This window comes from Pseudomonas sp. A6, from assembly GCF_052367875.1.
Classification (GTDB): Bacteria; Pseudomonadota; Gammaproteobacteria; order Pseudomonadales; family Pseudomonadaceae; genus Pseudomonas; species Pseudomonas citronellolis.
Genome location: NZ_CP198970.1, coordinates 5284728 through 5340572 on the forward strand (window position 1 = coordinate 5284728; position 55845 = coordinate 5340572).

Sequence of the window (55845 nt, forward strand, 5' to 3'; positions counted from 1 at the left end):
CGATGATGACCTTCCTGCTCGGCTCGATCAAAGCCGAGTTCGGCCTGTCCAGCGCCCAGGCCGGGCTGCTGGCCAGCTCCAGCTTCTTCGGCATGGTCCTGGGCGCGGCGCTGTCGGGGATGCTCGCCGACCGCTTCGGGCGCAAGCCGGTGTTCCAGTGGAGCATCGTGCTCTGGGGCCTGGCCAGCTACCTGTGCTCCACCGCCGGCGACGTGCAGAGCCTGACGCTGTACCGCGTGCTGCTGGGCATCGGCATGGGCATGGAATTCCCCATCGCCCAGTCGCTGCTCTCGGAGATGATCCCGGCCAAGTCCCGCGGCCGCTACATCGCCCTCATGGACGGCTTCTGGCCTCTGGGCTTCATCGCCGCCGGCTGCCTGTCCTACTTCGTGCTGCCGGCGGCCGGCTGGCGCAGCCTGTTCCTGCTGCTGGCCTTCCCGGCGCTGTTCGTCCTGGCCATCCGCTTCATGGTCCCGGAATCGCCGCGCTGGCTGGAACAGGCCGGGCTGGCGGACAAGGCCGAGCGCTCGCTGCAGCGCATCGAGGCGCGGGTGATGGCCTCGCTGAAGCTGTCCAGCCTGCCCGAGCCGCAGGCCCTGGCGCGCCCCGAGCCGAACCGCCCGGGCTTCTTCAGCGCCTTCGCCGAACGCTGGTCGCCGGCCTACCGCAGCCGCACCCTGACGGTCTGGAGCCTGTGGTTCTTCGCCCTGCTCGGCTTCTACGGGCTGACCTCCTGGCTCAGCGCGCTGCTGCAGCAATCCGGCTTCGCCGTGACGCAATCGGTGTACTACACGGTGCTGATCTCCCTGGCCGGCATCCCCGGCTTCCTCTGTGCCGCCTGGCTGGTGGAGCGCTGGGGCCGCAAGCCCAGCTGCGTGCTGATGCTCCTGGGCGGCGGCGCCATGGCCTATGCCTACGGCCAGACCGCGGTGTTCGGCGGCAGCCTGGCGCTGCTGATCGGCTTCGGCCTGGCCATGCAGTTCTTCCTGTTCGGCATGTGGGCGGTGCTCTACACCTACACCCCGGAGCTGTACCCCACCTCGGCGCGCGCCACCGGCTCGGGCTTCGCCTCGGCGGTGGGCCGCGTCGGCTCGCTGCTCGGGCCCACGATCAGCGGCCTGGTCCTGCCGGTGGCCGGCCAGGGCGGCGTGTTCACCCTCGGCGCGCTGTGCTTCCTGGTCGCCGCGGCGGTGGTCTGGGGCTTCGGCATCGAGACCCGCGGGCGCACCCTGGAGGAGCTGGCGGGCTGAGGTTACATTTCGGAAATATCCTGCTCGGCCCTGCCGCTACCCTGCCGTTACAATGTCGCGCTCATCCCGGCCATCGCGGCCGGGCCTTCGCGGCTACCCCGTAGCCTCCGCACCACGCGCCACCCCGCACTGGCGCCCCGATCCAAAGGATGTTTCCGGCCTATGGACCTTTCCTCTCCCCTCGCCACCCTCCAGGGCTACTGGGCCCTGCTCGACCAACACCCGCTGACCAGCGCCGCCCTCGGCCTCGTCATCCTCCTCGCAGTGGCCTGGATCGTCGGCCGCCTGGCCCGCTTCCTGGTCCGCCGCGCCGCCGACCTGCTGGCGCGCCAGCCGGCCCTGGCCTGGCTCGCCGACCTGCGCGACAACCGCGTGTTCCAGCGCCTGGCACAGGCCGTGCCGTCGCTGGTGGTGCAGTTCGGCCTGGTGCTGATCCCCAACCTGGCCGGCAAGCCCGAGGCCTTCCTGCGCAACCTGGCCATGGCGGTCACCGCGCTGTTCCTGCTGCTGGCCCTGAGCGCCCTGCTCGACGCCCTGCTGGACATCTACGCACGCACCGAACACGCCCGCACCCGCTCGATCAAGGGCTACGTGCAACTGGCCAAGCTGTTCCTCTTCGTCTTCGGCGGCATAGTGGTGGTGTCGATCCTCATCGACCGCTCGCCGATGCTGCTGCTCTCGGGCCTGGGCGCCATGTCCGCGGTCCTGCTGCTGGTCTACAAGGACACGCTGCTGAGCTTTGTCGCCAGCGTGCAGCTGACCAGCAACGACATGCTGCGCGTGGGCGACTGGATCGAGATGCCCCAGGTCGGCGCCGACGGCGACGTGGTGGACATCACCCTGCACACGGTGAAGGTGCAGAACTGGGACAAGACCATCGTCTCGGTGCCCACCTGGCGCCTGATGTCCGAGTCGTTCAAGAACTGGCGCGGCATGCAGCAGTCCGGCGGACGGCGCATCAAGCGCAGCCTGTACCTCGACGCCAGCCAGGTGCGCTTCCTCGACGAGGCCGAGGCGCAGAAGCTGTCCGGCGTGCGCCTGCTGACCGACTACCTGCGGCGCAAGCAGGACGAGCTGAGCGAGTGGAACCAGGCCAACGCCGGCAACGTGCCGCTGTCGGCCAACCGCCGGCGGCTGACCAACATCGGCACCTTCCGCGCCTACGCCGAGGCCTACCTCAAGGCCCACCCGGACATCCACCCGCACATGACCTGCATGGTCCGCCAGCTGCAGCCCGGCGCCGAGGGCGTGCCCCTGGAGATCTACTGCTTCACCCGCACCACCGCGTGGCTGGACTACGAGCGCATCCAGGGCGACATCTTCGACTACCTGATGGCGGTGCTGCCGGAGTTCGGCCTAGGCGTCTACCAGCAACCCAGCGGCCAGGACCTGCGTGGCGGGCTGCAAGGTTTGCTGCCGGCGCCAGCGGCACGCGGCGAACGCCACCCAGCGCTGGACATGGAACAGGCCTGATCGGACGGGCGGCAGCGTTCGGCTGGCCGCCCGCCCGGGCCGGTGCCATGCTCAAGGCAGGCGCGCGCTTCCGCGCGCCTTTCCCGGAGAAACGCCGTGTCCGCCACCCTCATCTATTACGTGGCCAGCAGCCTGGACGGCTACATCGCCCGCCCCGACGGCAGCGTCGACTGGCTGGACGCATCCGACGGCCATGACGACGACCATGGCTACTCAGCCTTCTACGCCAGCATCGACGGCCTGCTGATGGGCCGCGGCACCTACCTGCAATGCCTGGACTTCGGCGACTGGCCCTACGCGGACAAGCCGGCCATCGTCCTCACCCGCGCCAACCGCCTGCCGCTGGCCTCGCCCCGGGTGGAGCTGCAGCACTGCCCGCCCAGCGAGGCCCTGGCCAACCTCGAGGCCCGCGGCTGCCAGCGCATCTGGCTGGTGGGCGGCGGCAGCCTGGCCGGCAACTGCCTGGCGGCGGACTTGCTCGACGAGGTGATCGTCAGCATCATTCCGCACCTGCTCGGCGCCGGCATCCCGCTGTTCGGCATCGGGCTCGAACGGCGCCTGCAGTTGCTGGAACAGCGCAGCTTCCCCAGCGGCATCGTGCAGGTGCGCTACCAGGTCCTCAAGTGAGCCCCCGCATGCCCCAGACCACCCTCGACATCGCCGCCGCCTGCCTGCTCGACGACGCCGGCCGCCTGCTGCTGGTGCGCAAGCGCGGCACCCGCGCCTTCATGCTCCCCGGCGGCAAGCGCGAGCCCGGCGAAAGCCCGTTGCAGGCGCTGCTGCGCGAACTGCAGGAAGAACTCGGCCTGAACCTGCCGGCCAGCGCCCTGCAGCCGCTGGGCAACTTCCAGGCCGCCGCGGCCAACGAGGCCGACACCCGCGTCGACGCCCACGTCTTCGTCGCCAGCCTGCCGCACGCGGTGAGCGCCGCCGCCGAACTGGAGGAACTGGCCTGGCTGGAGGACGGCCGCCACCCCGAGCCGCTGGCGCCGCTGCTGCGCGAAAAAGTCCTGCCGGCGCTGCGCGAACACCTCGCCGACTGACGAAAATCGTCAGAGGACCTGCATTTCGTCGGGTTTTTCCCTGCGACACCAGGTCCCACCCCACGCCTTTCCCGCCCTCTTCCGGCCACCCTCGCGCGGCCCTTGGCCATCTTCCGGCAACCCGCCTGGCATAGGGTTTTCAGCTATAAGGCCGGCCCCCGACCGGGTAGTCCGAACACATGTCATCGAACGCCCGCCGAGTCACATGGGCTTATCCACAAGCGACGGACGGTCAAAACACTGTCACGAAAAGTCGGTCAGAATGCGCGGAATTTTTTCGCGGACCAAAGGAAACCATCGCCCGCCGAAGAGCAACGGCGATCCAGCGGAGTCTGGGTTACATCCACAACCAGAAAGAAGACATGCCGAATGCGCAGTACCCTTTTGACATGCCTTTCCATAGGCTTGGCAGCCAGTTTGGCCGCCGTTGTAACCGGGGTGGAAGCTTCTCCACGGGCCACGCGTTCCTACGCGCCCGCCCCCCTCGAACTCCGTGTCCCGGTACAGGGCAAGGAGCTGCTGAGCATCGCCCCGCCGGCGAAGCAGCAGCCCAGTGACGCCCACCAGGTCACCCAGCGCGCCTTCAGCATGATCGGCACGCCCTACCGCTGGGGCGGCACCTCGCCCAAGGGTTTCGACTGCAGCGGCCTGGTCAAGTACGTGTTCCGCGACGTCGACGACGTCGAGCTGCCGCGCACCGCCCGGGCCATCTACCAGAGCAGCAACCCCAAGGTGGCGCGCCGCGACCTGCAGCCCGGCGACCTGGTGTTCTTCCGCATCCGCAGCCGCAACGTCGACCACGTGGGCATCTACGTCGGCAACGACCGCTTCGTCCACGCCCCGCGCCGCGGGCAGAAGGTGAAGGTGGCCAACCTCAACGACAAGTACTGGCAGCGCCATTACCTGGCGGCCAAGCGCGTGCTGCCGGAGACCCTGGCCAAGGCCGACCTGCCGGGCAATCGCTTCGAGTAAGGGCCCGCGCCGCAAGAACAAAGACGCCGTTTTCCCGGGCAGGGAAAACGGCGTTTTTCATGGGCGCGAGTGCCTTGCAGACCGCGCCAAAAGCTCTTCGTAGGAGCGAGCTTGCTCGCGAACACACTCCGCTGCGGGGCTCATTCGCGAGCAAGCTCGCTCCTACGAGAAGCCGTGCCCGCCGGAGTGGTAGTGCGCCGGGCCATTGCGTGCCTCATCACGCCCCACCACCCCGCCGCTCCCGCCGCGCCTGCTTGCGCAGCAGCCGCGCGCTGTCCCAGCCGGTGAGCAGGATGGCCAGCCAGATCGGCCCGTAGGTCCACAACTGCTGCGGCTGGAACGCCTCGCCGAGGAACAGCACCGCCAGCAGGAACAGCAGCATCGGCTCGACATAGCTGAGGATGCCGAACAGCCCCATGGGCAGCAGCCGGCTGGAGGCCATCATGGCGGCGAAGGCCAGAGCGCTGATCAGCCCCAGCATCGGCAGCAGCGCCCACAGCCGCGGCGTCTCGGCGAACACCTGGAGGTCGCCGAAGTGCCAGATGGTCCACAGGGCAAAGGGCAACAGCACCAGCATCTCGAAGACGAAGCCGGACAGCGCGTCCACGCCCATGCGCCGGCGCAGCATGAAATACGGTGGATAACCCAGGGCGGTGATCAGGCTGAACCAGGAGAAGGCGCGGGTCAGCCACAGCTCGTGGAGCACGCCGACCAGCGCGCAGGCCACGGCAATGCCCTGCAGCGGCGTCAGGCGCTCGCCGTAAAACAGCCGGCCGCAGAGCACCATGGTCAGCGGCAGCAGGAAGTAGCCCAGGGACAGCTGCAGGGTCTGGCCGACCATGGGCGCGTAGATGAACACGCCCCACTGCACCAGCATCATCGCCGCGCTCAGCGGGAAGCACAGCAGCAGCCAGCGCTCGCGCAGCAGGCGCCGGCCGGCATCGCGCAGCACGCCGCCCTGGCCGGTGAAGGCCACCAGCAGCAGGACCATGGGGATCGACCAGACCACCCGGTGCGCCACGATCTGGATGCTGTCCAGCGGCGCCAGCCAGCGCAGGTAGCCCGGCAGCGTGACGAAGAGCACCGAGGCGGCCAGGGAAAGGGCGACGCCGCGACCGGAAATGTTCATGCCACGGCCCTCCGCGCCAGCCCCAGGCGGTTCACCCAGAGCGACGCCACTATCACCCCGCCGCCCAGGGCCAGGCGGGCCAGGTCGGCATGTTCGTTCCAGATCAGCAGGTTGATCAGCAGCCCCACCGGCACGTGCAGGTTGTTCATCACCGCCAGGGTGCCGCCATCCACCAGGGTAGCCCCCTTGTTCCACCAGAACTGCCCGAGGGCGGTGGCCAGCAGGCCCATGAACAGCAGCACCAGCCACTGCACGTCGGTGGTCGGCAGCTTGGCCGGGTTGCCCAGCAGCGCCCAGCCGGGCAGCGCGACCAGCAGCGCGCCGACGAAGAAGTAGCCGAAGCGCCGGTACTGCGGGATGTCCGACGGGTAACGCGCCACCAGGTGCTTGTACAGCACCTGGCCGGCGGCGAAGGTGGCGTTGGCCAGTTGCAGCAGCAGGAAGCCCTCGATGAAGTCACCGCTGACGCCGTCGTAGCGGATGATCGCCGCGCCCAGCACGGCCACCGCCGCGGCCAGCAGCGCCCAGGGGTTGAAGCGGCGGTTCAGGGCGTCGTCGATCAGCGCCACGTGCAGCGGCGTGAGTACGGTGAACAGCAGCACCTCGGGCACCGTCAGCACCCGGAAGCTCTGGTACAGGCAGACGTAGGTGATGCCGAACTGCAGCGCGCCGACCAGCATCACCCCGCAGATGAAGCGCGGCGCCACCCCGCGCCAGCGCGTCAGCGGCAGGAACACCGCGCCGGCCAGCAGCACCCGGGTGAGCACGGCGAAATAGCTGTCGACCTGGCCGGCGAGGTATTCACCGATCAGGCTGAAGGAAAACGCCCAGAGGACGGTTACGAAAAGCAGGTAAGGCATGACCGGACAGGCGCACCGAAAAGGGGCGTGGAAAATAGCGGTTTTGCCGAGGCGAAGAAAGGGCCTGGGTGCTCTCCGGCATGAACGGGAGGTTCAGCGTCGACCTGTAGGAGCGGGCCCTGCCCGCGATTCGCGCGCAGGGCCCGCTCCTACATGGGAACGACGTGGATAGGATTCATCCGCGATCCCGCCGGCAGGGCCGGCGCCCCATGTCATCGCGAACCCCGGCAAAGAAAAAGCCCGATCGACATTCGCGGGGGAAGTGCGTCGACCGGGCGTCGCGCCCAGGAGCGACGGGCGCGCAAGTGGTAAGCCGGAATCTGGGGTCAGGCCACCGTGGCCAGTTGCTCGCGGGCCTTGGCCAGGCCTTTCTCGGCGAACTCGGCGCCCATGTTCAGGCCCTCGGCGTGGACGAAGGTGACGTCGTGGATGCCGATGAAGGCCAGGGCCTGGCGCAGGTAGGGTTCCTGGTGGTCCAGCGGGCCGCCGGCGTACACGCCGCCGCGGCTGGTCAGGATGTAGGCGCGCTTGCCGCCGAGCAGGCCCTGGGGACCGGTCTCGGTGTACTTGAAGGTGACGCCGGCGCGCAGCACGTGGTCCAGCCAGGACTTCAGGGTGCTGGGGATGGCGAAGTTGTACATGGGCGCGGCCAGCACCAGCACGTCGGCGGCCAGCAGCTCCCCGGTGAGCAGGTTGGAACGCTGCAGCGCGGCCTGCTCGGCGGCGCTGTGCTGCTCGGCCGGCTTCATCCAGCCGCCCAGCAGGTCGGCGTCCAGGTGCGGAACCTGTTCCAGCGCCAGGTCGCGGACCTGGATCTCGTCGGCGGGGTGGGCGGCGCGCCAGTTGGCGATGAATTCGGCGGTCAGTTGGCGGGAGACCGAACCTTGTTGGCGGGCGCTGCTTTCGATTACCAGAACACGGGACATGGGCTTGACCTCCAGCGGTCGTTTGCGTCGATGGAGGTCAGCTTATGGAATGACTTATCGATAAAAAAGCAGAAATAATTGCTTCAAAATATCGATTTAGTTGATTTGTACCGCATCTGCTCCTAGTCTGGAGAACATGCGCTGCCGGCTCAGGCCGGGTTGCAGGTCAGCTTGATGCGCAGCTTGATGATGGCGCGGCCGAAGCTGGCGGTGAGGTTGCTGGACTTGCCGGCGGCGAGCACCGTCTTGCGCACCTTGGGCGACTCCGGGCCGTTCTGGAACACCGCGGTGCAGGCCACGTCCTGCTTGCCGTAGTTCTGCAACAGCACGGCGCCCATGCTGTCGCCGATGTCCTGGGTCTGGACGTCGATCTCCGTGCCGTTGAGGGACTTCTCCACCTCGATCGGGTAGGCCAGGGCGGTCAACGGCAGCGACAGCAGCAACGCACAGCAGATTCTTTTCATGTGGCGGTCTCGCTCGGTTCAGGCAGAGCGCCAGATTAGACAAGAGGAGGCGAGGATGAAAGCGCCCCGCGTTACCCTGGATCAATGGCGCACGCTGCAGGCGGTGGTCGACCACGGCGGCTTCGCCCAGGCCGCCGAGGCCCTGCACCGCTCGCAGTCTTCCATCAGCTACACGGTGGCGCGCATGCAGGAGCAGCTCGGCGTGCCGCTGCTGCGCATCGACGGCCGCAAGGCGGTGCTCACCGAGGCCGGCGAGGTGCTGCTGCGGCGCTCGCGGCAACTGGTGAAGAGCGCCGGCCAGTTGGAGGAACTGGCCCACCACATGGAGCAGGGCTGGGAGCCGGAAGTGCGCCTGGTGGTGGATGCCGCCTACCCCACCCTGCGCCTGGTCCGCGCGCTGTCCGCGTTCGTGCCACAGAGCCGCGGCTGCCGCGTGCTGTTGCGCGAGGAGGTGCTTTCCGGCGTCGAAGAGGCGCTGCAGCAGGGCCATGCGGACCTGGCCATCAGCGGCCTGAACATCGCCGGCTACCTGGGCGCCGACCTGTGCACCGTGGAATTCGTCGCCGTGGCCAACCCGGACCATCCGCTGCACCGCCTGCAGCGCGAGCTGACGCACCAGGACCTGGAAACCCAGATGCAGGTGGTCATCCGCGACTCCGGCCGCCTGCAGCCGCGCGACGTCGGCTGGCTGGGCGCCGAGCAGCGCTGGACGGTGGGCAGCCTGGCCACCGCCGCCACCTTCGTCGGCAACGGCCTGGGCTTCGCCTGGCTGCCGCGGCACATGATCGAGCGCGAACTGCGCGACGGCTCGCTCAAGCCGCTGCCGCTGACCCAGGGCGTCACCCGCGAGAGCCGCTTCTATCTTTACCCGAACAAGGAAAAACCCCTGGGCCCGGCCACGCAGATCCTCGTCGAGCTGCTGAAGACCTTCGCCAACGTGCCCCTGGACGCCCCCTTCGCCGCGCCGCCGAGCGCCTGACCCGGAGAAGCGCCGATGCCCTACCTGCACCACGACGGCCAGCGCCTGTACTTCGAGGACAGCGGCCAGGGCACGCCCGTGCTGCTGGTGCACGGCCTGGGCTCGAGCAGCCGCGACTGGGAATACCAGGTGCCGGAGCTGCTCCGGCGCCACCGGGTGATCGCTCTCGACGTGCGCGGCCACGGCCAATCCGACAAGCCCCGCGAGCGCTACAGCATCGCCGGCTTCGCCGAGGACGTGGCGGCGCTGATCGAGGAACTGCGCCTGGCCCCGGTGCACCTGGTGGGCATCAGCATGGGCGGGATGATCGGCTTCGAGCTGGCCACCCGCCGGCCGGAACTGCTCAAGAGCCTGACCATCGTCAACAGCGCACCGGAAGTGAAGCCGCGCACCCTGCGCGAATACCTGGAAGTGGCGCGCCGGCTGTTCCTCGCCCACGTGCTGGGCCTGGACACCGTGGGCAAGGCCCTCGGCAAGCTGCTGTTCCCCAAGCCGGAGCAGGCCGACCTGCGGCGCAAGATCGAGCAACGCTGGCCGCAGAACGACAAACGCGCTTACCTTTCCAGCCTGCACGCCATCATCGGCTGGGGTGTGCAGGAGCGCCTGGGGCGCATAACCTGTCCGACGCTGGTGGTCAGCGCCGACCGCGACTACACCCCGGTGACGCTCAAGCAGGCCTACGTGGAGCGCCTGCCCAACGCGCGCCTGGTGGTGATCGAGGACTCGCGCCATGCCACCCCGCTGGACCAGCCGCAAGCCTTCAACAGCACCCTGCTCGACTTCCTCGAGCAGGTAGACCATTCCTAAAACATCTCAGGAAACATCCGCAAAATGACCCTGTTCAAACGCTTCCTGCTCGCCGCCTGTTCCCTCGTCCTGGCCACCTCGGCGCTCGCCGCCGACCCGGCGAAACCCCACGTGCTGCTGTCCACCACCCTGGGCGAGATCGAGGTGGAACTCGACAGCGCCAAGGCGCCGATCAGCGTGAAGAACTTCCTCGGCTACGTCGACAGCGGCTTCTACAACGGCACCATCTTCCACCGGGTGATCCCCGGCTTCATGGTGCAGACCGGCGGCTTCACCGAGAAGATGCAGGAGAAGGACACCGGCGAGCCGATCAAGAACGAGGCCGACAACGGCCTGCTCAACGCCCGCGGCACCCTGGCCATGGCCCGCACCAGCGACGTGGACTCGGCCACCAGCCAGTTCTTCGTCAACCTGACCGACAACGACTTCCTCGACCACGGCCAGCGCGACTTCGGCTACGCCGTGTTCGGCAAGGTCGTGCGCGGCATGGGCGTGGTCGACATGATCGCCAAGGTGCCCACCACCAACCGCGGCATGTACCAGAACGTGCCCGCCGAGCCGGTGGTCATACTCTCCGCCAAGCGTCTCTGAGAATCCCCGATTCCCACGCTGACGGAGGCCTGAAACGGCGGGCCCGGGACGGGCCCGCGACAACCGAGAGACATCATGCTCTACCGCCGCTTCGAAAAGCTCATCGACCCCTTCCGCGACGCCCCCGAGCACATGCCGCCGGCCGACGTCTGGCGCTTCTACACCTACTACCTGCGCCAGGTCTGGCCGGTGTTCTCGATCCTGCTGGTGGTCGGCCTGATCGTCGCCCTGATCGAGGTGGCGCTGTTCAGCTACCTGGGGCGCATCGTCGACCTCGCGCAGAACACCGCGCCCGCCGACTTCTTCCGCCTGCACGGCAACGAACTGGCCTGGATGGCCGCGGTGGCGCTGGTGCTGCGCCCACTGTTCAACGCCCTGCACGACATGCTGGTGCACCAGAGCATCAACCCCAGCATGACCAACCTGATCCGCTGGCAGAACCACCGCTACGTGCTCAAGCAGAGCCTGGGCTTCTTCCAGAACGACTTCGCCGGGCGCATCGCCCAGCGCATCATGCAGACCGGCAACTCGCTGCGCGACTCGGCGGTGCAGGTGGTGGACGCGCTCTGGCACGTGGCGATCTACACCCTCAGCGCCCTGGTGCTGTTCGCCGAGGCCGACTGGCGGCTGATGATCCCGCTGGTGCTCTGGGTGATCGCCTACGTCGGCGCCCTCGCCTACTTCGTGCCGCAGGTGAAGCGCCGCTCGGTGGCCGCCTCGGACTCGCGCTCCAAGCTGATGGGGCGCATCGTCGACGGCTACACCAACATCACCACCCTCAAGCTGTTCGCCCACACCCGCCAGGAAGAGGACTACGCCCGCGAAGCCATCGCCGAGCAGACGCACAAGGCCCAGCGCGCCGGGCGCGTGGTGACCTCCATGGACGTCAGCATCACCATCATGAACGGCATCCTCATCGCCGGCACCACGGGCCTGGCCCTGTGGCTGTGGAGCCAGGAACTGATCTCGGTGGGCGCCATCGCCCTGGCCACCAGCCTGGTGATCCGTATCAACAACATGTCCGGCTGGATCATGTGGGTGGTCGGCGGCATCTTCGAGAACATCGGCCAGGTGCAGGACGGCATGCAGACCATCGCCATCCCCCGCCAGGTGGTCGACGCGCCCGACGCCAAGCCGCTGGTGGTGGCGCGTGGCGAGGTGCGCTTCGACGAGGTGGACTTCAGCTACGGCAAGGGCAGCGGCCTGATCCAGGGCCTGGACCTGGTAGTGCGCCCGGGCGAGAAGATCGGCCTGGTCGGGCCCTCCGGCGCCGGCAAGTCGACCCTGGTCAACCTGCTGCTGCGCCTGTACGACATCGAGGGCGGGCGCATCCTGATCGACGACCAGGACATCGCCCACGTGACCCAGGAGAGCCTGCGCGCGCAGATCGGCATGGTCACCCAGGACACCTCGCTGCTGCACCGCTCGATCCGCGACAACCTGCTCTACGGCCGCCCCGGCGCCAGCGAGGAAGAACTGCAGGAGGCGGTGCGCAAGGCCCGCGCCAGCGAGTTCATCCCGCAGCTGTACGACGCCCAGGGCCGCACCGGCCTCGACGCCCACGTCGGCGAGCGCGGCGTGAAGCTCTCCGGCGGCCAGCGCCAGCGTATCGCCATCGCCCGCGTGCTGCTCAAGGACGCGCCCATCCTGATCCTCGACGAAGCCACCTCGGCGCTGGACTCGGAAGTGGAATCGGCCATCCAGGAAAGCCTGGAGACGCTGATGCAGGGCAAGACGGTGATCGCCATCGCCCACCGCCTCTCCACCATCGCCCGCATGGACCGCCTGGTGGTGCTGGAACACGGCCGCATCGTCGAAAGCGGCAGCCACGCCGAACTGATCGAACACGGCGGCCTCTACGCCCGCCTGTGGCGCCACCAGACCGGCGGGTTCGTGGGGGTGGATTAAGGCGGTGGCACCCCATGCCTCCGTAGGAGCGGACCTTGTCCGCGATCACCGGACGCCCCGGCGCGTTTCGCAGATGAGATCCGCTCCTACGGGTCGCCCCACGCGCGAATCCCGGCTACAACCAGACCGCATTCCAGAACGGATAATCGCCCACCCGCCGCACCAATCCAGCCCTCAATGGATTGGCCACCACATAACGCGCCACGCGGCGCAAATCCTCCTCCCGGCGCAAGCCACGGTCATGGAAAGCCGGGGCCCACACCTTTCCCTCCCGCCCCAATCGGCAATTGAAATTACGGCTGCTGACGGCCTTCAGACGGCCGATGCTCGCCTCCAGGCGTCCACCGGCACCGAGCTGGATCAGCCAATGCGCATGGTCGGGCATCAGCACCCAGGCGAGCAGTCTGTTGGTACCCAGTAACGTGCGGTTCTCGAAAGTGGCCGCAACCACACAGGCACCGGCGAAATGGCCGAAAAGCGCTTGCCGCTCGAAGGTGGTTGCGGTGACCAGGTAGACCGTTCCCGGCAGCGATATCCGGCCCTTGCGCAATGCACGATGGCCGGAGGTATGAATGGCGGAGAGTGCATCGTCCATGGTGAGGTTCCCGAGTTGGCTGGAACCACCTTCGCGGACAAGGTCCGCTCCTACGTAGAGGGTCGGCCCGGCGTTGCTGTGGGCAAGGGCGCATACATTCGTGGGAGAGAGCTGTCCGTTAATGAAGCCTTAAGCCTCTATCCCGAACCCTGCGACAAGTCGCCGCATCACCCCGGTCGATGATCATTAGCAAGCACATCAATTTCTCGCGTGGGGTGGTTCGGTGGTCATATCTGTTCCACGCCCCGCCACGCGGTGGACGCCTGACGCATCGCCCCCTGCCCGCCCCCGGACCCGCGGCCAGACATCGGATGCCAGTGCTCCAGGGCGGGGCTTCATCCCCTTCGCTATGAGGACCACCAGAATGAAGATTGCTTCTGTCGTATCGGCGGTGCTTTCCAGCCTCGCTCCCATGGTCTTCGCCCAGGACGCGATCAAGGAGCCGGGCGCCGACCTTCCGACGGTCGAATACCACTACGGCATGCCGCTGGACATCGACAAGGTGCTGCACCGTACCGACAACTCACACAAGGTGGGCATGGTCCCCGCCTACCTCGTGTACCAGGACCACGAGGGCACCACGCACCGCGTGCGCTTCCTCGAATGGGGCGGCCAGGCGAGCCACGTCTGAGCCCCACCCGGTCTCGGTCCCTGGCCGACTTGGCCACCCCGCGAGCCTGTCGTAGCGGCCGGGGGCCGACCTTCTACCCGACTTCCCCCTACTCAGCCTGCCGGTATGGCAGCGCCGCCCGCGCCTCCTCGGCGTAGGCGCGGATGCCGGCGCGTTCCTGGGCGAGGAAGTCGTCAACCGCGGCGCGCAGGCCCGGGTGCCCCAGTTGGTGCCAGGAGCGCGTGAGCACCGGCTCGAAGCCGCGGATCAGCTTGTGCTCGCCCTGGGCGCCGGCGTCGAAGCGGCGCAACCCGGCGGCTAGGGCGTAGTCCAGGCCCTGGTAGAAGCAGGTTTCGAAGTGCAGGCGGTCGTACTCCGCCAGGCAACCCCAGTAGCGCCCGTAGAGGGTGTCGCCATCCACCAGGCTGAAGGCCATGGCCACCGGCCGTCCGTTGCGGCGGGCGAAGACCACGCGGATCGCCTCGCCCATGCGCTCGGCCAGCAGGCTGAAGAACTCCCGCGTGAGGTACGGCGCCTGGCCGCGCACCTCGTAGGTGCTGGCGTAGCAGGCGTAGACGAAGTCCCAGTCGGCCTCGGCCAGTTCGGGTCCCTCCATCCAGCGGAACTCCATGCCCTGCCCGGCCACCTGCTCGCGCTCCTTGCGCAGTTGCTTGCGCTTGCGCGAGGCCAGTGCATCGAGGAAGTCCTGGAAATCCCGGTAGCCGCGGTTGAACCAGTGGTACTGGCAGCCCAGGCGTTCCAGCCAGCCGCCCTGCGCGGCGATCAGCCCATCGGCGCGCGGGTCGGTGAAGTTCACGTGCACGCCGGACCACACGCCTTCCGCGGTGCCCTCGGCCAGCACGCCCAGCAACTCGGCGATGCCCTCGTCCGAGCCCAGCAGGCGCGCACCGCTCACCGGCGAGAAGGGCACGCCCACCAGCAGCTTGGGGTAGTAGCGGATGCCGGCGCGCTGGCAGGCGTCCGCCCAGCCCCAGTCGAACACGTATTCGCCATAGGAATGCGCCTTCACATAGGCCGGCAGCGCCGCGCGCAGCCGCCCGGCGTCGTCGAGCAGCACATGGTGCGCCGGGCGCCAGCCGGTGCGCGCGGTGACGCTGCCGCTGTCCTCCAGGCTGGCGAGGAAGGCGTGGCGCAGGAACGGCTGGGCGTCCGGCAGCAGGGCGTCCCACTGGCCGGGCGCGAGGTCGCCGAGGCGGGAAAGTCTATGGATAGGCATGCCGACAGTCTGGCGCCGGGCGCGGCGGAAGAAAAGTGCCGCGGCGCCCTTCGTCGCCCCGTCCTTGCACGGCCGGCCCGCTGTTCTAAGGTGGGGATACGCGAAAGCACAGGCCCCGCCGCCGGCGGGACAGCCACGCCAGAGCGGCGCGGCGCCTGGCGCCGGCAATGGCGCAGGCGGCGCCCCCTGGCCCGACAGCGAGGTCCATGCCATGCAAACCCTGCAATGCACCCATCGCGACTACACCATCATCGCCCGCGTCTTCGAACACCCGGGGCTGCCCACGCCCTATGCCGGCGGCTGCCAGATCATCGCCCCGGACGGACGCAGCACACGGCGCCAGCCGCTGCCGACGAAGATGGCCTTCCTCGCCGATCTGGACGCCGCGCAGCACGCCTCCATCGCCCACGGCAAGTGGCTGGTGGACCAGAGCCTGGACAGCGACCGCGACCTGTTCCACTAGGCCTCAGTCGGCCAGGGCCTCGGCCTCGATCACCCCGCCCGGCTCGCCGAGCGGCCGCTGCAGGGCCAGGAACTGCTGCGCCGAGAGTCGCCAGGACTGCCCGGCTGCCCACTCGGCGCAGGCCTGGCGGTCCAGCGCCAGGGCGCGCAGGGAGGCCTTGCCCAGGTCGGGATCGATGGCTCCGGTGACGCCCTCCTCCAGCACGTCCAGCGGGCCCGCCACCGGGAAGGCAGCCACCGGCGTGCCGCAGGCCAGGGCCTCGTACATCACCAGGCCGAGGGTGTCGGTGCGCGAGGGGAACACCAGCACGCTGGCCCCGCGATAGGCCTCGGCCAGGGCCTCGCCATGGCGGTAGCCGAGGAATTCCACCTGGGGATAACGCGCCTGCAGCTCGCCGCGTGAGGGGCCGTCGCCCACCACCCGCTTGAGCCCGGGCAGCTCCAGGTCGAGGAAGGCTTCCAGGTTCTTCTCCGGCGCCAGGCGCCCGACATAGAGGAACACCGGGCCCTCGGCGGGTCCCGGTCCCGCCTGGAATTGTGTGGTATCCACGCCCTTGCGCCATAACTCCAGACCTTGCACGCCCCAGTCGGTGAAGGCGCCGCGCATGCGCTCGCTGCTCACCAGCACTGCTGCGCTGGGCGCGTGAAAGCGGCGCAGCATGGCATAGCCGAAGGACAGCGGCAGCCAGGGCCAGCGGTTGTTCAGGTATTCCGGGAAGCGCGTGTGGATCGCCGTAGTGAAGGCCAGGCCGCGGCGCAACAGCCAGCGCCGCGCGGCCCAGCCCAACGGGCCCTCGGTGGCCAGGTGCACGCAGTCCGGGGCGAAGGCCTCGATGGCCGGGCCGACCTTCCACAGGTCCCAGGCCAGGGGGATTTCCGGGTAGCTCGGGCAGGGCCGGCTGCGGAACTCGGCCGGCGACAGCAGGCGCACCTGGTGCCCCATGGCCTCCAGTTCGGCGACCAGCGCGCGCAGGCTGGTCACCACGCCGTTCACCTGCGGCGCCCAGGCGTCGCTGACGATCAGCAGCCTCATGCCGCCGGCTCGGCGACGATGGCCTCGCTGGCGCCCTGGAGCTGCTCCTCGGCCAGGCGGTAGAGCTGGATGCTGCCGTCCCAGTGCTCGATCAGCGCCGTGCAGGACTCCACCCAGTCGCCGCAGTTGAGGTACTCCACCTCGCCGATCTGGCGGATCTCCGCGTGGTGGATGTGCCCGCAGACCACGCCGTTCAGCCCGCGCTTGTGGACTTCGTGGGCAATGGCTTCCTCGAAGTCGCTGATGAAGTTCACTGCGGTCTTCACCTTGTGCTTCAGGTACGCCGACAGCGACCAGTAGCCATAGCCGTAGCGGCTGCGCCAGTGGTTCAGCCAGCGGTTGAGGGTCAGGGTGAACTCGTAGGCCGAGTCGCCGAGGAACGCCAGCCAGCGGTGGTAGCGGGTGATGACGTCGAACTGGTCGCCGTGGATCACCAGCAGGCGGCGGCCGTCGGCGGTGGTGTGCTCGATCTCGTCGACCAGGCGGATGTTGCCCAGCAGCAGCGTGGAATAGCGGCGCAGGAACTCGTCGTGGTTGCCGGTGACGTAGATCACCTCGGTGCCGCGCTTGCTCATGGTCAGCAGGCGGCGGATCACGTTGGTGTGCGCCTGCGGCCAGTAGATGCCGCCGCGCAGCTTCCAGCCGTCGATGATGTCGCCCACCAGGTAGATGCGCTCGGCGTGGTAGCGCTTGAGGAAGCCCGCCAGGTGCTCGGCCTGGCAGTCGCGCGTGCCCAGGTGGACGTCGGATATCCACAGGGTGCGCACCCGTTGTTTCTTGGTCGGCATCAGGCGTTGGGCGCTGGTCATGGGCGGCCTCCGGCGGGGTTTAGTCGATTTTCCGGCCCGGCGGTGACCCGCGCGTGACGGCCGCGCGACAGTCCCGTGACAGCCTGCGCCGCGCTAGACTGTGGGCCTGCCCCCGGAGCCCGCCATGAGCCAGATCCTCTCCCTGCGCCGTTACAGCCACGAGCACCTCGCCCACAGCCACGACCACGCGCAGCTGGTCCTGGGGCTGTCCGGCGACCTGGAATTCGAGGTCGGCGGCCTGGGCAGCCGCGTCACCCGCCAGCACTTCGCGGTGGTGCCGCGCGGCGCGCACCACGCCTGCGCCGCCCCCGGCGGCAGCCAGTGCCTGGTGTTCGACCTGGAGGACGAGGACCTGCTGCGCGGCCTGGGCGAACACGCGCAGAGCATCCGCCGTCTGCTGGAACGCCCCGCCGCCCTGGCCCTGAACCCGGCCCAGGGGCAACTGGTGAACTGGCTGGCCGCCAGCCCCCTGCAGGACCCGGTGATCGCCCGCCAGGGCGCCCTGCTGCTGCTCGCCAGCCTGGCTGGCATGCACGCCGCCGAGGAGCCGACGCGCCTGCCGCTGGCCAGCCTGGACGCCTACGTCGACCGCCACGCCAGGCACCCGCTGCAGGTCGCCGACCTGGCGCGGCTGGCCGGGCTGTCGGCGGCGCGCTTCCACGCCCGCTTCCTCGCCGAGACCGGGCAAACACCCATGGACTACGTGCGCCAACGCCGCCTGCAACTGGGCCGCGAGCTGCTCTGCGCCACGCACCTGGCGGTGGGCGAAATCGCCGCGCGGGTCGGCTATGCCTCGCAGAGCGCCTTCACCGCCGCGCTGGTCCGCCAGTTCGGCAGCACACCGCGGCAGATCCGCCGCGAGGCGCGCGACAATTCCCGCTAGCCGCGCGACAGACAAACGCCCCGCCACGCCCTAGACTGCCGCTCCATCATTGAGAAGATGAGCTGAGGAGATCGGCGATGTCGGCAGAGACCATCGAGTGGCAGGATTTCGAGCGCGTCGAACTGCGCGTGGGCACCATCGTCCACGCCGAACCCAACAGCAAGGCGCGCAAGCCGGCGTACATCCTGCAGGTCGACCTCGGCCCGCTGGGGCTGAAGACCTCCAGCGCGCAGATCACCGCGCACTATTCCCTCGACGAGCTGCTCGGCCGCCAGGTCCTGTGCGTCTGCAACTTCGCCCCCAAGTCGATCGCCGGGGTGCGCTCGGAAGTGCTGGTCACCGGCGTCTACGACAGCGACGACAAAGTGGTGCTGGCCGGCTTCGACAAGCCGCTGCCCAACGGCGCGCGCCTGGCCTGAGGCCTTTCACCGCCGGGCGACTGGCCCATCGAGCACCTGCGATCCTGCGATAGATAGAGAAGCAATGCGCGTTCCCCGACTGACACCCCGCTCGGCCCTGATCGGCCTGCACGTAGGCGCCCTGATGTTCGGCCTGAGCGGCATCTTCGGCAAACTCATCCTCGCCGCCCCGCTGGTGATCGTCTTCGGCCGCGCGCTGTTCGGCCTGGCGGCCCTGGGCGGCGCCTTCGCCGGACACCTGGCGGCGCAACCGCGGCCAAGCCTGCGCCAGGCCGCCGCGCTGGCCGGCAGCGGGCTGCTGCTGTGCGCGCACTGGCTGACCTTCTTCCTCGCGGTGAAGGTGGGCAACGTCGCCGTGGCCACCCTGGGTTTCGCCAGCTTCCCGGCCTTCACCGTGTTGCTGGAGGGGCTGCTGTTCCGCGAACGCATCCGCCGCGCCGAGTACCTGGTGGTGGGGCTGGTGTGCCTGGGCCTGGTGCTGGTGACGCCGAACCTGGACTTCAGCCAGGGCGCCACCGCCGGGCTGTTCTGGGGCATAGTCTCGGGCCTGCTGTTCGCCTTGCTGTCACTGGCCAACCGCGCCAGCGTGCGCGGGCTGGACCCGATCCTCTCGGCCTTCGCGCAGAACCTCACCATCGTCCTCTGCCTGGCGCCGCTGGCCCTGTTCGAACTACCCGCGGTGCGGGCGCTGGACTGGTTGTGGCTGGTGCTGCTGGGGGTACTGTGCACGGGCGTGGCGCACAGCCTGTTCGTCGCCAGCCTGCAACTGATCAAGGCGCGCACCGCGGCGGTGATCTTCGCCCTGGAACCGGTCTACGGCATCGCCTTCGCCGCCGTGCTGTTCGGCGAGCAGCCGAGCCTGCGGATGCTGGCCGGTGGCGCGCTGATCATCTTCGCCACCTTTCTCAGTGCGCGGAGTGCGGCTTAGCCTGTGTTGCCGGGACGTCCGGCGTGGCCGGTGAATCCAATCGCGGACGGAGTCCGCTCCTACGCCCGTGCTTCCCTGGAGCTGTAGGAGCAACTGTCTTGCCCAGCGCACCGGGGCGCTTTTCGTAGGATGGGTTGAGCCTGCGATACCCATCGGACCATGGCGATGGGTATCGCTTCGCTCAACGCCATCCTGCGGGGCACTGCCGGAAGGTGCAGGACTCTGTCCGCGATTCGGCGAATACGCCGTAGACGTTTCAGGATGGCTCCGGACTCAGCCCCGCTCCGAACGGCCCCCTCTCCCTCCGGGAGAGGGCTGGGGTGAGGGCATGATTCCGCTCCAATAGCGTCGGAAAAAATAAGAAGGCCACCCCGCAGCATGCGTAACCCGACTCCTTGCCCTGGGGAGGGATTGCCAAGGACTCACCGCACGATTGCCTGCGAAGCGGCCTGTTCGGTCCGGCCCGGGGCCGGTTGTTTCAGTTGATGCTGTAGCCTCGCCCATTCAGGCAGGCACCCAGCGCCCGCCGGTAGGTATCCGCCACGCCCGGCACCGGCGCCTGGCTGGCCGCGGCCGGGTCGAAGCCGCTCTGGCCCACGGCCCAGGTATGGCACTCGTAGCGGTCACGGCTCTGCTGGTCGGGCGTCTGCCCGCGCGCCGGGTAGGCGATCACGTCGTAGCTCACGCCTGCCGGCGCCTGCTGCACCGCCGGCGGCGGCTCCACCACCACATATTCGCGGCGGTCGGCGTTCCACAGGTAGTAGGTGCCCGCGGCAACGAAATAGAGCGCACTGCCGATCCACAGCGACCGTGCGTAATCCGGCAGGCCGTGGCCATGCCCGGGGCCCGGCCCCCAACCATGCCCCGGGCCGGGACCATAACCGGGCGGCCCGGCCACGGCGGCGGCCGACAGGCTCAGGGCCAGGACAGCGGCGATCGACTTGAGCACAGCTTGCGACGACATCTTGATTGCACCTCCGGACACGGGCGCCCAAGCGCCCGCCTTTCATGGTGCCTATCATCGCTCGTCCGGGGCCTGTCGGTTGTCAGCGCTTGGTAAAGACTGGGTAAAACAACCGATACATCGCCCGCCGGCGCAGGCGATGCAGCCGATGGCGGGGCGGCTAGAGGGGCTCGCGGCTGGCGACGCCGTCCACCAGGCGGGCGATGCCCAGCGGGTTGGCGTCCTTGAGGGCGGGGGGTAGCAGTGCGTCGGGGTAGTTCTGGTAGCACACCGGGCGCAGGAAGCGGTCGATGGCCAGGGTGCCCACCGAGGTGCCGCGGGCGTCCGAGGTGGCCGGATAGGGGCCGCCGTGGACCATGGCGTCGCAGACTTCCACGCCGGTCGGGTAGCCGTTGAGCAGCAGGCGCCCGGCCTTGCGTTCGAGCAGAGGCACCAGGGCGGCGAAGCGCGAAAAGTCCTCCGGCTCGGCGATCAGGGTCGCGGTGAGCTGGCCGCGCAGCCCCTGCAGGGCACGCTGCAGCTCGGCGGCATCGGCCACTTCGACGACCACGGTGACCGGCCCGAAGACCTCCTCCTGGAGCAACTCGTCGCCTTCCACCAGCAGGCGCGCGTCGGCCTGGAACAGCTGTGGCAACGCCTGGCGGCCCTGCTGCGGCTGGCCGGCCAGATGGCGGATGCCGACGTGCGCGTGCAGGGCGGCGATGCCGCGTTCGTAGCTCTTCAGGGTGCCGGTGTTGAGCATGGTCTGCGCCGGCTGGTCGGCCATGCGCCCGGCGAGGCTGGCGACGAAGGCGGAGAACTCGGCCGAGGCGATGCCGATCACCATGCCGGGGTTGGTGCAGAACTGCCCGCAGCCAAGCACCACCGAGGCGGCCAGGTCCGCAGCCACCTGCTCGCCGCGCGCCGCCAGCGCCGCCGGCAGCGCCAGCACCGGGTTGATGCTGCTCATCTCGGCGAACACCGGGATCGGCTGCGGCCGGGCCGCGGCCAGGTCGCACAGCGCGCGGCCGCCCTTGAGCGAGCCGGTGAAGCCGACGGCCTGGATCGCCGGGTGCTTGACCAACTGTTCGCCGACGCCGCCGCCGTAGATCATGTTGAACACTCCGGCCGGCATGCCGGTGGCCTGCGCTGCGCGGACGATGGCCGAAGCGACGTGCTCGGCGGTCGCCATGTGTCCGCTGTGGGCCTTGAACACCACCGGGCAACCGGCGGCCAGCGCCGCTGCGGTGTCGCCGCCGGCGGTGGAGAACGCCAGCGGGAAGTTGCTGGCGCCGAACACCGCCACCGGGCCGACGCCGATGCGGCACTGGCGCAGGTCCGGACGCGGCAGCGGCTGGCGTTCCGGCAGCGCGCGGTCGATGCGCGCGCCGTGGTAGTCGCCGCGGCGCAGCACCTGGGCGAACAGGCGCAGCTGGTTGCTGGTGCGAGCGCGCTCGCCCTGGATACGCGCCGCCGGCAAGGCGGTCTCGCGGCAGACGATGGCGATGAAGTCCTCGCCCAGGGCATCCAGATCGGCGGCGATGGCGTCGAGGAATTCGGCGCGGCGCGCGTCGGGCAGCGCGCGGTAGGCCGGGAAGGCCGCTTCGGCGGCGAGCGCGGCGGCGTCCACCTCTTCCGGGGTGGCCTGGTGGAAGCTGTAGGGCAGCGCCTCGCCGGTGCCGGCGTCGAGGCTTTGCAGGGTCAGGTTGCCCTGGGCGGTGCGTGCGCCGCCGATGAAATTGTGTCCGAACATGCTGGTCTCCTGCAAAAGATTGCCAGGCCTCGTGAGCCTGGCGCGGCCCCGGAGGGCGTGAGAAGTGGGGCGTGATGCCCCTGGGAAGAGGCCGGCGGGCGCGGGTAGGCGCCCGTCGGTGACGGCGGATCAGGTGATGGCGCCGATCTGCCAGGGCACGAATTCGTTCTGGCCGTATCCGTGCAGTTCGCTCTTGCTGCGTTCGCCGGAGGCGATGCGCAGCATCAGGCGGAAGATGTGCTCGCCGCGTTCCTCGATGCTGGTGGAGCCGTCGGCGATGCCGCCGCAGTTGACGTCCATGTCCTCCTCCTGGCGCTCCCACAGGCGCGAGTTGGTAGCCAGCTTGATCGACGGCGACGGCGCGCAGCCATAGGCCGAGCCACGCCCGGTGGTGAAGGCGATCAGGTTGGCGCCGCCGGCGACCTGGCCGGTGGCGGAGATCGGGTCGTAGCCGGGGGTGTCCATGAACACCAGGCCGTGGGCGCGCACCTGCTCGGCGTATTCGTAGACGTCCACCAGGTTGCTGGAGCCGGCCTTGGCCACCGCGCCCAGGGACTTCTCCAGGATGGTGGTCAGCCCGCCGGCCTTGTTGCCGGCCGAGGGGTTGTTGTTCAGCTCGGCGCCCATGCGCTCGCAGTAGGCTTCCCACCAGCGGATGCGGGCGATCAGTTTCTCGCCCACTTCGCGGCTCACCGCGCGGCGCGTCAGCAGGTGTTCGGCGCCGTAGATCTCCGGGGTTTCCGAGAGGATCGCGGTGCCGCCGGCGCTCACCAGGCGGTCCACCGCGTTGCCCAGCGCCGGGTTGGCGGTGATGCCCGAGTAGCCGTCGGAGCCGCCGCACTGCAGGCCCACGGTCAGGTAGCGCGCGCTGACCGGCTCGCGTTGCACGCGGTTGGCCATGGGCAGCAGGCTCTTCACCTGCTCGATGCCGCTGGCCACGGTCTTCGCCGTGCCGCCGCTGTCCTGGATGGTGAAGGTGCGCAGCTGCTCGCCGCTGCTCAATCCCTGGGCCGCCAGCAGGTCGGGAATCTGGTTGGTCTCGCAGCCTAGGCCGATCATCAGCACCGCGGCGAAGTTCGGGTGTATCGCATAGCCGCCGAGGGTCTGGCGCAGCATGGCCAGGGCCTCGCCGCCCGGATCGACGGCGCAGCCCACGCCGTGGGTCAGGGCCACCACGCCGTCGACGTTGGGGTAGTCGGCCAGCGCGGCAGGGTTGATGTCGCGGCGGAAGTGGTCGGCGATGGCCCGCGCCACCGTGGCCGAGCAGTTCACCGAGGTGAGGATGCCGATGTAGTTGCGCGTGGCGACGCGGCCATCGGCGCGGCGGATGCCGAGGAAGCTCTCTTCACGCGACGGCGCTGCGGCCACGGCATCGACGCCGAAGGCGTAGTCGCGGGCGAAGTCGCCCATGGCCAGGTTGTGCACGTGGACGTGTTCGCCGGCCTCGATCGTCCGGCTGGCGAAGCCGATGATCTGGCCGTAGCGGCGCAGCGGCTGGCCCGCCTCGATGCGCCGGGTGGCGACCTTGTGCCCGGCGGGGATCGCCTCGCGCAGCTTCAGCCCCTTCCCTGCCAGCTCAAGGCCGGCGGGCAGGGCCAGGCGGGCGATCAGCACGTCGTCCAGCGGGTTCAGGCGGATAACGGCGTTGGCGGTGCTTGGCCCGCCGGTTCTGCTTATCAGTTCCATTACAGCAACCTCACATCGGCGGGCCGGCTCAGGCCAGCCCGCGCTCACGGTAGTCGATCAGGCTGGAGAACAGCACCAGGCCGAGGGCCATCACGACGAAGAAGATCAGGGCCAGGAAGTAGGAGCCGGTGAACTGCACGATCAGGCCGATGAGGATCGGCACTATCACCCCGACCATGTTGCCGCCGAAGTTCATGCTGCCGCCCAGCACGCCGGCGCGCGACTTGCCGCCGAGGATCGCCGGCAGGCACCAGTACATGCCGCACCAGCGGATGAAGAAGAGCGCGACGCAGAGCAGCGCGATGACCCCGGCGGCATCGGCGGTGTAGGCCACCAGCAGGATGCACAGCGAGGCGATCATGGCCGAGCCGGCGAACATGCTGCGCATCACCCGGTTCGGCGCGCCGCCGGCGGCCTTCCACTTGTCGGCCAGCCAGCCGCCGACCAGTTCGCCGACGAAGCCGCAGATGAAGATCAGGAAGGTGGCCCCGCCCATGGCCTTGATGTCGAGGCCGTGGGCCTGGTGCAGGTAGCTCGGCATCCAGGTCATCAGGCCGTAGAACACGCTGTTGTAGCACATGTACCCGCAGATCATGGCCAGCACCGAGCGGTCGCGGAGCATCTCGCGCAGCACCGCCTTGCGGCCCTGGCCATGCTCGCGGGCAGCGGCCTCGTTGGCCTCGCGGATGTGCCGCAGTTCTTCCTCGTTCACCCCGGGATGTTCGGCGGGGTTGTTGCGGATGTACCACCAGGCCCAGAGGCCGACCACCACGGTGCCGATGCCGGCGATGACGAAGGCGGTGCGCCAGGAGCCGAACCAGGAAATCAACCCGGCGATGATGATCGCGCCCAGGGCGGTGCCCAGCGGTGCGCCGCCGTCCACCAGGGTGGCGCCGCGGCCGCGCTCGTTGGGCGTCAGCCAGGCGCCGTTGAGCTTGGCCCCGGCGGGCATGATCGGCGACTCGGCGACGCCCAGGCCGATGCGCGTGGCCAGCAGCAGTATCCAGTTGTGCGAGGCCGCGCCCAGGGCCTGGAAGCTGCCCCAGGCGACGGTGGCGATGCCGACGATGTTGCGCGCCTGGAAGCGGTCCAGGAGCATGCCGGCGGGAATCTGCATCAGCGCGTAGGACCAGAAGAACGAGCTGAGCAGCAGGCCTTCCAGGGCCGGGGTCAGGTTGAATTCCTGGGAGATCAGCGGCAGCGCCACCGACAGCGAGGCGCGGTCGATGTAGTTGATCGCCGCGAGCAGCAGCAGGAGCAGGAAGATCCGCCAGCGCACCGTGGTGGCCTGGGCCACGCGGGCGGGAGCGACATCGGCGTACAACGTCTGGGCGTTGGTGGTTTTCATGGCCGTCTCTTTCTTATGTTTGTTATGGGCACCCGCGCGGCCATGGCCGTGCGGGTGGACGTAGCGCGGCGGCGGAGCCCGGCCGGGGCTCCGCGCGTCGCTCAGAGCGGGACGACGCCGCCGGCGGCGAACACCGGCTCGACCTGCTCGATGGCATTGACCAGCGGCTCGCCGAACTCGGCCAGGCTGATCTCGAAGCGGTCGCCCGCCCGGGTGCGTACCCCGTCGGCGAAGGACAGCGTGGCAGTACCGAAGAAGTGCACGTGCACATCGCCGGGGCGGAGGAACTGGGCGTACTTGAAGTGGTGGTACTCCAGGTTCTCCAGGCTGTGGCACATGTTGTCCTCGCCGGAGAGGAAGGCCTTTTCCCAGACGACCTGGCCGTCGCGCAGGATACGGCTGCGGCCTTCGAGGTGGCGCGGCAGTTCGCCGACCCGCAGCTCGGGCCCGTAGGAGCAGCTGCGCAGCTTGGAGTGCGCCAGGTACAGGTAGTTGCGGCGTTCCATCACGTGGTCGGAGAACTCGTTGCCCAGGGCGAAGCCCAGGCGGTACGGCCGGCCGTCGTCGCCGATCACGTAGAGGCCGGTGAGTTCGGGCTCCTCGCCGGCGTCCTCGGCGAACCCGGGGACGCGGAAGGCGCCGCCGGGCGGCACCACGATGCTGCCGTCGCCCTTGTAGAACCATTCCGGCTGCACGCCCACCGAGCCGGGCGCCGGACGGCCACCCTCGATGCCCCAGCGGAAGATGCGCATGGTGTCGGTGAGGGCGCTGTCGTCCTCGTCCTTCTGCTGGTGCATCTTGTCGCGGGTGGAGGCGCTGCCCAGGTGGGTCAGCCCGGTGCCGCTGATCAGGCAGTGGGCGGGGTCCTCGTGGTCCAGCGGCGGCAGTACCCGGCCGACCTCCAGCAGTTGAGCGTAGGTCTCGGCGCAGGGCTCGCTGCCGCGCGCCAGCACTTCGTCGCCCAGGCTGCGGTCGGCGCGGATCGCCGCCAGGGCCAGTTCCCGGGTGCTGGAGCAGTCGCGCAGGGTCTCGACCTGTTGGCCTTCGACGACGCCGACCCGGCGGCAGCCCTGGTCGGTGAGGAATTGGATCAGTCTCATGATTCGGCTCGCATTGTTATCGTCCAACGGCCCTGCGCAGGAACCTCGTGGGAGCCACTGTAAATTCGCGGGCAAATGCTGCCTAATGAGAGCTGCTGATTGAGCGATAACTTTTCCTCATCCCCCATGCTGCCCTCGCTGACCACCATCGCCTCGCGCCTGCGCCTGAAGCAGCTGCGCCTGCTGATCGCCCTCGACGAACACGGCTCGCTGCACAAGGCCGCCGAAGCGGTGGCCATCACCCAGCCCGGCGCCACCAAGGCGCTGCACGAAATCGAGTCGACCCTCGGCGCGACGCTTTTCGAGCGCACGCCCAAGGGCCTGCAGCCGAACGACCTGGGGCGCTGCGTGATCCGCTACGCGCGGCTGATCCACACCGACCTGGCGCACCTGCGCGAGGAAATGCTGGGCATCCTCCAGGGCCACGGCGGACGGCTCTCGGTGGGAGTGATCATGGGCGCCGTGCCCATGCTGGTGGAGGGCCTGGCGCGGCTGCGGCACAAGCAGCCGGAGCTGTCGGTGGAAATAGTCGAGGACACCAGTGCGCGCCTGCTCAGCCTGCTCGACCAGGGCCGCCTGGACCTGGCCATCTGCCGCACCAGCGTCAGCCGGCGGCCGGACAACTACGAATGCCGGGCCCTGGAACAGGAAGGCCTGGCCCTGGTGGCCAACCCGCGCCACCCGCTGGCCGGGGCGTATTCGCTGGAGCTGGCCGACGTGGCCGCCTACCGCTGGGTGGTGTTCCCGGTGAACATGCCGATGCGCCTGCTGCTGGAGCGGGAATTCCGCGAAGCCGGGCTGCCCTTCCCGCCCTACCCCGTCGAGACCTCGTCCACCTTCACCACCCTGAGCCTGCTGCTGGAGGACGAGGCGCTGGTGGCGCTGATGCCGGTGGACGTGGCGCGCGTGGGCCTGGATGCAGGGCTCATCACCCGCCTGGCGCTGAACGTGAAGACGCGCAGCGAACCCTACGAGGTGGTCACTCGCAAGGGCGCCAGCCTGTCGGTGCCGGCGCAGTTGCTGATCGACGAATTCGCCTGAATCAGGCCTGGTCCAGCAACCACCGGCAATAACGCTCCACCCCCTCCTCCACGCCCAGCATCGGCGCGCGGTAGCCGGCCTCGCGGAGGAAGGCGATGTCGGCGCAGGTGTAGCACTGGTACTTGCCGCGCAGGCTGTCGGGGAATTCGATGTATTCCAGCAGGCCCTGGGCGATGGCCTGCTGCAGGTCCAGCGGCGGTTGGTCCTGCTGGGCGCGCAGGCTGTTGATGACCGCCAGGGCCACGTCGTTGAACGGCTGGGCGCGGCCGCTGCCGAGGTTGAAGATGCCGCTGCGCCCGGGATTGTCGAGGAAGTGCAGGTTGACCCGCGCCACGTCCTCCACCGAGACGAAGTCGCGCAGGTGGCCGCCGGCCGGGTAGTCGCCGTATTCGCCGAACAGTTGCACCTTGCCGCTGGCACGGAACTGCTCGAAGCAGTGGAAGGCCACCGAGGCCATGCGCCCCTTGTGCTGTTCACGCGGGCCGTAGACGTTGAAGTAGCGCAGCCCGACGACCTGGCTGTGCGCCTGCGGCAAGGCGCGGCGCACGCGCTGGTCGAAGAGGAACTTGGAGTAGCCGTAGGCGTTCAGCGGCCGCTCGTACTCGCGCAGTTCGCGGAAGTCGCGCCCGCCGCCGTAGACCGCCGCCGAGGAGGCGTAGAGGAAGGGCACGCCCAGTTTCAGGCTGGCCTCCAGCAGGTCGCAGCTGTAGCGGTAGTTGTTGTCCATCAGGTAGCGCCCGTCGCCTTCCAGGGTGCTGGAGCAGGCGCCCTGGTGGAACAGCGCGCGGACCACGCCGAAGCCGCCGCGGGCGTAGCGTTCGACGAAGTCGCGCTTGTCCAGGTAATCGGCGATGTCGCAGTCGGCGAGGTTGCGGACCTTGTCGCCCTCGGTCAGGTCGTCGACCGCGATGATCTCGGTTTCACCACGCCGGTTCAGTGCCTTGACGAGATTGCTGCCGATGAAGCCGGCCGCCCCGGTGACGATGATGCTCATGTGGGAACACTCCCCTGGGGAGAATGAATTGCCCACAGGCTATTGCGCGCATCGCCGGCGGCCTTTGATATAAGGCAGGAAAAGATAGCTCGCTAACGAAATACCCGACTCACGGCCGGTCGTTGTGCCCCAGGTCGCGCTGCGGGTCGATGCGGTCGCGCACCCGCTGCTTGAGCACCTTGGCCTCGGGGAAGCCGCCGTCGGCCTTGCGCTCCCAGATCTGCTCGCCGTCGCAGGTGATGCGGAACACCCCGCCGGTGCCGGGCTCCAGGCTCACCCGGGCGAGGTCGTCGGCGAAGGTGCTGAGCAGTTCCTGGGCCAGCCAGGCGGCGCGCAGCAGCCACTGGCACTGGGTGCAATAGGTGATGACGATTTCCGCTCTGGGCTGGCTCATGGCGACCGGGCTCCTGCTCTGGGATGCCTATAATAGCCGCCTGGAAGCCCGATCGGACCCCGCCCCATGCGCCGCCTGCTGTTCGCCCTGCTGCTGCTCCTTCCGCTGTCCACCCTCGCCGCCGGGCACCCGCCGAAGATCGGCCTGGTGCTGTCCGGCGGCGCCGCCCGCGGCCTGGCCCACATCGGCGTGCTCAAGGCCCTGGACGAACAGGGCATCCACATCGACGCCATCGCCGGGACCAGCATGGGCGCGGTGGTCGGCGGGCTCTACGCCGCCGGCTACACGCCCAAGGAGCTGGAGCGCATCGCCCTCGGCCTGGACTGGCAGCAGGCACTGTCCGACTCGCCGCCGCGGGTGGACGTGCCCTTCCGGCGCAAGCAGGACGACCGCGACTTCCTGGTCAAGCAGAAGCTCAGCTTCCGCGACGACGGCTCCCTCGGCCTGCCCCTGGGCGCCATCCAGGGGCAGAACCTGACCATGCTCCTGGAAAGCCTGCTGGTACACACCAGCGGCACCCGCGACTTCGACAAGCTGGCCATCCCCTTCCGCGCCGTGGCCACCGACATCGCCACCGGCGAGAAGGTGGTGTTCGACCGTGGCCACCTGCCCCAGGCGATCCGCGCCAGCATGTCGATCCCGGCGGTGTTCGCCCCGGTGGAGGTCGACGGCAAGCTGCTGGTGGACGGCGGCATGGTCGACAACATCCCGGTGGACGTGGCGCGCAGGATGGGCGTCGACGTGGTCATCGTGGTCGACATCGGCAACCCGCTGCTCGAACGCAAGCAACTGACCACGGTGGTCGACATGCTCAACCAGTCGGTCACCCTGATGACGCGCAAGAACTCCGAGGCGCAGCTGGCCACCCTGAAGCCCGACGACGTGCTCATCCAGCCGCCGCTCAGCGGCTACAGCTCCACCGACTTCGGCCGCGTGCCGCAGCTGATCGACGCCGGCTACCGCGCCACCAGCATCCTCGCCACGCGCCTGGCGGCCCTGCGCAAACCCCGCGACCAGGAGGCCGTGGCCCTGGCCGAGGCGCGCACGCCGGACGAGCGCACCCCGGTGATCGGCAGTATCCGCGTGGAGAACGACTCCAAAGTCGGCGACGAGGTGATCCGCCACTACATCCGCCAGCCGCTGGGCCAGCCGCTGGACCTGGAGCGCCTGCAGAGCGACATGAGCACCCTCTACGGCCTGGACTACTTCGACCAGGTGCAGTACCGCGTGGTCCGCGAGAAAGGCGGCAACGCCCTGGTCATCCACGCCCTGGGCAAGCGCAGCGGCACCGACTACCTGCGCCTGGGCCTGAACCTGTCGGACGACCTGCGCGGCGACAGCACCTTCAACGTCGGCGCCAGCTACCGCGTCAACGGCATCAACCGCCTCGGCGCGGAATGGCTGACGCGCCTGCAGATCGGCGACCAGCAGGAACTCTACAGCGAGTTCTACCAGCCGCTGGACGCCGGCTCGCGCTACTTCGTGGCGCCCTACCTGTTCAACGAGGCGCGCAACGTCGAGGCCACCGACAACGACGACCCCATCGCCGAATACCGCCTGGAGCGCTACGGCTACGGCCTCAACCTCGGCCGGCAGATCGCCAACAACGGCGAGATCCGCCTGGGCGTGGCCCAGGCCTTCGGCAAGGCCGACGTGCGCGTGGGCCAGCGGGACCTGCCGGACTTCCATTTCAACGAAGGCTACGCCGAGCTGAAGTACTCCTTCGACACCATGGACAACGTCGACTTCCCCCGCGAGGGCGAGGACATCCAGGCCAGCTACCGCGAGCACACGCCGTCGCTGGGCGACGACGACCGCTACCGCCAGTGGGAACTGCGCCTGGACAAGGCGCTGAGCAGCGGGCCGAACACCTGGGTGCTCGGCGGCGGCTACGGGCGCACCCTGGACGACGCCGACGTGGTGGTGTCGAGCTTCCTGCTCGGCGGCGCGCGCGAACTCTCCGGCTTCCGCCAGGACGCCCTGGCCGGGCAGAACTACAGCCTCGGCCGGGTGATCTACTACCGGCGCATGACCGAGCGCTCGTTCCTGCCCCTGGACTTCCCCTTCTACCTCGGCGGCAGCCTGGAACGCGGGCGGGTGTGGAACAACGACAACAGCTACGACACCGGCTACATCAACGCCATGAGCATCATGCTCGGCTTCGAGACGCCGCTGGGGCCGCTGTCGTTCAGCTATGGGTTGAACGATGCCGATGAGCATGCGGTGTACCTGAACCTGGGGCGGAATTTCTGAGGAAGCCCTGCGCGAATCGCGGATGAGATCCGCTCCTACGCCGCCCCACCCGCACCATTCCCCTGTAGGAGCGCGCCCTGCGCGCGATATCGCGGGCAGGGCCCGCTCCTACAGGTCGCCGGGAGGCACGGTATTCCTTCCCCTGTAGGAGCGGACCTTGTCCGCGATAGCCGGACATCCCGGCGCGATTCGCGGATGAGATCCGCTCCTACCGTACGGGCGGGCACGGCTTCTCGTAGGAGCGAGCTTGCTCGCGAATGAGCCCCGCAGCGGAGTCTGTTCGCGAGCAAGCTCGCTCCTACGAAGAGCCCGCGGCATGGCCTGCAAGACAGTTGCTCCCCCGCGCCATTCCCCTCGGGATTGCGCGAGCAGGCCTGCGGCCCCCTCACCCTAACCCTCTCCCGAAGGGAGAGGGGACCGTTCGGCGTGCTCGGGGAGATTGGAGTTAGCCGGAGAGTAAGGATTCTCCGGCTGAAACCTCACTCCCAGCCGGCACGTACTGCCCCCTCTCCCTCCGGGAGAGGGCTGGGGTGAGGGGAAAGCCCGAGCGCCGAGCCTCACCGGCTTCAGGCAACAAAAAGCCCGGCACAAGGCCGGGCTCCAGGTGAATCGGGGATGCTTCAGGCAATCCGCGCCAGCAACTCGCGGGCTTCTTCCTGTTCCTGCTTGTCACCTTCCTGCAGCACCTGCTCGAGAATCCGGTAGGCCTCGTCGAGGTCGCCGCGGTCGATGCAGGCGCGGGCCCGGTCGAGGCTGGCCAGCAGCTTGTCCTGCTCGCCGCCGGCGCGGCTCGGCAGGCCGAAGGCGCCGGCCTGCTCGTCGTCCAGGTCGAATTCCGTGACCTCGGGCAGTTCGCGCAGGTTGCTGCGGAAGTCCTTCAGGAGGTCCTCAGTGTCGTCCTTGCCGCCCTTGGCCGGCGAGCCCTTGGGCGAATCGAAGGCGTCCAGGCTGTTCCAGTCCACGTCCAGGGACAGCTCGCCCAGGTTCAGGTCGGCGCTGTCGCCCAGCGGCGGCTGTGCCGGCGCGGGATGCTCGCCGACGTCGCCCAGCTCCAGGCCCTCCCATTCGCCGAGGCCGTCGCTGATGGCCTGCTCGTCTTCGCGCTCGAGCATGGCGGGGTAGCGGGCCTTGAGCTGGTCGATCTGCTTCTGGTCGCCGCCCATCGCCTGCAACGCCCGCTCCTGCTCGTGGAAGGCGGCCAGGTCGCCGAGCTCGGCGAGCACCAGCAGCAGCTTCAGGCGCAGGTCGCGGCGCTGCGGTTCGGCGGCGACGGACTTGACCAGCATGTCGCGAGCCTGGCCGAAGCGGCCGTAGGCGATGTAGATGTTCGCCCCTTCCAGGCTGTCGCTGCTGGCGGCCGGCAAGCGGGCCAGGGAGGCCTCGTTGGCGCTGGCCAGGGGCGCGACGGCGGAAGCCACCACCGGCTTGGCCGGCGCTGCCGGGCCGGCCGGCGCCAGCGGCGGCAGGCTGGCGGCCTCGGGCTGCGCCAGGGTCGGCTCGTCGGTGCCGGGCTTGCGCCGGCGGTTGTAGACCAGGCCCAAAGCCAGCACCAGGGCTGCCAGGGCGGCCCACGGCCAGTAGCGGGTCAGGGATGCGTTTTCTTCGTCTTGCGCGACGGGCGCCTGGGGCACCGGCTTGGCGGCTTCCGCCGTCGGCGCGGGCGCGGGTGCAACTACGGGTGCGGCAGGCGCCGCTTCAGGCACCGGGGCGCTGGCCGGCGCGGCCGCTTGCTCGGCCTGGCGGCGGGCCAGCTCGGCCTGCAGGCTCTGCACCTGCTGGTCGCGGCTTTCCAGGGCCTTCTGCAGGGTGTCGAGCTGCTGTTGCAGGGTGTCCATGCGCTGGTTCAGACGCTCGCGCTCGGCGGTCATGTCGGCCAGTTGCCCCTGGGCCTGCGCCACCGTCGCCTCGCTCGGCGCCGGCACGGCAGGCGCAGCGGCGGCAGCGGTGTTCGTGGCAGTCGCCGGCGCGGCCTGGCCGGCGGGCAGCACCAGCTGGTAGCCAAGGCGCAGGCGGTGCGGGTTGCCGCCGATGAACGCCTGCGGGTTCAGTTGCTGCAGCTGGGTCATCAGTTCCTGGCGGGCGGCGCCCTTGGCGCCCAGGCGCCCGGAAATGCTCCACAGGGTGTCGCCCGCGGCGGTGGTGTAGCGCCCCTCGCCCGCAGCGATGGGCGCGCTTGGAACGGATGCCGGGCGCGCCGCCGCACTGCGCTTGGCCGGGCGGTTGGCTGCCGATCCACTGTCGGCGCCGCGCGTGGGAGTGCTCTGGGCATAGCTGCCACCGGCATAGCCCGGCGGGTCGATCAGCAGCGTGTACTCGCGCAGCAGGCGGCCATTGGGGCGCTCCAGCTCGAGGAGGAAATTCAGGTAGGGCTCGTGCACCGGTTGGGTGGAAACCACACGGATGTAGCCGCGGCCGTTACGGATCACCGGGGTGAAGCGCAGGTTCTGCAGGAAGGTGGTGCGATCCACGCCCATGCGCTCGAAGGTGGCCATGTCGGCCAGGCGGGCAATGAGCTCGTCACTGCTCAGGTCGCCGGGCTGCAGCAGTTCGATCTCCGCATCCAGCGGCTGGTTCAGCGCCGAGCGCACGGTGATGTCGCCGAGCCCCAGAGCATGGGCCTGGGAAGTCATGAGTGCCGAGAGTACGGCCATTGCCAGCGGCAAGCGAGTGAGTCGAGCCATAGGTCCCATCCCAGTTGTGTCCAGGTCTGCAGGCCATCCTTGACCTCGCTGTGCGATCGGTCGTGCTGTCCATGCAATATAGACGCCCATCCGGGACGTGGGTTGGCCCGGCAACGCCATAAAGGCTCATTGCCATTACGATTAGGCGCAGGCCCCGTCTAGGTCAAGACAATTCGTCGGAAACCCGGCGAAAGGCCTGGGTACCACTCCGAACGGATGACGGCCCCCGTAGGAGCCGTCAGAAGTTTGGCAATTCTACTCGAAAAAGTGTGAAGAATCGCTCAGTTCTTTTCCAGATTGGAGAGGATGCGGGAGAGGATTTTCTGACAGATTGCTATGTCCGACTCATCGATGCCGGCCAATACGTCATTGCGTACGCTGGCGGCGATGTTCTCGATGTCGGCGATCAGCACGTCGGCCTTGGGCGTCAGGCAGATGCGCTTGGCGCGGCGGTCCTCGGCCACCGCCTGGCGGCGCACCAGGCCCTGGGATTCGAGGCCGTCGAGCAGGCGCGCGAGGGTCGGGCCTTCGACGCCGACCGATTGCGCGAGCTCGCGCTGGGTGGGGATGCCGGAATTGCGCGCCAGGTGCAGGAGCACCAGCCAACGGGCCTGGGAAAGCCCCAGGTGGCTGAGGCGGCGGTCGAGTTCGGCGCGCCATGCACGCGAGGCCTGGGCCAGTTGGGTGCCGAAGTAGTGCTTGTCTTTATCTGTCATTGTGCTGCAGCAGTTTCAGGCTAATTGATTTGGCTAATTATTAGTCGGCTAATCAAGCCCGTACAATGACATTTTGTCGCAGGGCTTTACCCGTTCACCATTTGGCGTACTGGTCCTCGACGAAGCCCCAGAGGTCGTCGATGACCAGCGACGCGCGGCCATGGGGGCGCAGCTCGCCGCGGAAGCGCCCGAAGATCTGCTTGAAGTTGCTCGCCAGCAGACCCAGGTTCAGGCGTTCGCGATGCAGGCCGTGGGCTTCGAAGGCCAGGTCCACCTGGCCGTCGAAGGAGCGGATGCGCCAGGGGCCCAGTTCCCGGTCGCGGTCGAACTCGAAACGCACGCTGTCGACCTTGCACAACTCGCCGTCGAGCCAGAAGCAGTTCTCGGTGAAGCTGGTCTCGTTGACCCCGCATGACAGGTTCAGCCCCACCCGCCTCCCCTGCGCTTCGCCGGACAGGCAGGCCCAGTTCCAGAAGGTCTCGCGGCGCATGTAGCCGGCCGACCAGTCGTGGTGGGCGAAGGCGTCGATGGCGCGCAGGTCGAAGTCGCCCAGGGCGCTGCGCACCTGGCCCTCGCAGCGCACCCCGGCGACCTTGCGTGCGTATACCCAGCCGTTCACCGCCGCGGGCGTGCACAGGCTCATGGGCTGGAAGGCCGGCTCAGTCTCGTCGAAACAGGCGTCGATGCGCGTGCCGTCGTCCAGTTCCACCAGCAGGCGCTTGCGCAGCGGCCCGGCAGAATTCTCCAGGCGCAGCCGGTTGCGCCCCTGGCGCAGTTCGCAGGCGCCGTCGTCCGGGCGCTGCGAGAAGCGCGTGCCCAGGCCCAGCGGGCATTTGAAGCGACGTTCGAGCATGCGCCCGCTGCGCGGCTCGTAGAGGTAGACGAAGCCGACGGCCACCAGGCTCAGTTCGGCCAGGGCGCAGCCGCCGATCAGCTGCGGGCTGATCAGGCCGAAGTACTGGAACTGGTGGAAATTGCGCCACTTGCTCAGCGCGCCCAGCTTGCGCCCCATGGGCGAGCGGTAGTCGAAGTCGCGGTGGTTGACGTCCTGCGGGGTATCGGCGAACACCCCGTAGTGGGGCTGGCCGTTGGCCTGGATCAGTCGCTGCATGGCGGGCGCTCGGCTGCGGGGTCGGCGGCATCCTAGCACCGGCGTGCCAGCGGGCGCAGTCACCGGCGGCGCCAGGACGGGGGACCGAATGGGTCAGGCCACCACCTGGTTGCGGCCGAACGCCTTGGCCTCGTAGAGGGCGCGGTCGGCATGGGCGTAGATCGCCTGCAGGGCCAAAGGCATGTCGGGCTTCAGGCAGGAAACGCCGATGGACAGCGTCACCTCCGCGGCGGTGCTCGAACCCTCGTGGCTGATGCCCAGGCCCTGCACCGCCTGGCGCAACACCTCGGCGCGGTGCCGGGCCTCGTCCAGGTCGGTGCCATAGAGCAGCACGGCGAACTCCTCGCCGCCCAGGCGCACGGCCATGTCCAGCGGCCGCCGCGCGCTGGCCGCCAGGGCCTTGCCTATGCGGCGCAGCACCTCGTCGCCGGCCTGGTGGCCATAGCGGTCGTTGTAGGCCTTGAAGTGGTCGACGTCGCAGAGCAGCAGCGACAGTGGCGTGCCATCGCGCTGGGCCTGGCGCCACAGGCGCTCCAGCTGGCGGTCGAAGCTGCGCCGGTTGTGCAGGCCGGTGAGGGCGTCGTGGTCGGCCATCTGGCGCATCAGCCGGCTGACCAGGAAGTGCTCGCGGGACTTGTACTCCAGCAGGTAGCAGCCCACCGCGCCGACCAGGTTGCCCAGCAGCAGGAACACCAGGTTGTTCAGCAGCTTGGCCGGCGCCAGGCCGGCGTAGAGCTCGCAGCCCAGGTAGGCCAGGAGGATCAGCGAGGCCGAGCCCAGCGCCTCGGAGAAGCGCAGGCCGACCAGGAAGTAGGCGGCCATGCTGACCAGCAGCAGGCCTTCGTAGGGGTAGCCGGGGTCGACGCGGTGGGCGATGCCCACCACCACGGCGGCGCCGATGCCCACGGCGAGGATGCAGGCGAGGCTCAGCGGCACCACCAGGCGCACGAAGCGCCGCTGCAGGATCAGCCCGCCGCAGACAACCAGCAGCACCAGCACCGCGGCGCGCACGGCGAGCATGCTCCAGTGCTCCGGCCCCGGGATCAGCAGCAGGTCGATGGCCGCCAGCGCCAGCCAGGCCAGCACGGCGAAGCCGAGGGCGCTGCACTTGAGGGCGAAGTTGTCTTCCAGCAGGTAGGCGCGGTACTCGCCTTCCACGGGCGCGTCGAAGCGCAGGCGGCGGAAACCGCGGGCGAGCTGTTCGGCATAGGGGTTGGCGCGCACGTCGTCGAGCCAGGCATGTTGTGGCACGTCCGCCTCTTCTGGTGGAGGTCTTGGGCACACCTTAGCCCGTTGCGAAGCGCGTCACAAGTTTGTCGCCTCGAAACGCCACTTTTCTGTCAGCCATCAAAGCGCCAGCACGGCCGGCGCCGGTCTCAGACTTCCAGCTCGGCCTGCAGCGCGGCGCGCACGCAATGCAGCACGCCCTGCGGCACGCGGCCCTCGAAGCGCTCGGCCAGGGCCGCTACCGGCGGCAGCTCGCCGTCCTCTTCGAGGAAGGCGTCCTGCACTTCGGCCAGCAGCTCCTCGGGCAGGTCCAGGGCCTGTTCCAGGCTCAGCTGCTGCGCGGCAATGGCCTCGGCCAGCAGGTTGTAGACGTTCTTCTCGGTGCAATCGAGCTGGCGGGCGATCTGCGCCGGGGTCATGCCGGCGCGGGCCAGGCTGACCAGTTCGTGGCTGAGGTCGACCACCGGCGCTGGCGTGGCGGGCGCCGCCTCGGACTCGGTGAGCACGTCGAGGAAGGCCTGGCCGTAGCGCTCCAGCTTGCGCGCGCCGACGCCGCTGACCTGGGCCATGGCGGTGAGCGTGGTCGGCTGGCTGCGCAGCATTTCCAGCAGGGTGGCGTCGGGGAAGATGACGTAGGGCGGCACCGAATGCTCCTGCGCCAGCTTGCGCCGCAGGGTGCGCAGCGCTTCCCACATCTCGCGCTCTTCCTGGCGCACCAACTGGCTGGCCGGGCTGGCGCCGCCGGAGGACGGGGACTTGCTGCGCTGCGGCTTGGGATCGCGGCGCAGGGCCAGGGTCTCCTCGCCACGCAGCAGCGGGCGGCAGGCTTCGGTCAGGCGCAGGCCGTTGAAGCCGTCGACGTCCACATCGGCGAAGCCACGGGCGACCAGTTGGCGGAACAGCGTGCGCCATTCCTCCTCGCCGCGCGCCTTGCCGATGCCGAACACCGCCAGGTGCTGGTGCCCGACGCTGCGTACCTTCTCGGTCTCCTTGCCGAGGAGGATGTCCACCAGATGGCCGACGCCATAGCGCTGGCCGCTGCGGTAGATCGCCGACAGGGCTTGGCGCGCGGGTTCGGTGGCGTCCCAGGTTTCCACCCCATCGACGCAGATGTCGCAATGCCCGCAAGGGTTGGGCATCACCTCGTCGAAGTAGGCCAGCAGCGCCTGGCGCCGGCAGCGGGTCTCCTCGCACAGCGCCAGCATGGCTTCGAGCTTGTGCCGTTCGACGCGCTTGTGGCGCTCGTCGCCCTCGGAGTTCTGCATCATCTGCCGCAGTAGCAATACGTCCTGCAGGCCGTAGGCCATCCAGGCGTCCGCCGGCAGGCCGTCGCGGCCGGCGCGGCCGGTTTCCTGGTAGTAGGCCTCCAGGCTCTTGGGCAGGTCGAGGTGGGCGACGAAGCGCACGTTGGGCTTGTCGATGCCCATGCCGAAAGCGATGGTCGCCACCATGATCAGGCCTTCCTCGTTGAGGAAGCGCTTCTGGTGGAAGGCGCGCAGCTCGTTGGACAGCCCGGCGTGGTACGGCAGCGCCGGGAAGCCCTGGTTGGAGAGGAAATCGGCGACCTCCTCGACCTTCTTGCGCGACAGGCAATAGACAATGCCGGCGTCGCCGCGGCGCTCGGCGAGGAAGCCCAGCAACTGCTTGCGCGGCTGCTCCTTGGGCACGATGCGGTAGAAGATGTTCGGCCGGTCGAAGCTGGAGAGGAACTGCTCGGCGTTCTGCAGGTGCAGGCGCTGGATCATTTCCTCGCGGGTGCGCATGTCCGCGGTGGCGGTCAGGGCGATGCGCGGCACGTCCGGGAACAGCTCGGCGAGCTGGCCCAGCTGCAGGTATTCAGGGCGGAAGTCGTGGCCCCACTGCGACACGCAGTGCGCCTCGTCGATGGCGAACAGGCCGACGTTCAGGCGCTGCAGGAAGTCCAGCATGCGCGGCTGCACCAGGCGCTCGGGGGCGAGGTAGAGCAGCTTGATCTCGCCGCGCTGCAGACGCGCGGCGATGTCGCGCTGCGCCTCGGGGCTGAGCGAGGAATTCAGCGCCGCGACCGGCACGCCCAGCTCGTCGAGGGTGGCGACCTGGTCCTCCATCAGCGCGATCAGCGGCGAGACCACCACCGTCAGGCCCTCGCGCAGCAGCGCCGGCACCTGGAAGCACAGCGACTTGCCGCCGCCGGTGGGCATCAGCACCAGGGCGTCGCCGCCGCTGGCCACGCGTTCGATGATGCGCGCCTGGTTGCCACGGAAGGCGTCGTAGCCGAATACGTCTTTGAGGATGCGCTGGGCCTGGTCGAGCATGGGGGACTCCGTTTCGAGCCGGGCATTATACGCAAGCGGGGCGATGGGGGTGGGTCAGCCGTCGCAATGGATGGGGGGATGTTTTTTGTCTTGGCGTAGGAGGGAGCTTTTGAATGGAGTTTCCTGGAGGCTTTTGGGCTGTGCTTTGGAGCGCCCTCTCCCCAGCCCCCTCCCTGAAGGGAGAGGGGGCCGTTCGGAGTGGGTGGGGAGTTCGGAGTCTTCCTGAAACGCCTAACCCCACCCCGTCATTCCCGCGAACGCGGGAACCCAGTGACTGCGGGGTTCGCGAGCAAGCTCGCTCCTACGAAAAGCAAAAGCAAAAGCGGCTTTTGCTCTTGGGCTTCCAGAGATACACCCGAGCGCACCGGAACGCCCCTTCAGAAGGCCGAGCGAAACCGGCGCTCAGGAGGTCATGCGACATGGATGTCGCGAGAGCCCCGCGGGCTACAGGGACGTACCCTCGGGGCGGGCCTCCGTGGCGGGGGAGTTCGTGAGGGGAGCCCGACTCTGTCGGGCCCGTATGTCGGGGCAAGCCTTTTTGGTTCCTTTTGTGGCGTTTGACAAAAGGGACTCGCCCGAGGGGGCGAAACAAGAGACATCAACGCACTCGGAGCGGCGCGCTACACCAAGCCCAACCCCAAAGAAGTCTCTGGGTTCCCGCGTTCGCGGGAATGACGAGGTTGAGTTGAGGAGTGGGGGCAAGGTTCGCGAGCAAGCTCGCTCCTACGAAAAGCAGAACCCCACGCCGGCCACCAAGCCCCGTGGCTGGCCCGCGGGCCGCGGAAAGACTACAATTCAGGCCCGCATCCCCGCCGAGGTAGTAACCGATGTCCTTCGCCGACCAACTGGCCCGCCTGCAAGCCTTTCTCGATGCCGACGACCTGCACGAGGAAGCCTTGGACTATGTCGCGGCCCACGGCTACCTGACCGCCTTGGCGATCTGCCCGGACCAGGTGCCCGACCGCGAGTGGATCGATGCGCTCTTCGCCGAGCCGCCGCACTACCGCAGCGACGCCGAGCGCGAGGAAATCGAAGGCTCCCTGCTGCTGCTCAAGGCGCACATCACCCGCCAGCTGGCCGGCGACGAGGAACTGGAGCTGCCCTGCGAGCCCTACCTGGGCGACGAACCGGACGATTCCGACATCCGCGGCTGGTGCATCGGCTTCATGGAAGGCGTGTTCCTGCGCGAGGCCGTGTGGTTCGAGCAGGCCGAGGAAGAAGTCAGCGAGCTGCTGCTGCCGATCATGGTCGGTTCCGGGCTGTTCGACGAGCAGCCGGAGTTCGACGAGATCGCCCGCGACCGCCACCTGGTGGACGACATGGTCGCGCAGATCCCCGAGCTGCTGACCAACCTGTTCCTGCTCTGCCAGGCCCCGGAAGAGAAGCCGGCGCTGCTCAAGCCCCGCCAACACTGATCCGGCGCCTATGGCACCGCGGGAAATCCGCCGTAGCCGTCACGCCTGGGTGCGCTACCTGCTGCTGGCCGTCGGCTGGCTCAGCGTGGCGCTCGGCGTGGCCGGAATCTTCCTGCCGCTGCTGCCCACCACGCCCTTCCTGCTGCTCGCCGCGGCCTGCTTCATGCGCAGTTCGCAGCGCTTCTACGACTGGCTGGTGAGCCACCCCAGGCTGGGCCCCTGGATCAGCGACTACCTGGAAGGCAACGGCATCCCGCTCAAGGGCAAGCTCTACACGGTGGGGCTGATGTGGATCAGCATCGGCTTCTCCTGCTACCTGGTCCCGCACCTCTGGGCCCGGGTGTTCATGCTCAGCAGCGCGGTGCTGGTCAGCCTGTACATCCTGTTGAAGGTGAAGACCCGCCGCATCTGAGGCTCAGGCCGGCAGCGGCTCGCCTCCGCCCTCCCCGTCCGGCCCCGCTGGCGCCGGCACGGCGGCCACGCTGAAACCGAAGGTATTCAGCCCCGCCTCGCTGCGCACGAAGACGCTGCCGCCGTGCATGCTCGCCACCGCCTTGACGATGGACAGGCCCAGGCCGTGGCTGCTCTGGCTGTTGGCCCGCGCCGCATCGACGCGGTAGAAGCGCTCGAACAGCCGGGCGCGCTCCTCGTCGCCGATGGGCGTGCCGGGGTTGCTCACCTCCACCCGCGCGGCGCCGCCCTCGCCGCTCAGGCGCACCTCGATGCGCCCGCCCGGCGCGGTGTGCTGGGCGGCGTTGTACAGCAGGTTGGTCACCGCGCGCTGGAACAGGGCGCGCTCAACGCTGGCGCGGGCCTCGCCATGCAGCGCCACGCTGACGCCCTGCTCGTCGAAGATCACTTCGAGGAAGTCCAGGGTGTTGCCCACCTCGGCGCGCAGCGAGGTTTCCACCCGCTCGGCGGCCAGGCTGCCCTGGTCGACGCGGGCGAGGAACAGCATGTCGTTGACGATTGCGCGCAGGCGTTCCAGTTCTTCCAGGTTGGATTGCAACACCTCTTCGTAGTCCCGCGCGTCGCGCTCGCGGGACAGCGCCACCTGGCTCTGGCCGATCAGGTTGGCCAGGGGCGTGCGCAGTTCGTGGGCCACGTCGGCGTTGAACGACTCCAGGCGCAGGTAGGCCTGTTCCAGGCGGTCCAGCGCTTCGTTGAAGGCCTGGGCCAGGGCCGACAGCTCGGCCGGCAGGCGCTCCAGGCGCAGGCGCTGGGACAACTGCCGCGGGCTGATCTGCCGGGCCTCGTCGCTGAGCCGGTGCAAGGGCCGCAGGCCGACGCGGGCGATCCAGTGGCCGCACAGCGAGGCCAGGGCGATGCCCAGCGCCGACAGGCCGAACAGCGCCACCAGCGTGGCCTGGCGCGCCTGCTGGAAGGCCACGCTGTCGATGGCGGTGAGCAGCACCAGCGCCGGGCGCTCGCCGCTGGCCGGCAGGCGGCCGACGCGGGTGGACAGCGGCGAGCCGTGGTCCGGCAGCTCCAGCTCGCCGTAGCCGCTGCCGGCGGCCAGCAGGCGGCGCACCGGCTCGCTGGCCTGACCGTAGCGCAGGCGCGCGTCGTCGCTGTCGATCCAGAAGCGGATCAGCTCGTACTCCTGGCTCAGGGTGTTCAGCTTGCCCTGCAGGTGCGGCCAGCGCTGCACCAGGTCGGGCTTGTCGAGCATGCGCGCGACCATGTTGAAGCGGGTGTCCAGCTCCGAGCGCTGCAGGCGTTCGATCTGCTGGTCGAGCACCCAGTACAGCGCCGAGCCGATGAGCAGGAACGCGCCCAGCGCGGCGATGGCGAACATGCCGGCCAGGCGCGTGGACAGCGACAGGCCCTTCATCCGCCGCCCCCTTGCCCGGCGCGGCTCTCCAGCACGTAGCCCATGCCGCGGATGGTGTGCAGCAGCTTGGTCTCGAAGGGCCCGTCGAGCTTGGCGCGCAGGCGCTTGATGGCGACCTCGACGACGTTGGTGTCGGTGTCGAAGTTGATGTCCCAGACCAGCTCGGCGATGGCGGTCTTGGAAAGGATCTCGCCGCTGCGCTGGGCCAGCACGCAGAGCAGCGCGTATTCCTTGGCGGTCAGCTCCAGGCGCGTGGCGCCGCGGAACACGCGGCGGCTGACCAGGTCGATGGACAGGTCGGCGATGCGCATCTGCGTCGCGCTCTCCAGGTGCGCGCCGCGGCGCGTCAGGGCCTGCAGGCGGGCCACCAGTTCGAGGAAGGAGAACGGCTTGATCAGGTAGTCGTCGGCGCCCTCGCGCAGGCCGCGCACGCGGTCCTCCACGCGCTCGCGGGCGGTGAGCATGATCACCGGCGTCTGCCGCCGCTCGCGCAGGGCGCGCAGCACGCCGTAGCCGTCGATGCCGGGGAGCATCACGTCCAGCACTATCACGTCGTACTCGCCGTTGAGCGCCAGGTGGCGGCCGTCGATGCCGTCGGCCGCCACGTCCACGGTGAAGCCCTGCTCGCTGAGCCCGCGCTGCAGGTAGTCCGCGGTCTTGCTCTCGTCTTCGACTATCAGTACGCGCATGCCCGGCCTCCGTTCGCTGCGTGCGGCCATGCTAACCAGCCCCGCCTCATGCCGCACCTCCCAGGGCCACGGCGGCCGGCTTGCGGTGGAACAGGCGGTCCAGCGCCAGGTACACCACCGGGGTGCTGAACAGCGTCAGCGCCTGGCTCACCAGCAGCCCGCCGACCACCGCCACGCCCAGCGGCTGGCGCAGCTCCGAGCCGGTGCCGAAGCCGATCATCAGCGGGATGGCGCCGAGCAGCGCGGCCAGGGTGGTCATCATGATCGGGCGGAAGCGCGCCAGGCACGCCTCGCGGATCGCGTCATGGGGCGAGAGGCCGCGCTGGCGCTGGGCGGCCAGGGCGAAGTCGACCATCAGGATGCCGTTCTTCTTGACGATGCCGATCAGCAGCACCAGGCCGATCAGCGCCATCACCGAGAACTCCAGGCCCCAGCCCCAGAGCAGGAACACCGCGCCGATGCCGGCCGAGGGCAGCGTGGAAAGGATGGTCAGCGGGTGCACGAAGCTCTCGTAGAGCACGCCGAGGATCACGTACACGGCGAAGAGCGCGGCGAGGATCAGCAGCGGCTGGCTCGCCAGGGAGCTCTGGAAGGCCCGCGCGGCGCCCTGGAAGTCGCCGCCGATGCTGGCCGGCATGCCGATCTCCTGCTGCGCGCGCTGCACCAGGCGCACCGCTTCGCCCAGGGCCGTGCCCGGGGCCAGGTTGAAGGACAGGGTGGCCGCCGGGAACATGCCGTTGTGGTTGATCTGCAGCGGCCCCGAGCGCGCCGGGGCGACCCTGGCCACGGCGGCCAGCGGGACCATCTCGCCGCTCAGCGGCGAGCGCAGGTGGAACCAGGCCAGGCTCTCGGCGCGGCCGCGCTGGCGGGCGTCCAGTTCGAGGATGACCTTGTACTGGTTGACCTCGGTCTGGAATTCGCCGACCTGGCGCTGGCCGAAGGCGTCGTACAGCGTCTGGCTGATGTCCTCGGCGCTCAGGCCGAAGCGCGCCGCCGCCACCCGGTCGATCTGCAGGGCGGTGACGCTGGCGCCCACCTGCAGGTCGTTGGACACGTCGGCCAGCCCCGGCTCCTGCTTCAGCCGCTCGGTCAGGCGCTGCGCCCACAGCGCCAGCTCGGCGCTGTCGTTGCTGCGCAGGGCGTACTGGTACTGGGTGCGCACCGGGCCGGTGGCCAGGTTGATGTCCTGGGCCGAGCGCAGGTAGAGGACGATGCCGGGCACCCTGGCCAGCTTCGGCCGCAGGCGGTTGATGAACTCCTCCACCGAGACGTCGCGGTCGCCGCGGTTCTTCAGCACGATCCAGAAGCGCCCGTTGGCCAGGCTCTGGCTGCCGCCGGTGATGCCGATGGCATGGTTGTAGCTCTGCACCGCCGGGTCGGCGGCGACGATCTCGGCCAGTTGGCGGTGCTTCTCGGCCATGTCGGCGTAGGAGATGTCCTCGGCGGCCTGGGTGGTGCCGAACACGAAGGCGGTGTCCTGCAGCGGGAAGAAGCCTTTGGGGATGCCCGCGTAGCCGGCCACCGCCAGCGCGATGCACAGGCCGAAGCCGGCCAGCACCGTGCGCTGGTGCCGCAGCGACCAGTCCAGACCGCGGGCGTAGCGGGCCAGCAGCCATTCGGAAATGCCGCCGTGGCCGGCGTGCTTCGGCGCGCCCATGAAGCGCGAGGCGAGCATCGGCGCCACCGTCAGCGAGGCCAGCACCGAGAGCAGGATGGCCGCCGTGACGCTGACGGCGAACTCGCGGAACAGCCGGCCGACGATGCCGCCCATGAACAGCAGCGGGATGAACGCGGCGATCAGCGAGAAGCTGATGGAAACGACCGTGAAGCCGATCTCCGCAGAGCCGTCCAGGGCCGCCAGCACGCGGTCCTTGCCCTGCTCCAGGTGGCGGTGGATGTTCTCCACCACCACGATGACGTCGTCGACGATGAAGCCCACGGCGATGATCAGCGCCACCAGGGTCAGGTTGTTCAGGGTGAAGCCCAGCAGGTACATGGCGGAGAAGCTGGCGCTCAGCGACACCGCCAGCACCGTGGCGACGATCAGCGTCGCCGACAGCTGGCGCAGGAACAGGCCCATCACCAGCACCACCAGGCCCATGGTCAGCAGCAGCGTCAGCTCCACCTCGTGCAGCGAGGCGCGGATGGTGCGCGTGCGGTCGTTGAGCACCTCCACCTCGACGCCGGCCGGGAGCATCCCGCGCAGGCGCGGCAGGGCCGCCTGGATGGCGTCGGAGGTGGCGACTATGTTCGCCCCCGGCTGGCGCAGCACCACCAGGGCCACGCCGGGGCGGCCGTTGGGCCAGGCCTTGACGTAGTCGTCCTCCGGCGCCCTGACCACCCGCGCCAGGTCGCGCAGGAACACCGGGGCGCCGGCACGGTAGGCCACCACCAGATCGTCGTAGTCGGCTGGGCTGAACAGTTGGTCGTTGGCCGCCAGGGTGGACACCCGGCCGTCGCCGAAGAGCGCGCCCTTGGCCTGGTTGATGCTGGCCGACTGCAGCGCCTGGCGCAGGTCGGCGAGGGTCAGGCGGTAGGCGGCGAGCTTCTCCGGCTGCGCCTGGATGCGGATCGCCGGGCGCTGCTGGCCGACCACGAAAATCTGCCCCACTCCGGCTATCTGGCTCAGTTGGCGGGCCAGCAGCACTTCGGCGTAGTCGCTCAGCTCGATCAGCGGCAGCAGCTCGGAATTGACCCGCAGGATCATGATCGGGCTGTCCGCCGGGTTGACCTTGCGCCAGGTGGGCAGGTTCGGCAGGTCCGCCGGCAGGCGCCCGGAGGCGGCGTTGATGGCCGCCTGGACTTCCTGGGCGGCGACGTCGATGTCCTTCTCCAGCTCGAACTGCAGGGTCAGGGTGGTGGAGCCCAGGGCGCTGCTGGAGGTCATCTCGGCGATGCCGGGAATGGCGCTGAACTGCACCTCCAGCGGCGTGGCCACGGCCGAGGCCATGGTCTCCGGGCTGCCGCCGGGCAGCAGGGCGTTGACCTGGATGGTCGGGAAATCCACCTGCGGCAGCGGCGCCACGCCCAGGCGCAGGAAGGCCAGCAGGCCGAGCAGCAATGAGGCGATGGTCAGCAGGCAGGTGGCGATGGGGTGGCGCACGCACCAGCCGGACATGCCGGCGCGCACGCTCACGGCTGGCTCCGGCGCAGGGCCAGGGCCGGCGCCTCGCCCAGCACTTCGACGCGGGCGCCGGGGACCAGCCGCGAATGGCCGTCGAGCACCACCGCCTCGCCGGCCTCCAGGCCTTCCACCAGGCTGCGCCCGTCGACCTCCTGCAGCACCCGCACCGGCACGACCTCGGCCTTGCCGTCCACCACCCGGTACACGAAGGCGCCTTCCAGACCGCGGCGCACGGCGCGGCTGTCCAGCACCAGGCCGTCGCGCAGCACGCCGGTGCGCAGGTCCACGGCGACGAACTGGCCGGGCCAGAGCTTGCCGTCGGGGTTGTCGAACACCGCGCGCACGCGGATGGTGCCGGTGCTGCTGGCCACCTGGTTGTCGATGCTGCGCAGGCGGCCCTCGCCCAGCAACTGGCCGCCGTCGCGGCTGTAGGCGCTGACTAGGGTGTCGCCGCCGAGCAGCGGCTGCAGTTGCGGCAGGCTTTCCTGGGGCAGCGCGAAGACCACCGAGATGGGCGCTATCTGCGTCACGCTGAACAGGCTGCTGTCATCGTTGGTGCGCAGCAGGTTGCCGACGTCGACGTTGCGGATGCCCACGCGGCCGGCCACCGGCGAGGTGATCCGGGTGTAGGACAGGCGCACGCGCTCGGCGTCGATGGTCGCCTGGTTGGCCCGCAGGGTGGCGCGCAGCTGCGCGGCCTGGGCCTCCTGCTGTTCGAGAATCTGCCGGGAGATGGAGCCGCGCTCGATCAGGGTGCGGTAGCGCTGCAGGTCCTGCTCGACGATGCGCAGTTGCGCCTGGTTGCTCTGCCGGGTGGCCTCGGCCTGCTCCAGGGCGGCGGCGATGGCGCGGTCGTCGATGGTCGCCAGCAACTGGCCGCGCTCGACCAGTTGCCCCTCCTCCACCAGCAAGGCGGTCAGCTGGCCCTCGACCTGCGGCCGCAGCAGCACGCTGTGCAGGGAAGTGACGGTGCCGACGCCGGCAAGGTTCTGCGCCAGGTCCTCGCGCGCCACCCGCACCAGGGTCACCGGCACTCCGGGCGCCGCGGCGGCCGCCCGCGGCTCGCCCTGGCGCGCGCCGAGCCCCCAGGCCAGGGCGCCCGCCAGCACCACGCCAAGCAGCCCCGCCGCCATCCCTATCCGCCTGCCTTGCGCCTGCATGCCGCCCTCCTCCTCGTCGCGGCCCGGCGGACCGCATCCTGCGTTTATAGGCCAGGCCGCGGGACTTCACCCTGACCCGAAGATGACAATGCTGTCAGTTTCGCCGCCGTCGACAGCCGCCAGGCAGCGCCTAGACTTCACTCATTCCCCCTGGAGCCCCGGCGATGCGGCCACTGCAAGGAGCCCTCCGGCTGTTCGTCCGCCCGTCCGGGGCCGGCCTGGCGCTGCTCCTCGTCCTGGCCCTGGGCATCCAGGCGCAATGGGACTTCGACGCCATCCTGCGCAAGGCCGAGCAACGCTGGGGCGACCTGGGCCCGGAGCGCCAGCGCATCCGCGACTGGGGCGAGCTGCTGCAAAGCGCCCGGGGCCAGGACGAGGCCGGCAAGCTCAAGGCCGCCAACGACTTCTTCAACGCCAGCCTGGCGTTCCGCGACGACCGCAGCGTGTGGGGCCAGGAAGACTACTGGGCGACGCCCGTCGAGGCCCTGTACAAGGGCGCCGGCGACTGCGAGGACTACGCCATCGCCAAGTACGTCACCCTGCGCCAGCTCGGCATCCCCAGCGACAAGCTGCGTATCACCTACGTCAAGGCGCTGCGCCTGAACCAGGCGCACATGGTGCTGACCTGGTACGCCAGCCCCGACGCCGAGCCGCTGGTGCTCGACAACCTCATCCCGCAGATCCGCCCCGCCTCGCAGCGCCAGGACCTGCTCCCGGTCTACGCCTTCAACGCCGAAGGGCTGTGGTTGCCCGGCCCCGGCGGCGGCAAGCGCAGCGGCAGCAGCAAGCAGCTGTCGCGCTGGCAGGACCTGTTGACCAAGATGCGCGGCGAGGGGCTGATCCTCGACGAGACGCGCTAGGAGGCATGCATGTCGCTACTCAAGCAACTCTTCCTGGCCATCTGCCTGTTCCTGGTGGTGGCCTTCGCCGGCAGCTTCGCCACCAGCCTGGAGAGTTCCCGCGAGCAGCTCATAAGCCAGTTGCGCTCCCACGCCCAGGACGCCGCCACCGCCCTGGGGCTGTCACTGACGCCCCACGTCGACGATCCGGCGATGATCGAGCTGATGGTCAGCTCCATCTTCGACAGCGGCTACTTCGCCAGCATCCGCGTGGTGCGCATCGCCGACGGCCAGGTGCTGGTGGAGCGCAAGGCCGCCCCCGGCAACGGCGAGGTGCCCGGCTGGTTCGCCCGCCTGGTCAACCTCAAGGCCGAAGGCGGCGACGCCCTGATCATGCGCGGCTGGGAACAGGCGGCGCGGGTCGAGGTGGTCAGCCACCCGCAGTTCGCCCTGGCGCGGCTGTGGGACAGCGCCCTGGGCAGCCTGGCCTGGCTGCTCGGTTGCGGGGTGGTCAGCGCGATCCTCGGCGGCTGGCTGCTGCGCACCCAGTTGCGGCCGCTGGACCAGATGGTGCAACAGGCCCGGGCCATCACCCGCCGCGAATTCCTCACCCTGCCCCGCGAGCCGCGCACCCCGGAACTGCGCCGGGTGGTGCAGGCGATGAACCAGATGGTCGAGAAGCTCAAGGCGCTGTTCGCCGAGGAGGCCTCGCGCAGCGAGAAGCTGCGCGAGGAGGCCTACCAGGACAGCCTCTCCGGCCTGGCCAACCGGCGCCTGTTCGACGCCCGCCTGGAAGCCCAGCTGACGCCCGGCGAGCAGAGCGCCGCCGGCTACCTGCTGCTGCTGCGCCTGAACGACCTGGCCGGGCTCAACCAGCGCCTGGGCGGCCAGCGCACCGACGCGCTGATCCGCGAAGTCGCCGGCCTGCTGCAGGGCGCCCTGGCCCAGCAAGGCAAGCCCGACTGGCTGGCCGCGCGCAGCCGCGGCGGCGAGTTCACCCTGCTCGCCCCGGGGCTGGACGGCAGTGGCGCCGAGCGCCTGGCCGAAGCCCTCAGCGACCAGCTGGAAAGCCTCCAGCGCACCGGCGCCAGCGACGTCCAACCGGTGGCGCACCTGGGCCTGGCCGCCTTCCGCCCGGGGGAGGCGGCGGCCAGCGTCCTGGCCCGCGCCGACCAGGCCCTGGCCAGCGCCCAGGCCAGCGCCGAACGGCCCTGGCAGCGCCTCGACGAATCCAATGGCCAGCCGGCCCAGGACAGCCACGCCTGGCACGCCTGGATCGACAGCGCGCTGCAGAAGAGCCAGTTGCAACTGTGGTTCCAGCCGGTGCGCGCCTGCGCCGACGGCGCCCTGCTGCAGCAGAAGCTGCTGGCGCGCCTGCTCGACCCGCAGGGCCAGGCGGTGGCCGCCGGGCAGTTCCTGCCCTGGGTGGAGCGCTTCGGCTGGGCAGCGCGCCTGGACCGGGCCATGCTCGAACACGCCCTGGCCCACCTGGCCCAGCACCCCGAGCCCGTGGCGCTGAGCCTGTCGGCCGCCAGCGTGCGCGAGCCCCGGGCCTTGCGGCCACTGCTCGAAGCCATCAAGGCCAACCCGCAGCAGGCCGCCCTGCTGACACTGGAACTGGATGAACGCTACCTGCCACCGCCGGCCGAACTGGAACAGCTCGGCCAGGCCGTGCGCGAAACCGGCGCCAGCCTCGGCCTGCAGCATTTCGGCGGGCGCTTCAGCCTGATCGGCAACCTCACCCACCTGGGCCTGGCCTATCTGAAGCTCGACGGCAGCTACATCCGCGCCATCGACCAGGACCAGGCCAAGCGCCTGTTCATCGAGGCGGTGTTCCGAGCCACCAACAGCATCGACCTGCCGCTGATCGCGGAGATGGTGGAGAGCGAGGGGGAATTGCGGGTGTTGCGGGAGATGGGGATCAAGGGGGCGATGGGGCGGTTGATCGGGGCGCCGGCGCCGTGGGGTGAGGGGGGGTAGAGGTGGGATTGCGAGTCTGTGGTGGTCAAATAATTTCGGACACTTCGATAGGTTGTCTGGGTGGCCTGCGCTCGTAGCGGGTGGGTGGCAGATAGCCTAGGCTGGAGTGCAGGCGCACGTTGTTGTAGAAGCCGACGATGTAGTCGGCAATGTCGGTCATAGCCTCAGCATGGTTGGCGTAGTCACGTTGCCAGACCCGCTCCATTTTCAGGTTCAGGAAGAAGCGTTCCATGACCGCGTTGTCCCAGCAATTTCCCTTGCGGCTCATGCTCAAGACCAGGCCATGCCGCTTGAGCAGCGCGCGATAAACCTCGCTGGCGTACTGGCTACCACGATCCGAGTGCACGACCAGGCCTGGCGCTGGCTGCCGCTGAGCAATCGCCATCTGTAGCGCCGAACAGACCAGTTCCGCCGACATGTTCGGCGCCATCGCCCAGCCGACGATCTTGCGCGAATACAGGTCCATCACCGCAGCCAGGTACAGCCAACCTCGGCGGGTACGGATGTAGGTGATATCCGCCACCCAGGCCTGGTTTGCCGCCGGAGGATCGAACCGGCGGGCCAGGATATTGGAGGCTATCGGCAGGTCATGCTTGCTGTTGGTCGTGTGCACGAACTTGCGCTTCCAGACTGGCCGAAGCCGGTGCTCGCGCATCAGCCGGCGGACTCGGTAGCGCCCTACATGCACGCCCTCGCCATTGAGCGCGGCTTGCAGGCGACGACTCCCATAGGTACGCCCGCAGCTCATGAACAGGGCCTTCAAGGAAGCGGCTACCGGGCAGTGCAAGGCTGGGCGCAAGGGGCGGCGCTGTGCGGCGTAGTAGCCCGACCGACTGACACCCAGCAGCCGACACAGCCGTGCAACTCCGGCCTTCTGCTGCTGCGCGATCAACCGGTGAATCACTTCAGTTCGCGGGCGAAGAAGGCCGAGGCCTTTTTTAGCAGGTCGTTGTCCTGCTTCAACTGGCGATTCTCGGCCTCCAACTGACGAATCCGCTGCTGCTCGGGTGTCAACGGCTTACCCACTCCCGCCTGCCCCGACAGCTCGGCTTCGTATTGCTGAACCCAGCGGCGAACTGCCGTCTCTCCCAAGTCCATGTCTCGACAGACCTGCGTAATGCTCAGGCCCTGGTCTTTGATCATCTGGACGACTTGCAGCTTGAAGCTGGCATCGAATGCTCTGCGTTTACGGCTCATGAATGACTCCTCTATTCAGTAGATTTTCCACCTATCGAGGTGTCCGAGGAAATTGAACCACCACAGTCTTTATCCCGCGCTCCGATCCTCACCCCCGTCATTCCCGCGAACGCGGGAACCCAGTTGCCTCAGCTTGGGTGTTTCTGCGCCGCACCGAGTCTGCCCGACCGTCTTGTTTCGCCCCCTCGGGCGAGTCCCTTTTGTCAAACGCCACAAAAGGAACCAAAAAGGCTTGCCCCAACATACGGGCCCGATAAAGCCGGGCTACCCTCACGAACTCCCCCGCCACGGAGGCCCGCCCCGAGGGTACGTCCCTGTAGCCCGCGGGGCTCTCGCGACATCCATGTCGCATGACCTCCTGAGCGCCGGTTTCGCTCGGCCTTCTGAAGGGGCGTTCCGGAGTGCGCGGATGTTTCTCTGGAAGTCCAAAAGCAAAAGGCAGAGCGGGCGCGCTTTTGCTTTTGCTTTTCGTAGGAGCGAGCTTGCTCGCGAACCCAGCAGTCACTGGGTTCCCGCGTTCGCGGGAATGACGGGGTGAGGTTAGGAGTATCAGGATAACTCCAAACTCCCCACCCACTCCGAACAGCCCCCTCTCCCTTCAGGGAGAGGGTTGGGGAGAGGGTGCTCTTGAACCCGACACCTACGGTAACCACTGTTCGCGAGCAAGCTCGCTCCTACAAAAACCCCGAGCCTGCCTTCAGAACAACCGCTCATCCTCCTCCTCGACCAACCCACCCAGCCCATCCAGCCCGGCGCGGGTGGTGGCGCGGTCTTCCAGCTTGCGCCGGGCCGCTTCGGGCAGGTCGGTGTAGCGGATCAGGCCGCGGCCCACCAGCACGCCCACCAGGTCCTCGATCACCCGCACCAGCTCCAGGTCCGAGCGCTGCAGGGACTGCAGGCGCGCATCCAGGGCGCCGCTCAGCCAGGCCAGCACCTCGGGGTCGTCGGCCGGGGCGCCCTGGCCGCCGGCGAAGGGTTCGCGTTCGACCCGCACCAGGCGGCCGTTCTCATCGCGCTGCACGTAGACCATCGCCGTCTCCTTCACTTGTCCTTATCGAACGCCGCCTCCAGCGCATCGTTGAGCGTGCGCAGCACCTTGACCCGGGCGAAGCGCTTGTCGTTGGCCTCCACCAGGGTCCAGGGCGCGATCTCGGTGCTGGTGCGATCCACCATGTCGCCCACCGCGTCGACGTACTGGTCCCACTTGTCGCGGTTGCGCCAGTCTTCCTCGGTGATCTTGTAGCGCTTGAAGGGAATGCTCTCGCGCTCCTTGAAGCGCTCGTACTGGGTGTCCTTGTCGATGGCCAGCCAGAACTTCACCACCACGATGCCGAACTCCACCAGTTGCTCCTCGAAGTCGTTGATCTCCGAGTAGGCGCGCAGCCAGTCGGCCGGCGGGCAGAAGCCCTCGACGCGCTCCACCAGCACCCGGCCGTACCAGGAACGGTCGAAGATGGTGAACTGCCGGCGCGCCGGCATGTGCCGCCAGAAGCGCCACAAGTAGGGCTGGGCGCGCTCCTCCTCGGTGGGCGCGGCGATGGGCACGATGTGGTACTGGCGCGGGTCCAGGGCGTCGGTGACGCGGCGGATGGCGCCGCCCTTGCCGGCGGCGTCGTTGCCCTCGAACACGGCCAGCAGCGAATGCTGGCGGAAGCGCTTGTCGCGGATCAGCGTGGCCAGGCGCGCCTGCTCCCGGGCCAGTTGCGTCTTGTACTGGTCCTTGCTCAGCGCCAGGCTCAGGTCGAGGCTGTCGAGCAGGCCGCGGTTGTCCAGGCTGGCCACCAACGGCGCGGCATGGGGCTGCCGGCGCGGCCGGTCCTTGACGTCGAGCGCCGCCTGCAGGCCTTCGAGGATGGTGCGGCCGACGGTCAGGCTGCGGTAGCGCTCGTCCGCGCCCTCGACGATGTACCAGGGCGCGTAGTCGCGGCTGGTGCGGCGCAGCACGCGCTCGCCGTAGCGCACGAACTTGTCGTAGACCTCGCTCTGCAGCCAGTCGATCTCGCTCAGTTGCCAGGAGCGCTGGGGGTCATTCTCGAGGGTCTTCAGGCGTTCCTTGAGCTGCTTCTTGGACAGGTGGAACCAGAACTTGAAGATCAGCGCGCCCTCGTCGCAGAGCATGCGCTCGAAACGCTCGGCGGCGTCGATGGCCACGTCCAGGCGGCTGCTCTTGATGTCGCCGTTGACCCGCGCATGGAGCATCTGGCTGTACCAGTTGCCGAAGAAGATCGCCGTGCGCCCCTTGGGCGGCAGGCGCCGCCAGAAGCGCCACTGCGGCGGGCGGGCGAGCTCCTCGTCGGTGGGCCAGAGGAAGCTTTCCACCTGGATCAGCCGCGGGTCCATCCACTCGTTGAGCAGCTTGACCGTCTCGCCCTTGCCGGCCCCCTCGATGCCGTTGATCAGGATGATCACCGGGAACCGCGCCTGCCGCTTGAACTCGTACTGGGCCTCCAGCAAGGCTTCGCGCAGCTCTATGACTTCCCTTTCGTAGGTTTCCTTGTCGATGGAATGGCCGATCTCGGCGGACTCGAACATGCACTGCCTCCTGACTGCGGGTTGCATTGAAGGTAGCGGATGTGACGCAGGCTGTCTGCGCGGGGGATCGGCTAAAATGCGCGCTTCGCTTTCCTGCCGGTAGCCCCATGCCCGACCACCACAGCGCCCAGCTCGACTGGGACGAAAACGGCCAGCCCCTGTCGCGCGCCTACGGCGACGTGTACTTCTCCCGCGCCTCGGGCCTGGCGGAAACCCACCACGTGTTCCTCGACGGCAACCAGTTGCCGCGACGCTTCGCCGCACTGCCGGCGGGCGGGCGCCTGTGCATCGGCGAGACCGGCTTCGGCACCGGCCTGAACTTCCTCTGCGCCTGGCGCCAGTTCGAGGCCCTGGCCCCGGCGGATGCGCGCCTGCACTTCGTCAGCGTGGAGAAGTACCCGCTGCGCCGCGACGACCTGGCGCGCGCCCTGGCCCTGTGGGATGAACTGCGGCCCTGGAGCGAGCAGTTGCTGGCGCAGTACCACGCCATCCATCCCGGCTTCCAGCGCCTGCTGTTCGACGGTGGCCGGGTGGTGCTCACCCTGCTGGTGGGCGACGTGCTGGAAACCCTGCCGGAGCTGGAAGCGCGTATCGACGCCTGGTTCCTCGACGGCTTCTCCCCGGCGAAGAACCCGGAGATGTGGACCGAGCCGCTGTTCGCCGAACTGGCGCGGCTGGCGGCCCCCGGCGCGACGCTGGCCACCTTCACCAGCGCCGGTTTCGTCCGCCGCGGGCTGATCGCCGCCGGCTTCGCCATGCAGCGGGTCAAGGGCTTCGGGCAGAAGCGCGAGATGCTGGTGGGCGAGTTCCAGGGCCAGCCGCAGGACGCCGCCAAGCCCTGGTATGCGCGCCCGCCGGCGCCCGTGGGCGAGCGCCGCGCGCTGGTCGTCGGCGGCGGCCTGGCCGGCTGCGCCACCGCCGCCAGCCTGGCTGTGCGCGGCTGGAAGGTAAGCCTGGTGGAACGCCATGGCGAACTGGCCGCGGAGGCCTCGGGCAACCCCCAGGGCGTGCTCTACCTCAAGCTCTCGGCCCACGGCACGGCGCTGTCGCGTCTGGTGGTGGCCGGCTTCGGCCATACCCGCCGGCTGCTGGAGCGTCTGCAACGCGGCCGCGACTGGGACGCCTGCGGCGTGCTGCAACTGGCCTTCGACGAAGCCGAGGGCAAGCGCCAGGCGAAGCTGGCCGAAGCCTTCCCCGAGGACCTGCTGCAGGCGCTCTCGCGGGAACAGGCCGAAGCCACCGCCGGCATCGCCCTGCCGGCCGGCGGGCTGTTCTTCCCCGAGGCCGGCTGGGCGCATCCGCCGGCGCTGTGCCGGGCCCTGGCCGAACACCCGAACATCGAGCTGCTGAGCGGCCACGAGGTGCGCCTGGAGCGCGACGGCGGGCAGTGGCACGCCTTCGATGGCGAACAGCGCCTGGCCTCGGCGCCGGTGGCGGTCCTGGCCACCGCCGCCGAGGTACGCGCCTTCCCCGGCGCGGCCAGCCTGCCGCTCAAACGCATCCGCGGGCAGATCAGCCGCCTGCCGGCCACCGAAGCAAGCGCGGCGCTGCGTACCGTGGTCTGCGCCGAGGGCTACGTCGCTCCGCCGCGCCTGGGCGAGCACACCCTGGGCGCCAGCTTCGACTTTCACAGCGACGACCTGCAGCCCACCGTCGCCGAACACCAGGGCAATCTGGAACTGCTGCGGGAAATCTCCCCGGACCTGCTGCAGCGCCTGGGCCCGCAGGACCCGGCAGCCCTCGAAGGCCGCGCCGCGTTCCGTTGCACAACGCCGGACTACCTGCCGCTGATCGGCCCGCTGGCCGCGCGCGAAGCCTTCGCCGAGGCCTACGCCGTACTGGCCAAGGACGCCCGCCAGGTACCCGACACGCCCTGCCCCTGGCTCGACGGCCTGTACCTGAACAGCGCCCACGGCTCCCGCGGGCTGATCAGCGCGCCGCTGTCCGGCGAACTGCTGGCGGCCTGGCTGGACGACGAGCCACTGCCCCTGCCTCGAGCCGTGGCCGAGGCTTGCCATCCCAATCGGTTCTTCCTGCGCGAGCTGGTGCGGGGGCTGAAGTCCTAGCCACACCTGGTGATGAGCCTGTCGCTGGCGGCGCCGAGGTGTTTTTCGTAGGAGCGAGCTTGCTCGCGAACAGTGGTTACCGGGGACGTA

General features: G+C 69.0%; 48 protein-coding genes (1 of these 48 cut by a window edge). 21 read left to right on the top strand and 27 right to left on the bottom strand.

The window, feature by feature from the left end; translation table 11 throughout:
• The 5 genes from ACTWJ5_RS23140 to ACTWJ5_RS23160 form a co-directional block, all read left to right on the top strand.
• On the top strand, positions 1 to 1250 hold the 3' portion of the coding sequence (locus ACTWJ5_RS23140; RefSeq protein ID WP_444436636.1) for an MFS transporter. Its footprint begins 115 nt before the window's first position; 1250 of the gene's 1365 nt are visible here — the last part of the coding sequence; its start codon lies off the left edge, out of view; its stop codon occupies positions 1248 to 1250.
• A 162-nt stretch (positions 1251 to 1412) separates the two neighbouring features.
• Complete coding sequence (locus ACTWJ5_RS23145) at positions 1413 to 2723, top strand: mechanosensitive ion channel family protein (protein WP_444436637.1); 1311 nt, start codon at positions 1413 to 1415, stop codon at positions 2721 to 2723.
• Between the two features lie 96 nt (positions 2724 to 2819).
• A complete protein-coding gene (locus tag ACTWJ5_RS23150; RefSeq protein ID WP_261747998.1) occupies positions 2820 to 3350 on the top strand; it encodes a dihydrofolate reductase family protein in 531 nt (176 codons plus the stop codon).
• An 8-nt stretch (positions 3351 to 3358) separates the two neighbouring features.
• Complete coding sequence (locus tag ACTWJ5_RS23155) at positions 3359 to 3766, top strand: NUDIX hydrolase (RefSeq protein WP_444436638.1); 408 nt, start codon at positions 3359 to 3361, stop codon at positions 3764 to 3766.
• Positions 3767 to 4135: 369 nt separating this feature from the next.
• Positions 4136 to 4738, top strand: a complete 603-nt coding sequence (locus ACTWJ5_RS23160) for a C40 family peptidase (protein ID WP_074977254.1) — start codon at positions 4136 to 4138, stop codon at positions 4736 to 4738.
• Positions 4739 to 4955: 217 nt separating this feature from the next.
• On the opposite strand, the gene rarD is transcribed toward ACTWJ5_RS23160, so the two are convergent.
• From rarD to ACTWJ5_RS23180, 4 genes are all read right to left on the bottom strand, one after another.
• Entirely contained in the window at positions 4956 to 5867 is a 912-nt protein-coding gene (rarD, locus tag ACTWJ5_RS23165) for an EamA family transporter RarD (protein WP_116423156.1), read from the bottom strand.
• The gene (locus ACTWJ5_RS23170) at positions 5864 to 6727 is read right to left on the bottom strand and encodes a carboxylate/amino acid/amine transporter (RefSeq protein WP_116423155.1); all 864 of its coding nucleotides are present in this window, start codon (positions 6725 to 6727) and stop codon (positions 5864 to 5866) included. The genes rarD and ACTWJ5_RS23170 overlap by 4 nt, the downstream gene beginning before the upstream one ends.
• A gap of 326 nt (positions 6728 to 7053) precedes the next feature.
• Positions 7054 to 7653, bottom strand: a complete 600-nt coding sequence (locus tag ACTWJ5_RS23175; protein WP_444436639.1) for an FMN-dependent NADH-azoreductase — start codon at positions 7651 to 7653, stop codon at positions 7054 to 7056.
• A 149-nt stretch (positions 7654 to 7802) separates the two neighbouring features.
• Positions 7803 to 8117 carry a hypothetical protein gene (locus tag ACTWJ5_RS23180; RefSeq protein ID WP_009623635.1) on the bottom strand — a complete coding sequence of 105 codons (315 nt, stop codon included), beginning with the start codon at positions 8115 to 8117 and terminating at the stop codon, positions 7803 to 7805.
• Between the two features lie 55 nt (positions 8118 to 8172).
• Between ACTWJ5_RS23180 and ACTWJ5_RS23185 the strand changes: the two genes are divergently transcribed.
• From ACTWJ5_RS23185 to ACTWJ5_RS23200, 4 genes are all read left to right on the top strand, one after another.
• Positions 8173 to 9096, top strand: coding sequence for a LysR family transcriptional regulator (locus tag ACTWJ5_RS23185; RefSeq protein WP_249917377.1), 924 nt, complete (start codon positions 8173 to 8175; stop codon positions 9094 to 9096).
• Between the two features lie 15 nt (positions 9097 to 9111).
• Positions 9112 to 9903: an alpha/beta fold hydrolase gene (locus ACTWJ5_RS23190; protein ID WP_009623639.1), complete on the top strand. Its 792-nt coding sequence runs from the start codon at positions 9112 to 9114 to the stop codon at positions 9901 to 9903.
• A gap of 30 nt (positions 9904 to 9933) precedes the next feature.
• Positions 9934 to 10494, top strand: a complete 561-nt coding sequence (locus tag ACTWJ5_RS23195) for a peptidylprolyl isomerase (protein ID WP_043318144.1) — start codon at positions 9934 to 9936, stop codon at positions 10492 to 10494.
• A gap of 75 nt (positions 10495 to 10569) precedes the next feature.
• Entirely contained in the window at positions 10570 to 12402 is a 1833-nt protein-coding gene (locus ACTWJ5_RS23200; RefSeq protein ID WP_074977264.1) for an ABC transporter ATP-binding protein, read from the top strand.
• Positions 12403 to 12517: 115 nt separating this feature from the next.
• Here the strand turns inward: ACTWJ5_RS23200 and ACTWJ5_RS23205 are convergent, their stop codons facing one another.
• Complete coding sequence (locus ACTWJ5_RS23205; RefSeq protein WP_444436640.1) at positions 12518 to 12997, bottom strand: REP-associated tyrosine transposase; 480 nt, start codon at positions 12995 to 12997, stop codon at positions 12518 to 12520.
• 364 nt (positions 12998 to 13361) lie between these two features.
• Between ACTWJ5_RS23205 and ACTWJ5_RS23210 the strand changes: the two genes are divergently transcribed.
• The gene (locus ACTWJ5_RS23210) at positions 13362 to 13628 is read left to right on the top strand and encodes a DUF2790 domain-containing protein (RefSeq protein ID WP_043270980.1); all 267 of its coding nucleotides are present in this window, start codon (positions 13362 to 13364) and stop codon (positions 13626 to 13628) included.
• Between the two features lie 88 nt (positions 13629 to 13716).
• Here the strand turns inward: ACTWJ5_RS23210 and ACTWJ5_RS23215 are convergent, their stop codons facing one another.
• Positions 13717 to 14844: a GNAT family N-acetyltransferase gene (locus tag ACTWJ5_RS23215; RefSeq protein ID WP_116423151.1), complete on the bottom strand. Its 1128-nt coding sequence runs from the start codon at positions 14842 to 14844 to the stop codon at positions 13717 to 13719.
• A 211-nt stretch (positions 14845 to 15055) separates the two neighbouring features.
• Here ACTWJ5_RS23215 and ACTWJ5_RS23220 point away from each other — a divergent pair, with 211 nt between their 5' ends.
• Positions 15056 to 15307 (top strand): hypothetical protein, encoded by a 252-nt coding sequence (locus tag ACTWJ5_RS23220; protein WP_009620418.1) that lies wholly within the window; start codon positions 15056 to 15058, stop codon positions 15305 to 15307.
• 3 nt (positions 15308 to 15310) lie between these two features.
• On the opposite strand, the gene ACTWJ5_RS23225 is transcribed toward ACTWJ5_RS23220, so the two are convergent.
• Together ACTWJ5_RS23225 and ACTWJ5_RS23230 are read right to left on the bottom strand one after the other, a co-directional pair.
• On the bottom strand, positions 15311 to 16339 hold the full coding sequence (locus tag ACTWJ5_RS23225; protein ID WP_444436641.1) for a glycosyltransferase family 4 protein: 1029 nt from the start codon (positions 16337 to 16339) through the stop codon (positions 15311 to 15313).
• Positions 16336 to 17148, bottom strand: coding sequence for a UDP-2,3-diacylglucosamine diphosphatase (locus ACTWJ5_RS23230; protein WP_116423149.1), 813 nt, complete (start codon positions 17146 to 17148; stop codon positions 16336 to 16338). The genes ACTWJ5_RS23225 and ACTWJ5_RS23230 overlap by 4 nt, the downstream gene beginning before the upstream one ends.
• Before the next feature lie 124 nt (positions 17149 to 17272).
• Here ACTWJ5_RS23230 and ACTWJ5_RS23235 point away from each other — a divergent pair, with 124 nt between their 5' ends.
• The 3 genes from ACTWJ5_RS23235 to ACTWJ5_RS23245 all read left to right on the top strand — a co-directional run bounded on the left by ACTWJ5_RS23235 (position 17273) and on the right by ACTWJ5_RS23245 (position 19378).
• On the top strand, positions 17273 to 18031 hold the full coding sequence (locus ACTWJ5_RS23235; RefSeq protein WP_444436642.1) for an AraC family transcriptional regulator: 759 nt from the start codon (positions 17273 to 17275) through the stop codon (positions 18029 to 18031).
• A gap of 77 nt (positions 18032 to 18108) precedes the next feature.
• The gene (locus ACTWJ5_RS23240) at positions 18109 to 18450 is read left to right on the top strand and encodes a tRNA-binding protein (protein ID WP_009620426.1); all 342 of its coding nucleotides are present in this window, start codon (positions 18109 to 18111) and stop codon (positions 18448 to 18450) included.
• Between the two features lie 64 nt (positions 18451 to 18514).
• Entirely contained in the window at positions 18515 to 19378 is an 864-nt protein-coding gene (locus tag ACTWJ5_RS23245) for a DMT family transporter (protein WP_083426718.1), read from the top strand.
• Positions 19379 to 19856: 478 nt separating this feature from the next.
• Here ACTWJ5_RS23245 and ACTWJ5_RS23250 read toward each other — a convergent pair whose 3' ends face one another.
• The 5 genes from ACTWJ5_RS23250 to araD1 all read right to left on the bottom strand — a co-directional run bounded on the left by ACTWJ5_RS23250 (position 19857) and on the right by araD1 (position 26208).
• Positions 19857 to 20342: a hypothetical protein gene (locus ACTWJ5_RS23250; protein ID WP_074977273.1), complete on the bottom strand. Its 486-nt coding sequence runs from the start codon at positions 20340 to 20342 to the stop codon at positions 19857 to 19859.
• Between the two features lie 160 nt (positions 20343 to 20502).
• Positions 20503 to 22074, bottom strand: a complete 1572-nt coding sequence (locus ACTWJ5_RS23255; protein WP_444436643.1) for an aldehyde dehydrogenase (NADP(+)) — start codon at positions 22072 to 22074, stop codon at positions 20503 to 20505.
• Positions 22075 to 22203: 129 nt separating this feature from the next.
• Entirely contained in the window at positions 22204 to 23760 is a 1557-nt protein-coding gene (locus tag ACTWJ5_RS23260) for a UxaA family hydrolase (RefSeq protein WP_444436644.1), read from the bottom strand.
• Between the two features lie 28 nt (positions 23761 to 23788).
• The gene (locus ACTWJ5_RS23265) at positions 23789 to 25108 is read right to left on the bottom strand and encodes an MFS transporter (protein ID WP_256512232.1); all 1320 of its coding nucleotides are present in this window, start codon (positions 25106 to 25108) and stop codon (positions 23789 to 23791) included.
• A 101-nt stretch (positions 25109 to 25209) separates the two neighbouring features.
• A complete protein-coding gene (gene araD1 / locus ACTWJ5_RS23270; RefSeq protein ID WP_444436646.1) occupies positions 25210 to 26208 on the bottom strand; it encodes an AraD1 family protein in 999 nt (332 codons plus the stop codon).
• 126 nt (positions 26209 to 26334) lie between these two features.
• Here araD1 and ACTWJ5_RS23275 point away from each other — a divergent pair, with 126 nt between their 5' ends.
• Entirely contained in the window at positions 26335 to 27249 is a 915-nt protein-coding gene (locus ACTWJ5_RS23275; protein WP_444439648.1) for a LysR family transcriptional regulator, read from the top strand.
• 1 nt (position 27250) lies between these two features.
• Here ACTWJ5_RS23275 and rfaD read toward each other — a convergent pair whose 3' ends face one another.
• Positions 27251 to 28243, bottom strand: a complete 993-nt coding sequence (rfaD, locus tag ACTWJ5_RS23280; RefSeq protein ID WP_444436647.1) for an ADP-glyceromanno-heptose 6-epimerase — start codon at positions 28241 to 28243, stop codon at positions 27251 to 27253.
• A gap of 109 nt (positions 28244 to 28352) precedes the next feature.
• Positions 28353 to 28637 carry a SelT/SelW/SelH family protein gene (locus ACTWJ5_RS23285; RefSeq protein WP_009620440.1) on the bottom strand — a complete coding sequence of 95 codons (285 nt, stop codon included), beginning with the start codon at positions 28635 to 28637 and terminating at the stop codon, positions 28353 to 28355.
• A 66-nt stretch (positions 28638 to 28703) separates the two neighbouring features.
• Between ACTWJ5_RS23285 and ACTWJ5_RS23290 the strand changes: the two genes are divergently transcribed.
• Positions 28704 to 30890, top strand: coding sequence for a patatin-like phospholipase family protein (locus tag ACTWJ5_RS23290; protein ID WP_301500655.1), 2187 nt, complete (start codon positions 28704 to 28706; stop codon positions 30888 to 30890).
• Between the two features lie 620 nt (positions 30891 to 31510).
• Here ACTWJ5_RS23290 and ACTWJ5_RS23295 read toward each other — a convergent pair.
• The 5 genes from ACTWJ5_RS23295 to recQ form a co-directional block, all read right to left on the bottom strand.
• Positions 31511 to 33571 carry a FimV/HubP family polar landmark protein gene (locus ACTWJ5_RS23295; protein ID WP_444436648.1) on the bottom strand — a complete coding sequence of 687 codons (2061 nt, stop codon included), beginning with the start codon at positions 33569 to 33571 and terminating at the stop codon, positions 31511 to 31513.
• A 281-nt stretch (positions 33572 to 33852) separates the two neighbouring features.
• The gene (slyA, locus tag ACTWJ5_RS23300; RefSeq protein WP_009620445.1) at positions 33853 to 34287 is read right to left on the bottom strand and encodes a transcriptional regulator SlyA; all 435 of its coding nucleotides are present in this window, start codon (positions 34285 to 34287) and stop codon (positions 33853 to 33855) included.
• A 94-nt stretch (positions 34288 to 34381) separates the two neighbouring features.
• Positions 34382 to 35398 (bottom strand): DUF2804 domain-containing protein, encoded by a 1017-nt coding sequence (locus ACTWJ5_RS23305; protein ID WP_444436649.1) that lies wholly within the window; start codon positions 35396 to 35398, stop codon positions 34382 to 34384.
• Positions 35399 to 35491: 93 nt separating this feature from the next.
• A complete protein-coding gene (locus tag ACTWJ5_RS23310; RefSeq protein WP_074977294.1) occupies positions 35492 to 36649 on the bottom strand; it encodes a GGDEF domain-containing protein in 1158 nt (385 codons plus the stop codon).
• 125 nt (positions 36650 to 36774) lie between these two features.
• Positions 36775 to 38919: a DNA helicase RecQ gene (gene recQ, locus ACTWJ5_RS23315; RefSeq protein WP_444436650.1), complete on the bottom strand. Its 2145-nt coding sequence runs from the start codon at positions 38917 to 38919 to the stop codon at positions 36775 to 36777.
• Positions 38920 to 39746: 827 nt separating this feature from the next.
• Between recQ and ACTWJ5_RS23320 the strand changes: the two genes are divergently transcribed.
• Both ACTWJ5_RS23320 and ACTWJ5_RS23325 read left to right on the top strand, forming a co-directional pair.
• Entirely contained in the window at positions 39747 to 40334 is a 588-nt protein-coding gene (locus ACTWJ5_RS23320) for a UPF0149 family protein (RefSeq protein ID WP_043271008.1), read from the top strand.
• A gap of 10 nt (positions 40335 to 40344) precedes the next feature.
• Entirely contained in the window at positions 40345 to 40746 is a 402-nt protein-coding gene (locus tag ACTWJ5_RS23325; RefSeq protein ID WP_074977298.1) for a YbaN family protein, read from the top strand.
• Between the two features lie 3 nt (positions 40747 to 40749).
• On the opposite strand, the gene ACTWJ5_RS23330 is transcribed toward ACTWJ5_RS23325, so the two are convergent.
• From ACTWJ5_RS23330 to ACTWJ5_RS23345, 4 genes are read right to left on the bottom strand one after another with little or no spacing between them, the layout of a single operon-like run.
• Positions 40750 to 42168, bottom strand: a complete 1419-nt coding sequence (locus ACTWJ5_RS23330; RefSeq protein ID WP_444436651.1) for a heavy metal sensor histidine kinase — start codon at positions 42166 to 42168, stop codon at positions 40750 to 40752.
• Positions 42165 to 42857: a heavy metal response regulator transcription factor gene (locus ACTWJ5_RS23335; protein ID WP_249917394.1), complete on the bottom strand. Its 693-nt coding sequence runs from the start codon at positions 42855 to 42857 to the stop codon at positions 42165 to 42167. The genes ACTWJ5_RS23330 and ACTWJ5_RS23335 overlap by 4 nt, the downstream gene beginning before the upstream one ends.
• A 46-nt stretch (positions 42858 to 42903) precedes the next feature.
• Complete coding sequence (locus ACTWJ5_RS23340; protein ID WP_249917395.1) at positions 42904 to 45993, bottom strand: multidrug efflux RND transporter permease subunit; 3090 nt, start codon at positions 45991 to 45993, stop codon at positions 42904 to 42906.
• Complete coding sequence (locus ACTWJ5_RS23345) at positions 45990 to 47141, bottom strand: efflux RND transporter periplasmic adaptor subunit (protein WP_444436652.1); 1152 nt, start codon at positions 47139 to 47141, stop codon at positions 45990 to 45992. The genes ACTWJ5_RS23340 and ACTWJ5_RS23345 overlap by 4 nt, the downstream gene beginning before the upstream one ends.
• A gap of 164 nt (positions 47142 to 47305) precedes the next feature.
• Here ACTWJ5_RS23345 and lapG point away from each other — a divergent pair, with 164 nt between their 5' ends.
• Together lapG and lapD are read left to right on the top strand one after the other, a co-directional pair.
• On the top strand, positions 47306 to 48001 hold the full coding sequence (lapG, locus tag ACTWJ5_RS23350; RefSeq protein ID WP_444436653.1) for a cysteine protease LapG: 696 nt from the start codon (positions 47306 to 47308) through the stop codon (positions 47999 to 48001).
• 9 nt (positions 48002 to 48010) lie between these two features.
• Positions 48011 to 49960 carry a cyclic di-GMP receptor LapD gene (gene lapD / locus ACTWJ5_RS23355; RefSeq protein WP_444436654.1) on the top strand — a complete coding sequence of 650 codons (1950 nt, stop codon included), beginning with the start codon at positions 48011 to 48013 and terminating at the stop codon, positions 49958 to 49960.
• A 25-nt stretch (positions 49961 to 49985) separates the two neighbouring features.
• Here the strand turns inward: lapD and ACTWJ5_RS23360 are convergent.
• The 3 genes from ACTWJ5_RS23360 to pap form a co-directional block, all read right to left on the bottom strand.
• A protein-coding gene (locus ACTWJ5_RS23360) for an IS3 family transposase (RefSeq protein WP_444436531.1) occupies positions 49986 to 51157 on the bottom strand; the annotation gives its coding sequence in 2 pieces (ribosomal slippage) (positions 49986 to 50890 and positions 50890 to 51157; 1173 coding nt in all).
• Positions 51158 to 51854: 697 nt separating this feature from the next.
• Entirely contained in the window at positions 51855 to 52187 is a 333-nt protein-coding gene (locus tag ACTWJ5_RS23365; protein WP_444436656.1) for a tryptophan synthase subunit beta, read from the bottom strand.
• A gap of 11 nt (positions 52188 to 52198) precedes the next feature.
• A complete protein-coding gene (gene pap, locus ACTWJ5_RS23370) occupies positions 52199 to 53689 on the bottom strand; it encodes a polyphosphate:AMP phosphotransferase (protein WP_444436657.1) in 1491 nt (496 codons plus the stop codon).
• A gap of 107 nt (positions 53690 to 53796) precedes the next feature.
• Between pap and mnmC the strand changes: the two genes are divergently transcribed.
• On the top strand, positions 53797 to 55755 hold the full coding sequence (mnmC, locus tag ACTWJ5_RS23375) for a bifunctional tRNA (5-methylaminomethyl-2-thiouridine)(34)-methyltransferase MnmD/FAD-dependent 5-carboxymethylaminomethyl-2-thiouridine(34) oxidoreductase MnmC (protein WP_444436658.1): 1959 nt from the start codon (positions 53797 to 53799) through the stop codon (positions 55753 to 55755).
• Positions 55756 to 55845: the final 90 nt, after the last annotated feature.

Bases quoted from the DNA above. Each gene is read 5' to 3' on its own strand.
- ACTWJ5_RS23145 (WP_444436637.1), top strand. From the start codon at position 1,413: ATGGACCTTTCCTCTCCCCTCGCCACCCTCCAGGGCTACTGGGCCCTG.
- ACTWJ5_RS23155 (WP_444436638.1), top strand. From the start codon at position 3,359: ATGCCCCAGACCACCCTCGACATCGCCGCCGCCTGCCTGCTCGACGAC.
- ACTWJ5_RS23160 (WP_074977254.1), top strand. From the start codon at position 4,136: ATGCGCAGTACCCTTTTGACATGCCTTTCCATAGGCTTGGCAGCCAGT.
- rarD (WP_116423156.1), bottom strand. From the start codon at position 5,867: ATGAACATTTCCGGTCGCGGCGTCGCCCTTTCCCTGGCCGCCTCGGTG.
- ACTWJ5_RS23170 (WP_116423155.1), bottom strand. From the start codon at position 6,727: ATGCCTTACCTGCTTTTCGTAACCGTCCTCTGGGCGTTTTCCTTCAGC.
- ACTWJ5_RS23175 (WP_444436639.1), bottom strand. From the start codon at position 7,653: ATGTCCCGTGTTCTGGTAATCGAAAGCAGCGCCCGCCAACAAGGTTCG.
- ACTWJ5_RS23180 (WP_009623635.1), bottom strand. From the start codon at position 8,117: ATGAAAAGAATCTGCTGTGCGTTGCTGCTGTCGCTGCCGTTGACCGCC.
- ACTWJ5_RS23185 (WP_249917377.1), top strand. From the start codon at position 8,173: ATGAAAGCGCCCCGCGTTACCCTGGATCAATGGCGCACGCTGCAGGCG.
- ACTWJ5_RS23190 (WP_009623639.1), top strand. From the start codon at position 9,112: ATGCCCTACCTGCACCACGACGGCCAGCGCCTGTACTTCGAGGACAGC.
- ACTWJ5_RS23200 (WP_074977264.1), top strand. From the start codon at position 10,570: ATGCTCTACCGCCGCTTCGAAAAGCTCATCGACCCCTTCCGCGACGCC.
- ACTWJ5_RS23205 (WP_444436640.1), bottom strand. From the start codon at position 12,997: ATGGACGATGCACTCTCCGCCATTCATACCTCCGGCCATCGTGCATTG.
- ACTWJ5_RS23210 (WP_043270980.1), top strand. From the start codon at position 13,362: ATGAAGATTGCTTCTGTCGTATCGGCGGTGCTTTCCAGCCTCGCTCCC.
- ACTWJ5_RS23215 (WP_116423151.1), bottom strand. From the start codon at position 14,844: ATGCCTATCCATAGACTTTCCCGCCTCGGCGACCTCGCGCCCGGCCAG.
- ACTWJ5_RS23220 (WP_009620418.1), top strand. From the start codon at position 15,056: ATGCAAACCCTGCAATGCACCCATCGCGACTACACCATCATCGCCCGC.
- ACTWJ5_RS23225 (WP_444436641.1), bottom strand. From the start codon at position 16,339: ATGAGGCTGCTGATCGTCAGCGACGCCTGGGCGCCGCAGGTGAACGGC.
- ACTWJ5_RS23230 (WP_116423149.1), bottom strand. From the start codon at position 17,148: ATGACCAGCGCCCAACGCCTGATGCCGACCAAGAAACAACGGGTGCGC.
- ACTWJ5_RS23235 (WP_444436642.1), top strand. From the start codon at position 17,273: ATGAGCCAGATCCTCTCCCTGCGCCGTTACAGCCACGAGCACCTCGCC.
- ACTWJ5_RS23240 (WP_009620426.1), top strand. From the start codon at position 18,109: ATGTCGGCAGAGACCATCGAGTGGCAGGATTTCGAGCGCGTCGAACTG.
- ACTWJ5_RS23245 (WP_083426718.1), top strand. From the start codon at position 18,515: ATGCGCGTTCCCCGACTGACACCCCGCTCGGCCCTGATCGGCCTGCAC.
- ACTWJ5_RS23250 (WP_074977273.1), bottom strand. From the start codon at position 20,342: ATGTCGTCGCAAGCTGTGCTCAAGTCGATCGCCGCTGTCCTGGCCCTG.
- ACTWJ5_RS23255 (WP_444436643.1), bottom strand. From the start codon at position 22,074: ATGTTCGGACACAATTTCATCGGCGGCGCACGCACCGCCCAGGGCAAC.
- ACTWJ5_RS23260 (WP_444436644.1), bottom strand. From the start codon at position 23,760: ATGGAACTGATAAGCAGAACCGGCGGGCCAAGCACCGCCAACGCCGTT.
- ACTWJ5_RS23265 (WP_256512232.1), bottom strand. From the start codon at position 25,108: ATGAAAACCACCAACGCCCAGACGTTGTACGCCGATGTCGCTCCCGCC.
- araD1 (WP_444436646.1), bottom strand. From the start codon at position 26,208: ATGAGACTGATCCAATTCCTCACCGACCAGGGCTGCCGCCGGGTCGGC.
- ACTWJ5_RS23275 (WP_444439648.1), top strand. From the start codon at position 26,335: ATGCTGCCCTCGCTGACCACCATCGCCTCGCGCCTGCGCCTGAAGCAG.
- rfaD (WP_444436647.1), bottom strand. From the start codon at position 28,243: ATGAGCATCATCGTCACCGGGGCGGCCGGCTTCATCGGCAGCAATCTC.
- ACTWJ5_RS23285 (WP_009620440.1), bottom strand. From the start codon at position 28,637: ATGAGCCAGCCCAGAGCGGAAATCGTCATCACCTATTGCACCCAGTGC.
- ACTWJ5_RS23290 (WP_301500655.1), top strand. From the start codon at position 28,704: ATGCGCCGCCTGCTGTTCGCCCTGCTGCTGCTCCTTCCGCTGTCCACC.
- ACTWJ5_RS23295 (WP_444436648.1), bottom strand. From the start codon at position 33,571: ATGGCTCGACTCACTCGCTTGCCGCTGGCAATGGCCGTACTCTCGGCA.
- slyA (WP_009620445.1), bottom strand. From the start codon at position 34,287: ATGACAGATAAAGACAAGCACTACTTCGGCACCCAACTGGCCCAGGCC.
- ACTWJ5_RS23305 (WP_444436649.1), bottom strand. From the start codon at position 35,398: ATGCAGCGACTGATCCAGGCCAACGGCCAGCCCCACTACGGGGTGTTC.
- recQ (WP_444436650.1), bottom strand. From the start codon at position 38,919: ATGCTCGACCAGGCCCAGCGCATCCTCAAAGACGTATTCGGCTACGAC.
- ACTWJ5_RS23320 (WP_043271008.1), top strand. From the start codon at position 39,747: ATGTCCTTCGCCGACCAACTGGCCCGCCTGCAAGCCTTTCTCGATGCC.
- ACTWJ5_RS23325 (WP_074977298.1), top strand. From the start codon at position 40,345: ATGGCACCGCGGGAAATCCGCCGTAGCCGTCACGCCTGGGTGCGCTAC.
- ACTWJ5_RS23330 (WP_444436651.1), bottom strand. From the start codon at position 42,168: ATGAAGGGCCTGTCGCTGTCCACGCGCCTGGCCGGCATGTTCGCCATC.
- ACTWJ5_RS23335 (WP_249917394.1), bottom strand. From the start codon at position 42,857: ATGCGCGTACTGATAGTCGAAGACGAGAGCAAGACCGCGGACTACCTG.
- ACTWJ5_RS23345 (WP_444436652.1), bottom strand. From the start codon at position 47,141: ATGCAGGCGCAAGGCAGGCGGATAGGGATGGCGGCGGGGCTGCTTGGC.
- lapG (WP_444436653.1), top strand. From the start codon at position 47,306: ATGCGGCCACTGCAAGGAGCCCTCCGGCTGTTCGTCCGCCCGTCCGGG.
- lapD (WP_444436654.1), top strand. From the start codon at position 48,011: ATGTCGCTACTCAAGCAACTCTTCCTGGCCATCTGCCTGTTCCTGGTG.
- ACTWJ5_RS23365 (WP_444436656.1), bottom strand. From the start codon at position 52,187: ATGGTCTACGTGCAGCGCGATGAGAACGGCCGCCTGGTGCGGGTCGAA.
- pap (WP_444436657.1), bottom strand. From the start codon at position 53,689: ATGTTCGAGTCCGCCGAGATCGGCCATTCCATCGACAAGGAAACCTAC.
- mnmC (WP_444436658.1), top strand. From the start codon at position 53,797: ATGCCCGACCACCACAGCGCCCAGCTCGACTGGGACGAAAACGGCCAG.